Here is a 54354-nt window from a genome sequence, read left to right as displayed (position 1 = left end):
GCTCAATCGTGGCGATATCGCAATCCTGTTCCAGACGCTGGTGGGGGCATGGGGCGAACCTTCTGACAAGCTCCTCGCTCGTATTCATAGATGGCAGGACAAGACATTGCGCGAAGCCAAGCTGCGCTCGTCGTGGGAAGCGCCTCAGCCGGACTACGAGGGTTGCTACCGCGACCTGGCGACCCATTTGCTGGCCACCCCCGAGCGTGCCGACTTTCGAGAGAGTTTCGAGCGCTTCATCCGGCGGATCAGCGCGCCCGCGCTTGCAAACAGCCTTGCCCAAACGGGCCTGCAATTTCTGGCACCGGGCGTTCCAGATATCTATCAGGGGTGCGAAACGCTCGATCTGTCGCTGGTCGATCCCGACAATCGCCGCCCGGTCGACTTCGCCGCGCGTGCCGCTTCGCTTTCGGCAGGGGCCGGCTACGATGCCAAATTCGATCTTGTCACCAGCCTGCTCGCGCTCCGCAAGGATCATTGCGCCTTGCGCGACGGTTCGTATCGCCCGCTCCGGGTGGTCGGCCCTCGCAGCGCGCATGTCGTGGCGTTCGAACGGGCGCTTGGCGACGACCGCCTGACCTGCGCGGTTGCGATCCGCCTGGGCAGGGCCTTGGTTGACCGCGACCATATCAGCCTGGGCGCTGAATGGTGGGAAGACACGGCGGTGATTGAGGATGCGGGGCCACGGCCCGTGGTAGATCTGCTCAAAGGTCATGTGGCCGTAGCGCAGCCAACTATTTCATAGACATAGATTAATTCGCTCCCCGTACGGGGAACCGCTTCGCACCGCCGCCGTTACCCGGAACATCGAGTATCTGGGCGGGTGTTTCATGCTACAGTGGCTGACCGATAGTGCGACCTCTTTCAACGTCCGGCACAATGCGCATCGCACATGGGAAGGCCAGCGCGAGATCCCCATCAGCCTGCGCGAATATCTCCAGCATGCCGAGCGAACTGCGGTCCTGGGCGCCCCCTCGCATCGAGGTGCTGCCGCCGAGTGCCTCGCTCACGACGAGATCTGGGAGATTGACGCAAGCCTGAGCGACGGCGCACGCACGGCCGTATTTGGCCCGACGCTCGCGGCCTGCCTCGCAGCGCTGCGCGCCCAGGGTCGCATCCCCGGGCGCCAGGACGGCCTCGCGGCGTAAGAGCGATCGACCATGCGTCACGGTGAACTCAAGATCAGTCGATCCTTACGTCCTTTATCGGCCGATGGTCGCGTATTCGCGCTCGAGGTGGCCGATGACGATGGAACATTTGATGTGATCGGAAGCGAGTGGATCCACATTCGCTGGGCGGGTGCGGCCCCGATCGCACCCTCGACACCCTCGCACTGGCGCTCGATCGAGCAAATGCTATTGCGCGAGGCGCGAACTCGCCGACACGCCGGGGTGTACGATCCCGAAAATCCGATGAACCTGGATCACCCGATCCCGGCCCGGCATTAGCGGCGGACGGGCGTCACTGAGCGGGCGCTGTTGCAAGCGGAACAGGGATGAACCTTGCTACGCGGTCCCGGACTGGTGCGGTCTCGGACCCAGCGCGGACCCCACCTGAGACGGTATCAGTCGACGGGGCAATCAACGCCTCAGGCGCCATCTTTATTCTTATCCGGCATTGGCCGCCCCTGATCATCGATCCTGGCGGTCGCGCTGTCCAGCTTGTGGGGCGCAGCCGGCTGACGATCGGCATGGCCAGCCAGAACGTCGGGGCTGTCGACCGGCTTGTCGAGTGTGTCGCTCGGATTGAGCCCGGAACCTTTGGGTTGATGTTCGGTCGAGATATTGGGTTGCCTGATCATGCTCTTTCTCCTTGGAGCCTCTTGGGATTGCAGCCAGCTTGAGCAGCGATGCGATATTGGCTCAAAGGATCGCGGCGATACTCGTTCCGGCCGCACGCGCGACAACGCGATCAGCCGCCTCGTTCGAACGGGCATTCGATGACTGGCGCCAAGCCTCTGGACCGAGTTCGCTCCTCTGGACCGAAACTTGGCTAATCCAGATCAGATTGCGGAACCGCGCGCAGCCTCCCGCGCTGGACGGGTGACAGCCAGGAGATTTACCGATGAGCGATGATACCTCAATCCGCGCCCCGCAGGACGCCTCGCGTATAGCTCTGACCGAAGATTACGAGGTCCGGTACTGGACCAGGAAGTTCGGCGTGACCGAGGAGCAGTTGCGCGCAGCGGTGCAGGAGGTCGGTCACAGCGCCGACAGGGTAGAACACCATCTCAGCGGATCGACGCAGTGATAGCGAGCAACCGTCCAGATCCCGGTGACAATTCTCCCAAGCCCCGGCCGCCCGCCGAGGGTGACGATCATATCCCGCCCCCTCAGCCTGGATCACCAAAAGGCTGAGGCGGGCCAAGGCCGCGCAAATTCTGTGCACGGCGGCTAATCTGGTGCTTACACCCTGGCTCGGTCGGAGCGGCAATCGGACCGCCGCGGACACCGCCGTCCGCCGGTAACTGGTCAGTCAGCATCCTTGGCGGTTGCCGCCCGCGCGCCGTTTTGTTCATCGACCTGCTGGTCGCCAAGCTGGCCGCTTCCATGATAGTTGATCTCGGTTTGGCCACCATGGCCAAGGAAATCCCCCGGCGAGGTCTTGGGTTTCTTGTCCTTGTGCGGATTAGGATAGGCGCCTCCGCCGCTCTCGCCCGCCGACGCGCGTTGATGCGGTTCCTGCACGCCATCGGGGTGCACCTTGGCGTCGCGCGCCCCGCTCGCCTGCATGGGATATTTTTCAGCCATAACCCACCTTTCGTCAGATCATTGATTGCCCAGCGTGCGGCCGCCATCGGCGCCGCCTGTACCCTGCCCGGATCCGGGAGGACCGGAGGTCACGGCACCCGGTCCAGATGCGGTCGAACCAACGGGCTGCTGATCGACGCCGCCGATGCTGTTGCCTGGCGTTGCGGCGTTGACGAGCCGATCCGCACCCACGGCGGTGCTGGGATTTTCATCGATCCCCGTGCTGCTTTTCTCGCAGGCCGTCAGCATGACAAGCGCCGAGATGACGAGATACTTCATAAACAAATCCTCCTGATCGGCCGTGCCTAGCGGCTTCCCCCGACAGGGGCGTCGGCGCCCGTTATGTGATGATCATCGATGATCGAAGGACCCTCGCCGCCACCGCCGGCCGGATCGCTGTCGAAATCTTCCGCCCCGCCCGCTCCACCGGCACCGGCGCCGCTGCCGATCACGACGCCGCTGCCAGCCTGAGGAGCACGCCTGCCACGGTTCGCCTCCGCGCTGAGCCCGCGCGTCGTCACGGTCGGCCCGGAGCGCTGACGGTAGGAGCCCTCCTCGCCGGTATAGCCACTCTGAAGGTGCGGACTGTCGAGATATTTGTCGTCGCTCATAGGGCGTCCCTGGATCGACGCGGGCGAAGCCTGCGCGGTCATACCGTCACAGCGCGCGCATCCGAGCTTGGTTCCCGCTGCGAGGGACCGAACTGACCAACCTAGGTTAGATCGTGATCGTGGCGGAGGCCGCGCGCTCTGGCGTTCGGGCGTACACCCTGTCGCGCTACCTGGCGCCAGCGCCCACCCTGAGCAGACTGGGCGCCAAGCGTCGGTGCTACAAGCCCAGTTTCGCGAGCGCTGAACCGATCTCGTCAAGCGCAACTTCGCGCGAGGCAGGCTGAAGGCGGTTAAGCGCCGTTTGAAGCCGCTTCTGCGCAACCTGGAGGGTTTTATGCCGGATTTCGCGCGTCGCGTTGGTCCGCCACGATCGGCTTTGACCGAGCTGCCGCGCCCATTTTTCCTCCTCGACGGCAAGCACCGCCAGCGCCAGCCTCAATCCCTCACGTCGCCCCCGGGCAAAGTCGTCTGTGACATGGTCGGCGATGCGAGCCTTCGGATTTGCGGATGGACTGGACATGCTCAGCGCGACCCTGCGAGGCCAGGCTGCACCGCATCGTCGATCGCCTGCCCCAGCCGAGCCTGGTTGAAGGGCTTGCCGAGCCGGACAGTGGGGCCGTGAAGGTTTGCGCGCCAAGCCGTCTGACTGATCAGGCCGAGCGGCGTCATGGAGTGTTGTCCGGCGACGACGTCAGAAGCGAACGAAACATGCGGACCTCGCGGCCAAAAGGGCTATGGGTTCACCTAACACCTCACATTGCCGCAAGGTCCATCGCGATCAGGCAGCGCCCCGGATTCGCGCAAAGCTACGCAGGGTAGCGCGCAGATTGGGATCGGGCAGCGTCTCGGTCAGGGCGTCGACCTGCCCCACCAGGTCGGCGGCACTGCCCGCTTCGTCGACGACATGCGACGCCATCGCCCACTGCCCGAATTCGCGAGCGTCGATCTGGCGCTGGGACAGGCGAACCACCGCCCGATGCCGCGGATCAACGGCTATTCTCAAAAAGGTGGCTTCGATGTCTGGCAATCTACCCTCGATCACCTGCAGAAACCGGACCTTGTCGAAGATCAGGAGACCGGTGATCCCGGTCTGGCGATTGTTGCGACGCGATCGCGCGAGGATTGCCTCGACATCGGACAGACTGAGGCCGGGGCGGGCGGTACTGATATAGGTAATCTGATGCAGCATTTTGGGGTCTCCCGCACCCTCGCTAGGACCCTGAATGCTGTCAGACGGTTAACGGCGTGCCAGATGTTGCAGGCAAACCGCCGGGCGGGGCGGGAATCGTGCTGATCCAGATCAACTTTGGGCGGCGCGCGCAACCTCAGGCGGCGACCAGGGTTCGAGCCGTCAATGCCCCTTAGGGAGAAGTCCATGCCGCGCCACGATCCGGTACAGTCCCAGCCAATCGAGCTTTCGACACAAGAAGCGCGCGCCGGCGCGACGCCGCGCATGACGCGATATGTGCTGGGTGTTGGTATCCTGCTTGTCGTGGTCGCTTTTGGGATCCTCCTTGTGACGATGATGGCGCGCACATGACCTTCGGCAGCGAAGCGCCATCAGCCGGTCGCGACATGGCCGTTGACGAGTCGTCGACGGGCTTTACCGCGACGACCGTCGAGCTCGAGCTTCCCCAAGGATTGGCTCGCGTCCGGGTCGAGGCCGATGCGCTGCAATTCTGGTGGGGTGCCGAGAGCGGTCCACAAACTGCGCATGGTCTCATCGATGAGCATCGGGCGGAGATCGAGGCGGTTGCGACTGCCAAGATCGCGCGCGGAGCGGTGGAATCCGACGGCACTGTTATCGTTGGCGACGAAGATTTCGAATGAGCCTGGGACCCGGCCGCTCAAACCTAATTTTTTTTTGAGATCCGGATCGTCAGCCGACCCTCAGCTTTGAGAGGACCGCGCTAGAAGATCGCGCGGCTTGGGTGGGCGCCCGGGCTTCCACAGGCTCGTCATCTGCCCGCCTCGCAGACAATCAGATCGGTGGAACCGTTTAAGAATATCACGCATTTTGTTTGTGGACGCGGCCCGCGCACGGAAATCCGGGGGCGGCCTGCGCCGATAGGAGCGTCCCGTCCCGCCTTTTGGGGCAAGGCGGGACGCTTTTCCTCCCGCGCCCGCGACGTCGACCGGCCTTTGCTCGACATGCAGCCGCCGAAGAGGCGCATCGACGCTTAGGCCTGGCCGCACGTCCAAAGACTTATGCTTGCGGTCGTAAGCGGCGGCATCCTTGGCATGGGCTGCTTGCCTGTTCCTGACGTCGGCCAGATTGCCAACCGTCCATCGGGTGGGCTGCAGCTTGGACGGGCTGGCGATATCGAAAATGCTTGCGCGCAGAGGCGTCACATATCCTGCTGCTGCTCGCCAGGCCGGCCTTGGCCGTCCGCCTGCCTGACGCCGGGTCGGGACAGCCTCCAAGCGACGCGCTACCGGAGCCAGCAGCCAGGGTCTGGCGGGTTTCTAAAGGTGAAGGCAGGCCGCCTCGAGGAGGAGCAGGCCTGTGAGACCGAGTGCCATTTGCAAAGGCCGTAACCGTGCGAAGTGTCGGGGGGCTTCGCCGCGCCTCGCCGCGACCGGATCGGCGATAGCAACCGCAAGGAAGCCCGCAATCAAGATTGCGACGCCTATCACGGGAGCCAGCAGGAAGATCGGCATTGCCAGCAGGCCTGCGAGGAAAATGCCCAGCGTCACGGCGAGCGTGACGAGACGGGGAGTCGCGCGCACTGCAAAGCCATAGCCGCGTCGGACTCCCGCCACGAAGAGCAGGATCGCAGAAGCCCAGCCCGTCCCGCCGACGATGGCGACGGCGTCGATCGGATCGGTCGACATGATCGCAACAATTCCCGCCCCCACGATGGGAAGCATCGGTCCGAAACCCAGGAACAGGCTCAGGGCGGGGACTTTGAGGGGGTCGACGTTGTCGGCATCTGCACCCGCGAAGACCATCACTTCACGCGCCGCGCTTGTCGCCCGGATCGACGCGGGTTTCGCCCGGGGCCGGGGCAGGAGCGACGAGCCCTCCGGCCCATTCGATTTCTCCCCCGCCGGGAGTATCGTCATGGCGCGCAGGCGCGGTGGGCTGCTTCGGCGGCTCGGGGTTACGGCGCGTATCGTCGGAGTCGGAATCGGCTGCCACGTCATGTCTCCCAGAAAACAGTCTGCAGGTCGACGCGCCACGCCCGCCCAGGTTCCGCGCAGGGACTTCGCAGGCGCACCAGATTTCACAATGTTCGGCTCAAACTGGATCGCCGGTGTTCTCAGCGCATCGTTCGCTTGCCAGCGTGCGAAAGGTTACCGACCAACGGGTCTCATCGAGCGCAGCTATGCTGTGCTCCCAGTGACGGCGGATCTCGCCAGTGAGGGCATAAGCCGCACGCGGCTCGAGCGCCACCGTCGAGCGCGCGAACCCCGCGCGGCCGGGACCCACGCGCCGGCGAAGGCGCAGCGTCGCGGTGGCGCCAAGCGACAGGCCGACGACGTGCCCGAATTGCGGCCGGTCACGGTGCCATCCGATCGTCGCGCCCGGATCGTACCGGATGAGAAGCGCCTGGACGAGCTCGTGCGGATCCCGCTCGATCAGCCGCGCCATGCGCGTACGCACCCCCGACAACCAGTCGGGAACGGGATCAGCGGGTGCGAGCCGGCCATGATCAAAGTCATAATGCCATCCGTAGGACCGGGTCAGCCGCCTGCCCTCCCAACCCTGAAAGCGAAAGGGAGCCAGGCCGCATGAATCGATCGCGGCGATCAGCGCGTCGTGCTCATCGGGGGTGATGATGGCCTTCGCCGTCCGGAGCCCGGGGACAGGGGCGCCCGGCGCGCGAGCAAGTCGATCGGCGCCACCGACGTTCTCGAACAGGTCACGGCCATTCATGTTGCGATCAGGGCGCGGCTTTGCAGCGGCGCCTGGCCCGGACCCGTGACCCGATGCAGCGCCCCCGCCCGCTCCCAATCATGATCGGTGCTCACAAGCCAGAGGTAGGCGAAGCATCGCCTTCGACAAGACCGCAGCGGTCAGGCTGATCTGGATCAGGCTGATTCTTGGCGCACCTTATGGTCCCGCAAGCGGCGATCTTGCGTTGACTGACCCTATCGAACCCTTCCCTGTTCCGGATCTCCCTCCCGCATGCAGCTCGCAAAACCCCATCCGCACGAGATCGTCACGCCCGCTGATCTCGCCGAAGCCCTCGGGGCGCCTGCTGCTATCGGTCCGACACTCGCCCGTCTCGTGGAAGCGATCGGGCATGAGCCGCTCATTTGCATCGCCCTTGACGAGACCCGCGCCATTCAACTCGCCGCCGGCCTGACAGCGCTCGCGCCCGCGGCGCAGGTCATCCACCTGAAGGCGCCCGATGCGCTTCCCGGTGAGGTGCCGCCGGCGTCTCCGGCCAATATCGGATCGCGAGACGCGGCCTTGCGACGCCTCGCGGCGTCCGATCAGGGCGAGCGCGTGCTCATTATGAGCATCGATGCCGCGCTCGCTCAGGTTCCGATCTTGCGCGCCTTGCCGCCGCTCCTGACCCTCAGGCGTGGAATGACGCTGGACGCAGAAACACTTGGCGCTGCCCTGATTGCCCTGGGCTATCGCGAGGACGACCGCGTTGACGAGCCGGGAGAAATGGCGCGGCGCGCTGTCATCGAACTGTTTCCGACATCGCTCGATGAGCCCGTGCGGCTCGAGATGGAGGGTCGGTGCCTGACGAGCCTGCGTCGTTTTGATCCCATCAGCCAGCGCAGCCGCGACGATGTCGAGGTCGTGACCATCCATCCGGCCCAATGGGCCGCGCCCTGGAAAGGTGTCAGCGCGCTGAGCTACTGGCCGGACGCGCGGATTGCGCTCGACCCGGGTGTCGGCGCGCGTGTGACCCAGCTTCACGATCTGGCAGCGGATGCAGGCTCGTGCACGCTGGTGTCCGCTGCCGCATGGCAAGACCTTATTGGATCGCGCAGGCGTGTCGATATCGCGCCTGGCGACGAGGAGCCGGTGGAGCGCTTTGTAGAAGCCCGGCGCCCCGCACAGGCCACCTTAAGCGCGATCACGCGCTGGCAACTTGCCGGCGACCGGATCATTCTGGCGGGTGACACGCGTGATCTGCGCTTTCTCACGCGGCGGCTGACACGCACGTCGCCGATCTCCGCCCAGGCCATCACCAGCTGGGCGGAGGTTGCGCGCCTGCCGTCGGGTGCGGTGGCGACCCTCGCCATGCCCCTTGAGGAAGGGTGGTCGAGCCCGGGGCTCAGGGTGGTCGCCGCGGCCGACGTGCTCGGCAGCCGCGCCGGCTCCGGCCACGATGATGCTGGCGAACTCGACGATCCGCTTCACGGGGGTATCGATCTCAGGGTCGGCGATCTTGTCCTTCACGAGGAGCATGGTCTTGGCCGCCTGTCCGGTCTTGAGACAATTGCGTCTGATGGGCTGCGGTGTGAAGCGGTCCGCCTCGAATATGCCGGGGGCACCCACCGGCTCGTTCCAATCGAGGAGGCCGATCGGCTGTGGCGTTATGGTGCCGATACGCAGGCCGTTTCGCTTGACCGGCTCAACGGATCGAGCTGGGCCAAACGGCGCGAGGCGATAATCGAGGCGATCGCCACGACCGCCCGCACCCTCGTCGCAATGGCGACGGCCCGGCGCGCGCGCGAGGTGGCTCCGCTTGCGCCACCCGTCCCGCTCTACGAACGCTTTGCGGGACGGTTTCCGTACGCGCTCACGCGCGATCAGAGGCGTGCCGTGGACGCTGTGCGCGCAGATCTCCTTAAGGGACGCGCGATGGATCGCCTGATCGTGGGCGATGTCGGCTATGGCAAGACCGAGGTGGCGCTGCGCGCGGCCGCGATGGTCGCGCTCGCCGGACGACAGGTTGCACTCGTCGCCCCCACCACCGTGCTGGCGCGCCAGCACGCGGAAACCATCCGACGCCGCTTTGCGGACCTCGGCATCGAAATCGCCACGCTGTCGCGGCTCACCAGCCCAGCCGAGGCGCGCGCCATCAGGACCGGACTTGCCGACGGATCGATCAGGCTCGTGGTGGGGACGCAGGCGCTCGCTTCGCAGTCGGTCAGTTTTGCCGATCTTGGCCTTGTGATCATCGACGAGGAGCAGCGCTTCGGGGCCGCGCAAAAGGCGCGGCTGCGCGAGCAGGCCCAGGATGGGCATGTTCTGACCCTGACCGCGACCCCGATTCCGCGCACGCTCCAGACCGCGCTTATCGGTTTGCAGGATCTTTCGGTGATCGCGACCCCGCCCGCCCGCCGGCAACCGATCCGGACGATGAACGGCGAATATGATCCGGACCGACTTCGCGCCGCCCTTCTGCGCGAGCGCGATCGCGGCGGACAGAGTTTCGTCGTCGTGCCCAGGGTTGAAGATATCGAGCCGCTCAGCCTCGAACTCAGCCGTCTCGTCCCAGGCTTCGTGATCCGCCGGGCGCATGGGCAGATGCCTTCGCAAGAGGCCGATGCGGCGATGCTGGCCTTTGCCCAGGGTGATGGCGATGTCCTGCTGGCGACCAACATCATTGAAGCGGGCCTCGACGTTCCACGCGCCAATCTGATGGCGGTGATGCACGCCGATCGGTTCGGACTTGGCCAGTTGCACCAGCTGCGTGGCCGGGTCGGTCGCGGCGCCCGGCGCGGTACGATCCTGCTGTTTACCGAAGCTGGACACGCGCTGGCCCCGGCGACAGCGAAACGCCTCAAAACACTCGAGGCGCTCGATCATCTGGGTGCCGGGTTTGCAATCAGTGCCCAGGATCTCGACCATCGCGGCGCCGGCGACCTGATCGGTGACGAGCAGGCCGGGCATGTTCGCCTCATCGGGGTCGATCTGTATCAGCACTGGCTCGCGCGCGCTCTGGCGGCCGACCGCGGCGAAGCGGTCGAGAGATGGTCGCCCGATATCCGCCTCGCGTGCGATGCGAACTTGCCTGAGACATGGATCCCCGAAGAGGATTTGCGCCTGGGCCTCTATATCCGTCTGGCCCGTCTTGACGACGATGCCGCCGTCGACGCCTTTGCCGAAGAGCTCGAGGACCGGTTCGGAGCCCTGCCCCCCGAAGCCGGGCGTCTGATCGCGCTTGCGCGGATCCGCCGGCTTGCCTGCGCCACTCGGGTCGCGCGCATTGATGCTGGTCCCGCTGCGATCGCGCTCACGCCTCGCCCTGATTTCATCGCCACCCTCGCGGAGCTCGAGGCCAAAGGCGACCGCCTCCTTCTGCGCGGCGACCCGGGCCCTGACCCGCTCGCGGCCGTCGCCGCGCTGCTCGAGCGCGTACGCGACGCGCCGGCAGCCAGACCCAGCCGCCGCCCCGGGCGCCCAGCCGCCCGTCCCAAAGCCGCGTGCGTCAAAGCGCGCGCATCGTCCCGGAGATCATCATGACCGAGATATCGCCATCCCGTCGCACCATTTTGTCCGGGGCCGTGCTTGGCCTGGCGGCATCCGCGGCTCCCGGGCTTGCCCAGGATGGGGAAACCGCGTCGGGATCGGCAGAGCTGGTCGATCCGCGCACCAGATATCGCACCGAGCCCTTTCCCGAGCAGCGCCAGCCCTGGCCCGCGCTCGCGTCGAAAATGAATCCACCGCCGGATCATGGCGAGACGAGCTATAAGGGGTCGGGTCGACTGCTGGGGCGCCGCGCGCTGATCACCGGCGGCGATAGCGGAATCGGGCGCGCTGCCGCGATCGCATTCGCGCGCGAGGGCGCCGATGTCGCGATCAACTACTATCCCAGCGAGGAGCCCGATGCGCGCGAGGTTGTCGCTCTAATTCGCAAGGCGGGACGAAAGGCGGTGGCGCTTCCCGCCGACATTCGAACGAAGGAGGCCTGCGAACGGCTGGTCGCCGATGCGGTCCGGGGGCTGGGCGGGCTCGACCTGCTCGTCAACAATGCAGCCTATCAGCAGTCAAAAGCGTCGATTCTCGATGTGTCCGACGATGAGTTCGACCAGACCTTCAAGACCAATATCTACGCGCCCTTCCGCATATCGAAGGCGGCGATTCCGCACATGAAGCCAGGGTCGGTGATCATCAACACCGCGTCGGTCAACAGCTACGATCCGGGCGAGGAACTGCTCGCTTATGCATCGACCAAGGGTGCGATCCTCATCTTCACCAAGGGTTTGGCCAAACAGCTGGTCAAGCAGGGCATCCGGGTGAACGCGGTCGCGCCGGGGCCGATCTGGACCCCGCTCCAGGTCGCCGGCGGCCAGTTGCCGGGCAAGCTTGGAGAATTCGGGCAGGATACCCCGCTGGGCCGCGCCGGTCAGCCCGCCGAACTCGCCCCGCTTTATGTGATGCTTGCCTCGCAGGAAGCGAGCTACTCGACCGGAACGGTGGTGGGCGCGCATGGCGGCAAGGGAAACCCGTGAGTTCGACATGACGACGGCCGATATAGCAGGATGGATCGCGCCGGCCGCGACCGCTCTCGCGGCGATCATGACGGCAGCCAATCTGGGTGCTCGCGTGACCGGCTGGGGCTTTGTTGTGTTTCTGATCGGGTCACTTGCCTGGAGCACGGTTGGCGCGAGCACGGGACAGACCAATTTGCTCGCGACGAACGGCTTTCTGACCATCGTCAACCTGATCGGGATATGGCGCTGGCTCGGCCGCCAGGCGCGTTACGAGCAAGGCGCCGCGCGGGCCGTGCAGGCGAGCGCTGCGCGGCCCGCCCCTGACCTCCTCACTTATGGCAGGCTGATCGGCGCGCAGGTTAGTGATCAGGCCGGTCAGATCGTCGGGGAGACGATCGAAGTGCTGGTGGACTGTGAAAGTCACCGGATCGCTTATGTCGTTATCCGCAGCGGCGGCCTTGGCGGCGTGGGCGAGCGCCTGCGCGCGGTCGCCCGGCAGGATCTGACGATCGGCTCGCAGGGGATCGTGCTTGCTTTGTCCCATGATGGGTTCGAGCGGCTCGACGACTGGGTGCCCGAGGCCCCGCCACCACTTCCCCGTGCGGCCGCGGCGGCCTAGCCCCTGGGCGTCTGGGGCCTGTTGCCCTCCAAAAGCTTCGCCGCCGGCCGCCAACCTGCTGCCCCGCACGATCGTCATTGATCTGCATCAGCGCGATTAGGCGGCACTGCGCCAACCCTGCGGCGTTTAGACCGGCATAAGATCGACACCATGCCAGCCCGGAAAGACAGGAGTTTGCGATGTCCAGTTTCGAGGCTCAACGCATCCTGAGCGATCCCGTGTCGGTCAGCGTGGCCGACGGCTATGTCCTTGTCGATCACCCGTGCGGCGTGGCGCTGACGCTGACCGCCTCCGCGGCGATACAGACCGCGGTCCGTCTGCGGACCGCCGCGCTCGAGGCGGAAGCGTCGAGCGAGCCTGGCACAGACAGGTCCGACTAGCCCTGCTCCCGGCGACCTCTCACGATGGCGCGAGCTCGATCCAGACCGGGCAATGGTCGCTGGTCTTTTCCCAGCCCCGCACAAACCGGTCGACATCGGCCGTGCGCAGCCTTTTGGCGGCCGGGCGATTGCACAAGAGATGATCGATCCGCAGCCCGGCGTCGCGCGCGAAGGCATTTCGAAAATAGTCGTAGAATGTGTAGATCGTCTCGTCGGGATGGAGATGCCGTAAGGCATCGACCCAGCCCTGCTCCAGCAGTCCGGCATAGGCCGTTCGGACCTCGGGCGCGAACAGCGCATCGTCGAGCCAGCGCTCGGGCTTATAGACGTCTTTAGGAGTAGGCATGACATTATAGTCGCCCGCGATCACCACCGGGGCGCGGGTCTTGTAAAGCTTGCGCATATGGTCGGTGAGGCGGCTGAACCAGCGCAGCTTGTAGTCAAATTTCGGACCGGGCCGGGGATTGCCGTTCGGAAGATAGAGCCCACCGACCAGAATTCCGCCCACCGCTGCCTCGATATAGCGGCTGTGGAGGTCGTCCGGGTCGCCCGGCAGCCCGCGGCGGGTTTCGATCGGATCGGCACCTTTGGCCAGAATAGCCACGCCGTTCCACCGGCTTTGCCCATGCCAGATCGCGCCATATCCGGCGGCGCGGATCGCATCCTCGGGAAAAGCGTCCTGGGGGGCCTTGAGTTCCTGCAGGCACACGATGTCAGGCTGGGTCTGGTCTAGCCAGCGCAGCAGCACCGGGAGCCGCCCGCGCACCCCGTTTACATTGTAGGTCGCGATCCTCATAGGTCGGGAAGAACCTGGTCGGCGCGACCCCAGCCCGTGAGCGCGCTGGAGCGCGCGCGCCTGACGAGCGCGGCGGCGTCGCCCACATACCAGTGCGCCGGACCGTCGATCGTCTCGAGCTCCTTCCAGCTGAGCGGCACCGCCACCGGCGCTCCTTCACGCGCACGCACGGCATAGGGCATGACCGCTGTCGCTCCCCGCTGATTGCGCAGATAGTCGACGAAGATGCGTCCTTTGCGTTGCGCCTTGGGGAGCGCGGCGGTGAAACGCTCGGGACTGGCCTGCGCGACCGCCTGCGCGAAACGTCGGGCAAAATCCTTCACCTCGGGCCACTCGGCCTGGGGCGTCAGCGGGGCAATGACGTGGACGCCTTTACCACCGGTGACCATCGCGAAGGTTTCGAGCCCGATTTGTGCCAGGAGATCGCGAAACTCGAACGCGGCACTTCGGACCGCCTCGAAACCGAGGCCTTCGTCAGGATCGAGATCGAAGACAAGGCGATCCGCTTTTTCGACATCCTCGATCCGGGCGCCCCAACCATGAAATTCGATGGTGCCCATCTGCACGCAGGCGAGCAGGCCCTCGGCATCGTCGATGAACAGGTATGGCTCTTCATGTCCGTCTTTTTCGGCAATCCCGACATGCTTAATATGCCCGCCGAACGTGCCCGCGTCATGTTTCTGGAAGAAGCATTTGCGCGAGCGCCCCTGCGGACATCGCACCAGGCTGATCGGGCGGTTTCCCACCCAGGGGAGCATGATGTCGGCCACTGCCGCATAATGGTCGGCAAGCGCGCCCTTGGTGATATTGGCTTCGGGAAAGATGACCCGATCGGAATTGCTGATCGCGACACGGGCACCCGCGCCCCGCGCGGCCGCGCTCGCAACTGGCGTTTCGTGTTCGAGCAGAACGGCGCCGGCCTTCTTGTCCTCGCGCAGGCCCAGATAGGAGGGATGACGCAGGACCCCTTCCTCGGTGACTTCGATAAAGGCAACCTCGCAAACGAGGCGCGGCTCGATCCACCGGGCGCCGCGGACAGCGGCTCGCGGCGCCACAACGGGCGGTTTGCTGACGCGCAGCTTCTCCATCAGGCTCATCAGCCGCTCGATCTCATCAGCTGTGAATCCGGTGCCGACCTTGCCGGCGTAGACCAGCTTGCCGTCCTCGTGAACGCCCAGCAGCAGCGAGCGAAACCCGCGCTGTTTGCTGGATGGGGTCCATCCCAGAATCACGAATTCCTGGCGGCGAATGCACTTGGTCTTGAGCCACGTCCCGACCCGCGATCCAACGTAGCGCGCGTCGGCGCGCTTCGAGATGACGCCCTCGAGTCCTGCCTCGCAGAACCGTCCGAGCAGCGCCTCCCCCTGGCCGACGATATGATCGGAATAAAGCAGGCGGGGATGGCGCGCCGCATTGCGCGATAAAAGGGCTTCCAGTCGCGCCTTGCGATCGATGAGCGCAAGCCTTGTCAGATCCTCTCCGTCGATCGCCAGCAGGTCGAAGGCGTAGAACCGGATCGCGTCGGGGTCATGCTTCAGCGCCGCCTGCAAGGCCTGAAAGCTCGTGCGTCCGTCGGCACCCACGACCACGGCCTCGCCGTCGATCAGAGCCGAACGGCAGTCAAGTCCGAGACCTTCGTCGATCAGGCCCGCAAACTTGTCGGACCAGTCGAGCCCGGAGCGCGTATAGGCGCGCCCCTCTCCGGTTCCGATCGCCAATAAGGTGCGATAGCCGTCATATTTGAGCTCATGAAGCCAGCGATCACCGCTAGGTACAACATCGACGAGCGTCGCGAGCTGCACCGGCTGAAACGGCGGGGGGCGGGTCGCCGGCCTGCTGTCTTGAGGGCTATGTTTGTCTCCCGCCTGCTTTGTCCCATGCCGCCCCTTGGCTGCGGGTCGCCCGGCTGCGATCTCTTCAAGCGTGAGACCGGTCGCGATGCTGGTCTGATGCGTCATCACCAGGTCGTCCGATCCGGCCGCGTGCGCATCGTCGATCTTGCGAAGCAGCCAGTTTTCGCCCTTCTCCTTGCCACGCGGCCTCAGTCGCACCATTAGCCACTCACCCTTCATCCGCCGGCCGTGGAGGATGAAATGAAGATGCCCCTCTTCGAGCGTCTTCGAAGGATCCTTGCCCCCCACCGGCTCCCACCAGCCATTATCCCACAGCATCACGGTCCCGCCGCCATATTGCCCTTTGGGAATGGTGCCTTCGAAGCGGGCATAATCGAGCGGATGGTCCTCGGTGCGCACCGAGAGTCTCTTGTCGTCGGGGTTGGCGCTGGGCCCCCGCGTGACGGCCCAGCTCTTGAGGGTGCCGTCCAGTTCAAGCCGAAAGTCATAGTGAAGCCGCGTCGCCGCGTGCTTTTGAACGACGAAGCCACGCTTATCGGATCGAGGTCCTGACCTTGTCTTCACGCCTGCCGGTTCGGCGGTCTGGGTAAAATCACGCTTTTCGCGATACCGCGTGAGCCGCTCCTGGGGGCTGGCGGCTGGGGGTGAAACGCGTTTGGAAGCGGATTTGCGCGCGGCACGAGCCATGAGAACCTCCACGATGCCCGGTCAACCACGCTGCGGCGATCACGTTCCTGGAGAAACCCTGATACGGGCCGCCAGCTAATCCAGATCAGCAAGAATTTTCCCGCTCGCGTTGGTCGCTTGATCGGGCCGCGCGTTGGTGGGCTGAGCGCGCCGCAAAGACGATTGTCATGAAGATACACCCGACATCCGCCCTTCTCCCGTCGTGGATGAAACACCTGATTCCGCATGCGCGCGGGAGCGCCGCCTCAAGGGTTCGGCCGTCGCGACCCGGCGCTTGCGACGCTGCGCACAACCTGGCCCCGGCCGCGACGCCGCCCCAAGGCTGAGCTATGTTCGAACACGTGCCACATTGGCTGGGCGCCATGCTGCGCGAAGTGCGTGCCGGACATAACAAGCTGGCGGTCGCACAGCCCGAGCTTGCAGGGCTCGAACCATTTCATCTCGCCAGCCCCGCATTCGGTCCGGGCGGGCGTTTGCCGACACGCTTCACCGCCGACGGCGCCGGTGTATCGCCGCCGCTCGTGTGGCATAGCCTGCCCGCCGAAACCCAGCATCTGGCTTTGCTTGTCGAAGATCCCGACGCCCCCCTTCCTCGGCCATGGCTGCACGCTCTGATCTGGTGCCTGCCTGCGACGCAATATGCTCTCGACGAGGGGGCCATGATGCGTGGCGACAGCGCTGCAGGCCAGGATTGTGGGCAGGAGACGAGCATTGCGCAGCCATGGCTGGCGCCCGACCCGCCAACCGGACACGGCAGGCATGATTATGTTTTCGAGCTTTTTGCCTTGCGCGCCGCCCCTTCGCTTGGCGATCGTCCATCGCGAAGCGCCGTCATTGAGGCGATGGCGGGCGAGGTCCTGGGTGCTGCGGTCCTGGTCGGAACCTATGACAGGGGAACGCCCGCACCTCTCGACCAGGGGCTCGGCGCTGGCCCGGTCGATATCATCGCACGAAGGAGTCCTGCATGACCAAGGGATCGGACGATTTTCGCCGCAGCGTCGCGGCGCGTGCCGCCGAGTTGACGGGTGTCGACAAAACCGCCGTGCTGGCCGAGCTCTCGGCCGACGGCAGAACGCATCACGCCGCGTCGCGCCAGCTCGCCGCCGCGATCGAGCAGGCGATCCGTGAACTCGAAAAATCGACGGGGCAAGATATGTGCTAGCAAAAGATAGCCCAGGCTAGCGTAAGCTAGCAGGTTAGGATGGGAGGATGTTGTCGGCCGCCCCGAAGCTTTCTTCGAGAAAGGTGATCAGCGCTGCCCACGATGCCGCATCGGCGCTCGCGTCATAGGCCATGCGTGGATCGCGAAGTTCGTCAACAGCCCTATTGGTGAAGCTGTGAAGCGCGCGACCATAGATCAGCAATTGCCAGTCGGCATCGGCCTCGAACATCTCCGCCTGGAAGGCCGCCAGATCGTCCGGCGGGACAAGCGGGTCGCGGGCGCCCGTCGCTACGAAGATGCGGGTCTTGATATCATGGGGTCTTGCGGGCGCAGCGCTCGTCAAAAGGCCGTGAAAACTCGCGACGCCGGCCAGCTTGGCCCCGCTTCGGGCAAGTTCAAGGACGGCCATCCCGCCAAAGCAATAGCCGATCGCCGCGAGGTGGGCAGGCCCGCATCCTGTAACATGCGCCATAGCTTTGAGCGCCACGCCGATCCGCGCGCGCAACAGTGCAGGCTCCAAGCGCAGGCGCTCGACGGCGGATGACATGGCGTCGCCCGAGAGCACGCGCCCCCCGCCGTGCAGGTCAGCGGCGGCGGCCCAATAACCAAGTTCCGACAGGAGCGCGCAGCGCCGGCGGACATTGTTACCTATCCCGTCGGCTTCATGAATCACCAGAACGGCGCGTCCATTGGCCGATCCGCGCGGGGGATAGATTTCCCCCACATGACGCACCCCGTCGTGATGGTAGATGAGGGACTCTGCTTTCAACGGGCGTCCCTTTTCCTGAAGATCGCGGCGACAACCGCGATCCTGTCAACGTCGTGATAGGCCGGCGTCTCAAGCTCCTCGCCAAAGACGTCGGGGTCGAGTTCCTCGTAGGTCAGGTCACATGACGCGCCGGACGCGCGCTCGGCCAGCGCCCTACCGAGCGCGTCGGCGCCATCGACGATGGCGCTTCCCGAATAGAGAATGAGGCGTCCACCCGGAACAAGCCTCGGCAGCGTGTCTTCGACCATCCTCACCGCCACCGCCGCGCCGTGCATATTGCCGCCATCGCGATAATCGCGGTTATGCGGATCGATCATATAGGGAGGGTTGGCGAGCGCGAGGTCGATCGGGTCGTCAACGCCGTCGATATTGGCGCCGAGATGCGTACTGACCGACCGTCCCGCCGCGGCGGCGTTGATGCTTGCCAGCCGCAATGCTGCGGGGTTGATGTCGGTCAGGGTAAGGCTGGCCTGCGGCGCCAGCCGGCCCGCAGCGATGGCGCCCACGCCGGCGCCCGTGCCAATGTCGACGACATGCGCATGCCGAGACGCGGGATCGCGGGCAAGTTCGTCCCGGATGAGGCGGGCGAAGCGATAGCTGTCGGGACCGAAAAATACCGCGTCTGGCGCGTCGGTCGGGAATGCCGAGTGGGCAAAAAGGTCTCCGAAGAGCGAAGAAACCCGGATGCGTGACCGCGCCCGGCCGTTGTCGACTGGCTCGAGCATATGCGCAGCCTCCAGCAAGGCTAGTATCGCGGGATCCGCCTGCTCGCGCAGAAACGGCCGGCTCCAGCCGAAAATATCGGTCAGCCCTGGTCGAGGCGGCGATGACGCACGCGCGAGCACCCGTTGGTGCGTCGCAGGAGTCGGCGTCACGAACTCATAGCCTTGGCGCCGCAGGACCCGCAGCAACTCGAGCAGCGCCAGATCCTCCCGCGTCCAGCGCGGGATGTCGCTGTCGGCCAGGCCGCTCATCGCGCCGCGTCGGTCGCCGTCGTTCCCAACGCATCAAGATACAGATAATCCGGATCGAACTGGCCACGTCGACGCAACCCCTCGAGGTCCTGGATCTGCACCCGCGACGATCGGAAGCTCATGATATTCTCCTCGCGCAGCGAGCGCATGACGCGGTTGATATGCACGCTTGTTAATCCGCAAATCTCGGCCAGGTCGTTCTGGGTGATGGTGAGATCAAAGCTGCGGCCGTCGCTGAGGCCGACCGCCTCGAGGCGGGCATTGGTTTCACACAGGAAATGCGCAATACGCCCGGCGGCATCGAGCCGGCCAAGACGAAACAGCCATTCGCGGTGTATCGCGGCGTCGAGGAGCGTCGCATACCACAGCTTCTTTGCCAGATCGGGCTGTCTCGCGCAGATCTCATCTAGCGAGCGGTGCGGAATCTCGGCGATCCGCGCCGCGGTCAGCGTCGCGACATCGTGATCGAGCGTCTTGAGCGGATAGCCATGCAGATCGACGAAGTCGCCGGGCACGTGGACCGCCACCAGTTGTCGCAGACCATTGCGGTCGTCGCGATAGCGGCACATCAGACCTTCGATCAGTAAGGTGCTGCGGCCCAATGTTCGCCCAGCTTCGACGACAATCTGTCGCGACGGAATTTCGCGTATGTTGCTGACGGCGGCTTCGAGGGTCTCGCGCTCCTGCGGCGTGAGTTTCGCGCCCCGCCGTCGCCGTAGGAATTTGTCGGTGATCATCGCCGCACTCCCTGCTCGACCGCCCAACGCGCGGATGCGCGCCAGGAGCCACGCGCCCGGCAAAATCCCGCTGATCTAGATCAGTTTCACGTCGCAATGCGCAACCGTGGCGATGCTCCAGCGGTTTTGCACACACGCCCAAGACAAGACGAGGACAATATGGCGACCGCATTTCGCAGTGAACTCCGAGGCTCGCAATTCCTGACCGACAGCTTCCAGCGCGGCCTCGCGCACTGGAATCGCGAGCGGCTGGCCCCCGGTCTCCCGGGTGTCGACTGGCAAGTGGCGCTCGAGCGCGACAATCGCATGTTACGGCTCGAAGGCGGATTTCTCGAGGAGCTCCGCGCGGCCGTCATCGACGAGGCCGCCGCTGCGCCCACCGATCCCGATGGCTTTGTCGCGTGGTTCGAGAACCTCAAGGATGGGGGGCCTGGCCAGGGCGATCCACTCTTCCCCTGGCTGGCTGAACAGGCGAGTGCCGAGGAGCTGCGCTGGTTCTTCGAGCAGGAGGCCGCGGGCGAGGCGGGATTTGACGATCTGGTCGCGCTCACCCAGGTCAAGCTTCCGACCGCGCCCAAGCTTGAGCTGGCGCGCAATTATTGGGACGAAATGGGCCGTGGCAACATCAAGGGCATGCATGGCCCGATGCTCGACGATCTCGTTGCCACGCTCAATGTCGACCCGGTGATCGAGAAGACGGTCTGGGAAAGTCTCGCTCTTGCCAATGCCATGACCGCCATGGCGACCAGCCGGCGCTATGCGTGGCATTCGGTTGGTGCGCTGGGGGTCATTGAGCTGACGGCGCCCGGACGGTCGGCAATGGTTGCCAAGGGACTGCGCCGGATCGGGCTGAGCGACCGCGAGCGGCGCTACTTTGATCTGCATGCCGTTCTCGATGTCAAACATAGTGAGGACTGGAACCGCGAGGCGCTGCGTCCCGCGATCGCACAGGACCCGGCCCGCGCCACCGCGATCGCCGAGGGCGCGCTGATCAGGCTGTACCGCGGTCTTGCCTGCTTCGAACGCTACCGCGCAGACCTGTGGGCGTAACGCCCGCCCCGGCCCAAACCGGCCTGACGACGCTGGCCCGGGCAACGCTTGCGGCGCTCGTGTTGAGCCTGGGCGCGGGCGTGATTGCGGCTCGGGTGCAATGGGCCGGGATTGCCGTGTTCCTGAGCGTCGCCGACCCGATCGGCAAGCTCTGGCTCGATGCACTCACGATGACGATCGTGCCGCTCGTCTTTGGGCTGCTCGTCGGTGGTATCGCGAGTGCTGCTGCCAGCGCCGGTAGCAGCGGTGTCGCCACGCGCGCCACGATCTGGTTCGCAGCTTTGCTGATCGGTGCCTGTCTGGCCGCGGCTCTCGCCACCGAACTGGCCCTGGCTGTCAGCCCGGTTCCCGATGCGGCGGCGGGACTGCGCACCGATCTGCCGGCGCCTCAGATCGCCGCGCCGGCCTCATGGATCACCAGCCTCGTCCCGACCAACATCATCAAGGCCGCGGCCGACAGCGCGATGGTGCCGCTGGTTCTCTTCGCCCTGCTGTTCGGGCTGGCCGTCACCCGGATCGACCAGGACTTGCGCGCGCCCATCCTGCTGGTGTTCCGCGCGCTGGTCGAGACGATGCTCGTCATCGTGCGCTGGGTGCTCGCGCTCGCGCCACTGGGTGTCGCAGCCCTCGCCTTCGGCGTCGGCGCGCGCGTCGGACTGGGTGCGGCCGGAGCGCTGGTCCACTATGTCCTGATTGCTGCCAGCGCGTGCCTGCTCGCCACTGCGCTGGCCTATGTCGCAGCGACGATCGCCGGGCGGATCTCGCCACTCGCGTTCGCGCGCGCTGCCTTGCCCGCCCAGGTGGTCGCGCTGAGCACGCAGAGTTCGCTCGCCGCCTTGCCTGCGATGATCGCCGCCGCGCCCGCCTTGCGGGTTCCGGCAGCCAGCGCGGGGATCGTCCTGCCGCTCGCGGTCTCGCTGTTCCGTGCAGCCAGCGCTGCCGCTAATGTCGCCGTCGCGATCTATCTGGCACACCTTCACGGCCTGGCGCCCGGTCCCGCGACGATTGTCCTTGGGGCCCTGGTCGCGGTGCCGATCAGTCTGGCTGCGGTCGGATTACCGGCACAGGTGTCGTTCTTCGCCACGATTGGCCCGGTGTGCCTGGCTATGGGTGTGCCACTGACATTGCTCCCGCTTCTGCTGGCGGTTGAAACCATTCCCGATATCTTCCGCACCGTCGGCAACGTCACGGCCGATCTCGCCGTGCTCCGGATCGCCGGCCGAGGCGACGCCGTCGCGATCACGGGCGCGGGACAGGGCGCGCCATCGCTTCAACCCGCCGAATGAGCGGTCCGGCGAGCTTCGACCTGACGCGCTTTATCGATGCTCAGGCCGGGTCGTTTGCGCGAGCGTTGAGCGAGCTGGAAAGCGGCGTCAAGGCCAGCCATTGGATGTGGTTTATCTTTCCCCAACTGGCGGGCCTGGGTCGGAGTGCGCAGGCCCGCATCTATGCGATCAGTTCGCTCGAGGAGGCGAGGGCCTATCTTGCCCATCCGGTTCTCGGGGCCCGGCTGCGGACCAGCGTGCAAGCGCTTCAGGCACTCGACGGGGACGATCCGGCGGAAATCTTTGGCCCGCTCGACGCGCTCAAATTGCGCTCGTCGCTGACGTTGTTCGGGCGCGCGGGCGGCGGCCCGCTGTTCGACGCCGCGCTTGCTCGATGGTATGGAGGTCCCGACCCGGCGACGCTCGCGCTGCTCAATCAGACCGCCTGATCAATCGCAGCGAGATCGGCGGGGCTCGCCTCGCGCACGAGCTGCTCCATCCCGCACTGGCGGGGCGCCTTGTCGGGACGCCACCGCAAAATACGGGTTCCGTGGCGGAACCGGTCGCCTGTTACTTGGTCATAGGCAACTTCCACCACCAGCGCGGGGGTCAAAGGCTCCCAGTGCCGGTCCCGCCCTGCACTCCAGCGGCTCGGGCCGTCTGGCGATTTTCCATCAAAGCCGGCACCGTCGCGATGCGGCCTGATGCGGCGCTCGAGCGCGCTGTGATCCTCGGCCCGGATCGCGGCTGTGAAACCGACATGGTGGAGCAGTCCTGTGTCATCATAGAGCCCCAGCAGCAGCGAGACGATCCTCCCATCCTCGGCGCGACGCAGACCGCCGACGACGCAGTCGGCCGATCGGTGAACCTTCACCTTGAGCATCGCCCGTTTGCCCGACTGATATGGCTGATCGAGCCTCTTGGCGACGACCCCGTCGAGCGCTCCGCCGCTTTGAGCAAGCCATGCCTGCGCGGCGGCGCGCTTTTCGCTCTTGTGCGACAGGAGGAGCGAGGCGCTGCTCGCCCGCGCGTGAAACGCCTCAAGCGCCCTACGCCGAGCTGTCAGGGGTTGGTCTGCCAGCTGGTCCGGGCCACTCGCCAGGCAATCGAAGAGCATCAGTTGCGCCGGGGTCGCGACGGACAGCTTTGCGATGCGGCTGGGCGCCGGATGCAGGCGCTGCTGGAGCGCATCGAACGAAAGGCTTCCGCCCTTGGGCAGGATGATCTCGCCGTCGAGAATGAAGCGGCGCTCCCGGCAGCCGGCGACCGCATCGACCAGCTCCGGGAAATAACGTTCGAGCCGCTTGCCCGCCTTGGACCAGAGCGCGATCCGCGCGCCGTCACGCACGATGATCGCGCGAAAGCCGTCCCACTTGGGCTCGAACTGCCAGCCGGGGGCGTCGGGAAGCGCGCTGACGAGCCGCGCCTCCATAGGGGCTATGGGAGCAACGTCGCTCATCGTCGTGAGAGGCCGTCAGCCCTGGCAGTCGCCGACGCGCGCGAGCGGCATCGTCAGGCAATGCACACCGCCCCCGCAGCGCGTGAACTGGTCGAGTTCGAGCGTGTCGACAGTGTAGCCGCGGCTCCGTAAGAGCGCCGTCACACGCTCATTGTCTGCCGAAGCGATGAGGCGGCGGCCTCCGAGCGACAGAAGATTGCAGCCAAGCCCGCGCGCTTCCTTGTAGGTGACGGGAATAGTCTCGATGCCGTGGCGCGCAAGCTGGGCAAGGAAGTCGTCCGACAGAACATCGGTGCAGGCAACCGCGAGCCCGTCATCGACCATGGCGAACTGCGTATCGAGATGCAGGAAATGCGGATCGAACGGGTAGATGATCACATCCCAACGCCGTGCGCGGAAGATGTCGGCGATCTCGGCGGCGCCCTGCGCGTTGGTACGCTCGCCCGAGCAACCGATAATGACCAGACCCTCGCGCACGATCGCGATATCGCCGCCTTCCGCCGTGCCTCCGTTCACCCTGCCGGCGAGCAGGGCTCCCATTCGGCGCGCCGCGACGAGCGCGAGATCCGCCTCGCGCCGGCGATGCCCGGTGGCAGGCCGCAGCGCCAGCAGTCCCCAGGGGGTCGTGACCAACGCATCCCGGGTGAAGCACATGTCGGGCATTGCCGGATCGGGACGGATGAAGTGACAGCGCACACCGCCGCGTTCGAGAGCCGACTGCAGCGCACGGTGCTGCCTCAGCGCAAGCGGCACCGACGTCTCAAAGCCGTCGCGCAGCGATTCCTGGGTGACCGAGCAACAGGGCACGGGCTCGAGGAAGGCGGGCCGGCACAACAGAACGTCGGTGAGGCGGTCGGTTTCGCTGCGGACGCTCCACCGCTCGTTTGAACGAAGGCGACTTTCTTCGCCGCGCTGAAAAACGTCGAGTTTCATGAATCATCCTCAGGATTGCCTTGTCGAAGCGCTCAAGCAAAAGCCGAGGTTCCCGCAGCCGGAGCCGTGACTGATCTGCGTTAGGGCGATTAGCCGTCCGCCGCTGCAACATCACCTCCGCTCACGCATTGAGGCGGCTTCACCCTGCAAAGGAGAGTTCGCGATGCGACTATTCCCACGAGGCTGCCCAACGGCGCTGACGCTGCTCGCCGCCGGTTTGATCTTGCCCGCCTGCAACATGCGTCAGGATCAGGCCGGACCGAATGGAAGCGAGGAGAAGGTCTCAAATGCGCAGATGGTCGAGCCCGTCGACACCACGCCGCTGAGTTCGACCCCCGGCGCCGCGCCTGACAACAGCCAGGTCGAACCGCGCGACCCGGTCACGCGCTGAACCATTTCAAGCTACCGCGAAAGGAACTGCCGATGGCTCGCAAGCCCGCCTCGTCCGCAACCCCGACCAAGGCCGCGCGCAAGAGCGCTGGTGAGAGCGCCAAGAAGGCCCCGAAACTGCCGGGCGACGTCGAGATGGCGACGAGCTTTGCCGAGCCGCAGGGTCAGGGTGGTGAGACGCATCAGGTCGCGGCCGGTGATATTGCGATCCTGACCTCGGCACAGGGCATGCCCATTGCAGACGACCAGAACAGCCTGAAATATGGCGCCCGTGGTCCGACCCTGCTGGAGGATCCGCATTTTCGCGAGAAGATTTTCCACTTCGACCATGAGCGGATCCCCGAGCGCGTTGTCCACGCACGCGGTTTCGGCGCGCACGGCTTTTTCGAGCTGACCGACAGCCTCGCCGACGTCACCCGCGCGGATGTCCTGCAGCGCGTGGGCGAGCGCACGCCGGCGTTTGTGCGCTTTTCCACGGTTGCGGGTTCGAAGGGCTCGTTCGATCTTGCGCGTGACGTTCGTGGCTTTGCCGTCAAGCTTTACACCAAGGAAGGCAACTGGGACCTCGTCGGCAACAACATCCCGGTCTTCTTCATCCAGGACGCGATCAAATTCCCCGACCTGATCCACGCGGCCAAACCCGAGCCCGATCGCGGATTTCCCCAGGCGCAGACCGCGCACGACAATTTCTGGGATTTTGTCAGCCTGACGCCCGAAAGCATGCACATGATCATGTGGATCATGTCCGACCGCACGATTCCGCGATCCTATCGCACGATGGAAGGCTTCGGGGTGCATACCTTCCGGCTGGTCTCGGCCGAAGGCAAGTCGACCTTCGTCAAATTTCACTGGAAGCCCAAGCAGGGGCTTCAATCGGTGGTCTGGAACGAGGCGGTCAAGATCAACGGTGCGGACCCCGATTTCCACCGTCGCGATTTGTGGGACGCGATCAACGCCGGCGATTTTCCCGAGTGGGAGCTGGGTGTTCAGCTGTTCGATGAGGCCTTTGCCGAAGCGTTCGACTTCGATGTTCTCGACGCGACCAAGATCATCCCCGAAGAGCTCATCCCGGTACGAACCGTGGGCCGGCTGGTACTCGACCGCGTGGTCGACAATTTCTTCGCCGAAACCGAGCAGGTCGCCTTCTGCACCCAAAACGTCGTGCCCGGGATCGACTTCACCAACGATCCGCTGCTCCAGGGACGCAATTTCTCGTATCTCGATACCCAGCTCAAGCGCCTGGGCAGCCCGAACTTCACGCACATCCCCATCAACGCTCCCAAATGTCCGGTCGCCAACTTCCAGCAGGACGGTCATATGGCGATCGCCAATCCGCGCGGACGGGTCAATTACGAGCCGAACAGCTGGGGTGCCTCGATAGGTGGTCCGCGCGAAAGCCCCGAGCGCGGGTTCACGAGCTTTCCGGCCGAAGACCAGGGCCCCAAATTGCGCATCCGTCCCGAGAGCTTTGCCGACCATTACAGCCAGGCACGGCAATTCTATGTGAGCCAGCTTGCGATCGAGCAGAAGCACATCGCGGATGCGCTTGTCTTCGAATTGTCGAAAGTCGAACGTCCGGACATTCGGGCACGCATGGTCTCACACCTCCTTCATATCGATGAGATGCTTGCCAACACGGTGGCCGACGGGCTGGGGCTGGCGACGCTCCCAGCGCCCGCGCAAGCCGCTCGAGCGCCCCTTCCCGACCTTCCGCCTTCGGATCCGTTGTCGATCGTCAAGAATGGCCCAGCAAGCTTCAAGGGCCGCAAGCTCGGCATCCTCATGAGCGACGGCGCTGATGCGGCGATCTTTACCGGGCTCACCAAGGCGCTCGACAAGGTCGGCGCCCTCTATGAGGTGATTGCTCCCAAGGTGGGAGGCATCACCCTGGCGGACGGCACAGCGATTGCGGCCAAACATAAGATCGACGGCGGACCATCGGTGCTGTTCGATGCGGTCGCCATCCTCGTTTCGGACGAAGGCGCCGCGCTTCTCGCCGGTGACGCCGCGGCGCAGGATTTCGTTCGCGACGCGTTTGGACATTGCAAGTTCATCGGCCTGACGCGCTCCGCTGAGCCAATCTTCGTGAAGGCCGGTATCGCCGATATGCTCGACGACGCCTGCCTTGCGATTGCCAGCGCCAAGGATGCGGCGGCGTTTGTCGAGGCGATCGCGCCACTTCGCTTCTGGCCGCGCGAGCTTGAAGTCGATCTCGATGCGAAGTGATCCAGCGTCCCCCCCGGCACCGGGAGCGGCGGTATTACCGCCGCTCCCCTCCCCAGCCCGCCTTCAGCAATTGCTGTTCGACGCCGCCAGGCTGGGTCGGATCGATGTCCTGCCCGCGCTTCTCGAGGCGGGGGTCGACATCGAGGCACGCGATGACAAGGGTCACACGCCGCTGATCCTGGCCAGCTATAACGGGCATGCCGCTGCCACCGAGGCGCTGATCAAAGCCGGTGCCCGGGTCGACGCGCCCGACAGCGCGCGCGGCAACACGGCGCTGATGGGCGTGGTTTTTAAGGGCTATGAGGCTTTTGTGGACAGGCTGCTCATCGCCGGCGCCGACCCGGAGCGCGCCAACCATGCCGGGCAGACCGCGCTTATGATGGCGGCGATGTTCGGTCGCACCGCGATTATCGATCGCCTGCTCGCCGCGGGCGCCGATCCGCTCAGAGTCGACGCGGTCGGCAACAGCGCTTGGTCGGTTGCCCGCGGTCAGGGCAACGAGGTGATTGTACAAAGGCTGATGGCTGGCCGCCGTGCGCGGCAATCCAGACACTGACGACCGCCGAAACGCGCTGCTGGCGAGCGCGCTGTGCGATAGTCCAAAATCGCCCCGCCCCGCCCTGCCCTTTGCCCAGCTTTTGCTGGCAATGCGTCTTTCTGGCTTGCTGACCTTGCCCGCAAGCAAAAGCCGTGATCGAATGCGTCATCGGCCTGCGCCCATCGCGTCCCTTGAGGGCGGTTCGATCGGCTTTGCGTGCACGCGCGGCTGATCAGCCGGTCGTGTATGCCGCGGTCATACCGAACACTGGAAGGGTCGCGCCAGCTCAGGCGGGTGGCTCTTCATCTTTTGATGGGGGGTGGAGCGCGGCATACCAGGCGGCATAGGGGCTGTTGCGCACCGTATGCCGGTTCAGGTCGGGCGCGCCATCGCTCCACCAGACCGGCCCCCGCTCGCCCAGCGCATGCTTCGCCCGATCAACCGCGATGTGCGCTTCGTCCTGCGCCGCCTGATCGCCTGCGCGTCTCGCGGTGCCAACCGCCCTGCGCGCCGCCATCAACGCCTTGACCAGGCTGCCGCGCTCTGGTTCGGGAAGCGCTGGATTGCTTCGCCGCCACAGCCGGCCTCGCACCACGATATAACGGCCATCTGGGGTGACGGGCGGCGGGACCGGACCGCGCCCGCCGCCGCGTCCCATCAGACCGCGGTCGAACTGACCTGAGCGTGACTTCCCGCCTGATCAGAGCGGATGGTTCCGCCGAACAGCATCTTGAGCTTGCCAGCAAGCGACATATCCGTTTCCCACAGCTCGGCATCGTCGATGTCGAAGCGCAGCAGCGCAAGATTGGGATCGGCCTTGCCGCCGGGGAACCAGGCCTCGACCGGCTTGGACCACAATTTGTCGATCATCGCCGGATCCTGGTCGATCTGCGCACGTCCCGAAAGACAGGCGAAGAAGTCCTGCCCCTTGGAGACGAACTGGACCATCGCCTGCCCGCCGGCCGCGAGCCGGTTATCCCGCCCAATGAAGAAGTAGAGACGATCGACCTGATCCTTGTCGAGCTGGACGGTAAGGGGTTCGCTATGCTGGCCGTTGCCCGTCAACCCAACCATGACGAAGGGTCCGTCGCTCATCTTATCCCACAGATGTTGCTTGAGCGTCTGCGCGTCGGCCATATCATATCTCCTTGGATGTTCGGGTCTAACGACGCTGCGGGCGCGAAGTTCTGTGCCCGCGGTCACATTCGCGGCGGCCGCCTGGTGGCCGGTGTCAGATAACGGCGGTGACCAGACCGAGCGCGACGGCCTCGTTGGCCTCGATATACCAGTTGGACGGCGCGCGGCGCAGCACCTCCTCCATCGTGACCGCGCTCCCACGGATCAGGTTGGCGAAGCCTTCATTCTGGATCGCGATCGAGCTTTCTATTTCATGGAGCGTCGCCCTGACGCTGGCGATGCACGTCGTGAGGGGCCCTTCGACCTGCAGCGTCTTCGACATCTTGCGTTCGTGGATCATCAGCCGCGTCCCGCGGGTGAGAAAACGGTTTTCGGTCGCAAAGAACGACATGAAGGTCGTACCCGCCGAATAAATCGCGGCTTTGCCCAGGAAAACGAAGCGGCGATCGGGGTTGAGATCGCTGTGGAAGCGGATGTCCTCACCCATCATGCGCGCGACTTCGGGATCACCGCCCAAGGTGGACAATTCGACATGGACCCTTCCGGCACTGCTCTGGGAGGCGAGCGCAGCCTCGAGCTTTGTGCGAAAGTCACGGTACATGTCATAGTCGACGGGACCGGAGAGCAGGATGGCGGGATTGCGGAAATCGGGGGCAGTCAAAGCGGGTGCTGCGGCCATGGCGTATCTCGGAGCAGGGGATGGACGGGCGCGTGTGCGCCCGTCCTCAAGGGCAGTGCGAGGGATCAGGCCGCGACCGGGTTGATCGTGACGGGCCTGGCAGGCGCAAGCCCTGCCCCCTTTGCCTGTTCCATCAGCTCTTCCTTGAGCTGCGCCATCTGATCGCGCAGGGCCACCAGATCGACATCGGTCTGCCGACATTGCGCGAACATGCCCTCGGACGGCATCTCTTCCTCATGGACGTGGTGCTTGATCTCTTCTGACAGCACCTTGACCTTGGCGTCGTAATAAGCCGCGTCGGGACTTGAAGCTTCGATGTCGTTGATCAAGACCTTGGCCCCGTCATGTTCGACATAGGCCTCATCGAGAATATCATCCTCGATCTTGCCGCGGAACGCGGGATAGAAAATCTCCTCCTCGATCATCGTATGGATTTTCAGTTCGACGCAGATTTCGTGCGCGATCTTCTGCTTCCTCGAACCGCCACGTGCCTTTTCGAATTGCTCGAACAGGTCTTCCACTTTGCGGTGGTCGGCCTTCAGCAATGCAATGGCGTCGGTAAAATTATCGACCACGGCTCGCCTCCTTTGTGCGCGGATGCCACGTCGCGTCGCGCTTCGAGCGAAAGACTCCCGCCGCCCCGCCCTGTTCCGTTCTCAGCGATCCACAGATGCCTGAATCGGCCAGAAAATCGTCCTGATCCAGATCAGTGTCGGTCAGAGCGCGGAACGTGCTTCCGCGAACCCATAACGATGCATCTTGTTTCAATGGGTTGCGCATCGAAACGATCGGAACGGCCGATCGGAGCGGAGGTTGAGCAGGCTCATCGTCCCACGGAGATTTCCGATCATGAGCGACAGCTTTTCCGAGCGGCGCGACGACGCTCCGCTCTCAACGTCCAAAAACACAGATGCGGTCAGGCAGGCCACGACGGAGCTTGTCGAGCCCAAGGGCGAGACGCTGATCGGCCGGACAGTCACGATCAACCGTCCGCGCGCCGAACTCTACGCATATTGGCGTGATCTGACCAACCTGCCGAGCTTCATGGATAATGTCATACGGGTCGATGCGATTGACGATCGCACAAGCCATTGGGTGGTCAAGGCGCCTGCCGGCCGCACGGTCGAATGGGATGCTGTGATTACCGAGGACGTCCAAGGCGAAACGATCGCCTGGGCGTCCGCCGAGGGCGCCGATGTGCCCAACAGCGGTCGCATCGATTTTCGGGACGAGCCGGGCGGCCGCGGCACCCACGTCACCGCAACGATCGTCTACGATCCGCCGGCAGGCGTGGTGGGCAAGCTGATCGCGAAGCTTTTTCAGCGCGAGCCCGCCATTCAGGCGCGTCGCGACCTGCGCCGTTTCAAGCAGCTCATGGAGACCGGCGAGATCGCCACATCGTCGCGCACCCGCGCGCAGTTCGAAGAGGAGACGGCCTGATGCGTGCGTTGACCTGGCATGGTAAGCATGACGTCCGCGTCGATACGGTTGACGATCCCGAAATCCTCAATCCGCGCGATGCGATCATCAAGATCACCTCGACGGCGATCTGCGGGTCGGACCTTCACCTGTACGATGGCTATATCCCCACGATGCAGGCGGGCGATATCCTGGGGCACGAATTCATGGGCGAGGTGGTCGAGACCGGCCCGAAGTCGACACTGAAGAAAGGCCAGCGCGTCGTCGTCCCCTTCACGATCGCGTGCGGCGCCTGCTTCCATTGCTCCAAGCATCAATATTCGGCGTGCGACAATGGCAATCCGGCGGACAATCAGGACATTGCGATGGAGCTGTACGGCCAGCCGATGTCGGGTCTGTTCGGCTATAGCCACATGACCGGCGGCTATGCCGGCGGTCAGGCCGAATATGTGCGCGTGCCCTTCTCCGATATGGGGCCGATCGTGATCCCCGACGGGGTTGAGGACGACAAGGTGTTATTCCTGTCAGATATCCTGCCCACCGGGTGGATGGCGGCGGAAAATGCGCAGATCGAGCCGGGCGACACCGTCGCAGTCTGGGGTTGCGGACCGGTCGGGCTGTTCGCGGTGCAGTCGGCGATGCTGATGGGCGCCGCGCGCGTGATCGCGATCGATCACTTCCCGCATCGGCTCGAGCTCGCCAGGAAGTTTGGCGCCCAGACGATCAACTTCGAGGAAAGCGCGGTTTACGAAGCGCTGATGGAGATGACGGGCGGGGTCGGACCCGATGCGGTGATCGACGCCGTCGGTCTCGAGGCGCATGGCTTCTTCGTCGACAATGTCGTTGACCAGATCAAGGCGTCGACCTTTCTGGGCACCGATCGCACCCATTCGATCCGCCAGGCAATCGTTGCGTGTCGCAAGGGCGGGCGGGTATCGATGCCGGCGGTCTATGGCGGCATCGTCGACAAGTTCCCGCTTGGCGCCTTCATGGAAAAGGGGCTGACGCTCAAGACGGGTCAGACCCATGTCCAGCATTATCTGCCCGGTCTGCTTAATGCGGTCATGGAGGACAAGATCGACACGACCTTCCTCATCTCGCATCGCCTGCCGCTCGAGCAGGCGCCCGATGGCTACCGGATGTTTCATGACAATCAAAACGAGGTGACCAAGGTCGTGCTGAAACCCGGCATGGCGCTTGCAGCCAAATGAGGAGAGAGCTGATGGCCAACGGACAATATGCGATCATCACGGGCGCCTCGACCGGTATCGGTTTCGAGCTGGCGGGGCTTGCAGCGCAGGCCGGCTACGATCTGCTCATCGTGGCTGACGAGCCGCTGATCACGGCCGCGGCCGACGATCTGCGCGCGCGGGGAGCCACTGTCGAGGCAATCGAGGCCGATCTGTCGACGCTGGAAGGGGTTGACCGCCTCCTCGACGCCACGAACGGCCGTCGGATCGATCTCCTGTGCGCCAATGCCGGGCGAGGACTCGGTCACGGCTTTCTCGATCAGAATGTCGACGACTGGCGCCGGGTGCTCGACACCAACATCACGGGAACCATCTACCTGCTCCAGAAGGTGTTGAAGGACATGGTCGCGCGCAACGATGGCAAGGTGCTCGTCACCGGGTCGATCGCTGGCTTCATGCCCGGCAGCTTCCAGGCAGTCTATAATGGCACCAAGGCCTTCATCGACAATTTCACCGACGCTGTGCGCAACGAGATCAAGGAGGCCAAGGGGGTTACCCTCACCACCCTGATGCCGGGTCCGGTCGAGACCGAGTTCTTCGACCGTGCCGACATGCTCGACACTTCGGTCGGCGCGGACCGCCATAAGAGCGATCCGGTCGACGTCGCACAGGATGGCTGGGACGCGCTGATGGCCGGCAAAGCGAGCATTGTCTCGGGCTGGAAGAACAAGGTCCAGCAGGCGCTCGCGAACGTCACGCCCGCTGGAGTCCTGGCCGAGCAGCATCGCAAGATGGCCGAGCCTGGCAGCGCATCGCCCGAGGAGCTCGCCAAGGCCGAGCGCGCCGACCATTGATACGGCTGGAAGCGTCGTACCGGACTGCGAGCCGAAGGCCCGCCGCGCTCGACGGATGCGCCAGACAGGAAATTGCAAAATATGGTGTTTGAAGAGGCCGACCAGCGCGGTCGTTATGCCGACAGCCCCTGGGCGATCCCGCTTAAGGGTTGGATCGAGGTTCTTAAGCGGACATGGTCGGAGGCGACCGAGGATTCGATCGGTCTCGTGGCGGCCGGCGTCGCCTTTTACGGCTTCCTCGCGATTGCGCCGCTGCTTGCGGCGACGATACTCGTTTACGGGCTTGTGGCAGAACCGGCCGATGTCGGATCCGATCTGCGCGCGATGTTGACGGTGATGCCGCCCGACGCGGTACGGCTGATCGACGACCTGCTGGTTGCTGCCGTTCACACCTCCGAAGGAAAAGCCGGTTTCGGCCTGCTCGTCGCGCTTGCGATCGCGTTGTACGGCGGCATGAATGGCGCGAATGCGCTCATCACGGCTCTGAATATCGCTTATGAGGAACAGGATCGTCGCGGCTTCGTCCGGGTCAACCTGCTCGCGCTGGGATTGACGGCGGCCGGGGTTGCAGGCCTCGTGGTCGCACTCGGGCTGGCCGCGATGATCTCCCACCTGCGAGCCACCTTGCCTGAGGCCGGGCCGGCTCTGGTGATTGCCGGACGAATTGCCTCGGTGCTGGCGGGCGGCCTTGTCTGCGCCGCCGCGGCCGCGACACTCTACCGCTATGGCCCCGACCGGCGCGATGCGAAGTGGGTGTGGCTCAGCCCCGGATCGATCGCGGCGGCCGCTCTATGGGTGGCGATTTCGCTGGGATTTGGCGTCTACGCGGCGCGCTTCGCGAATTACGGGGCGACCTATGGTTCTGCAAGCGCCATCATCGTCATGCTCACCTGGCTCTACTTGTCAGCCTATATTCTGCTTCTGGGCGCCGAGCTGAACTCCGAGCTTGAGCATCAGACGGTGCGCGATACCACCAGGGGCGCGCCCAAGCCGTTGGGCGAGCGGGGCGCGGTGGTTGCAGACACCGTGGCTGGCATGCCCGGCGGCGCGGCCCAGGAGGTGAACGAGTTCGAAGGGGATAAAGCCACGCCGGCCGCGACCTGAAGCGCCTTTGATCGCAGGCTCCTCTTTGGTCCACTATGAGTGTCACCAGCGCGCCGGGCGGGGCGCCATATGGCGCTCTGGAACGGGGTGATGTCGCATCCCATATCGGGTAGCTATGACACCATTCATTCTTGCCTTCGGTGACAGTCTCACCGAGGGGTACGGGCTTGCACCCGACCAGAGTTTTGCCAGCCAGCTGGAGCGATTGCTGCGCGGTCGATATCCGCAGGCCGTCGTCTTCAATGCGGGTTTGTCTGGTGATACCACCGCCAGCGCCCTGGCGAGATTACCGCGGGTGCTGACCACTTTGAAGGCGCACCCGGACCTCGTGATCGTCGAGCTTGGCGCCAACGATCTGCTGCGCGCTATTCCGCTCGAACGCACCCGCGCCAATCTTGACGCCATTCTCAGCGAATTGAAGCGATGCCGGCTACCCGTTCTTCTGGCGCAAATGGACGGCCCGCGTTTTCTCGGGGGCTTTGGCGAGCGATGCTCCGCAATGTATCGCGAGCTCGCGGTCCGTCACAGCACCGCGGTCGCGCCATTCCTGCCTCCGAATGTGCTGGGAAATCCTGCGCTCACGCTGCGCGACCGGGTGCATCCCAACGCGCTGGGAACCGCGTGGATCGCTCAGGCTTTCCTGCCCGCGGTCGAGACGGCGCTTGAGAAAGTTTCACCGCCGGGCCAGCGTGAGCGGCCGCACAGCGTCTTGCGCGTAGCACGCGCTAAATTGGCCCGCGACATCCACCGCCACCAGAGCTACGAATGGTGGGGCGTCGGCACCGGCAGGTCGATCGCGACGATCGACCGCATCGCGCGCGGGGCGTCGGAGTTCCGCACGCGGATATACGTCGGAATAGCTCGCCCGTCCGTCGGCACCTAAGCGTCCCGAAAGGCGCCGGCGGCGGCGGCTTTAGGCTTAGTCGGGCAGGCCGAAATTCTTGGGCTTGCCGAAATCGACCGCCCCGCCCTGCGCGCCCATCCCGCCCTGATGGCTGGCATCGGCGTCATCGGTCGCAGTCGCCATCGCGCGGCGGCGGCGGATCTCGTTGCGCTGGGCTTCGGTGAGGTTGGCGTCGTCGATCCCGTTTTCGGCGGGGCCGCCTGCGGCGGCACCAGCTTCCGACGGACGATTTTCGAATGCGTCATTGGCCATGATCGGTCTCCTTAGCAGTCTGTGCAACGAAGCAGCCGATGCGCCCGTTCCGCCACGACCATCACCACCCTCACCCAGGCGTCCAACCGGGCCCCTCGCAGGGTGGCGAGCGGTTTCCTGCCCCCCCAGGGGAGCCATCGGGCATCAGAGCCGTTGGCGGTTTGCACAAACAGGAGTTCGCATGCGATCCTCTTCAGGCCCTCGCCACATCAACCACGATGACGAGGCGCTCACGAACATCGTCGACCCGCGCGACGCGGCCGAAAGCGTTGGATTGCGCTACGTCAATGACGACGAACCCGGGATCAGGCGTCGCAAGGTCGGGAAGGGATGGAGCTATCGCGATGATAGCGGGACCAGGATCGCCGACAAGGCGGTTATCGCCCGCATCGCCAGCCTGGGCATCCCTCCCGCCTATCGCGACGTGTGGATCTGTGCTGACGAGCAGGGTCATATCCAGGCCACGGGCCGCGACGCGAAGGGTCGCAAACAATATCGCTATCATGCCCGCTTCCGCGAGATACGCGACGGCACGAAATATGAGCATATGCTCGACTTCGCCCGAGCGCTTCCGCGCATTCGCGAAAGGATCAACGCCGATCTTGCCCGACGAGGCCTTCCACGCGAAAAAATTCTGGCGACCGTGGTGCGGTTGCTCGAGACGACGATGATCCGGATCGGCAATGCCGATTATGCGAAGCAAAACAAGAGCTATGGCCTGACAACGCTCAATGACCGGCATGTCCGGATCGATGGCAGTGAACTGCGGTTCCGCTTCAAGGGCAAGAGTGGCAAGCAATGGGATCTGAAGATCTCGGACCGACGCGTCGCGCGGATCGTCAAGCAGAGCCAGGACCTGCCGGGGCAGCATCTTTTTCAATATCTCGACGACGACGGTCAGCGTTGCGAGGTAAGCTCGGGCGACGTCAATCAGTATTTGCGCGAAATCAGCGGTAGCGACATCACGGCGAAGGACTTTCGGACGTGGACAGGCACGGTGCTCGCGGCGCTGGCGCTCGCCGAGTTTGAACGTTTTGACAGCGAGGCGGCCGCCAAGCGCAACGTCCGTGCCGCGATCGAGAGGGTCGCGGCACGCCTGGGCAACACCCCTGCGGTGTGTCGCCGCTGCTATGTTCACCCCGAAGTCATCGACAGCTATCTCGCCGACGGCCTTGTCCTCGAAATCGAGCACGAGATCGAAGGCGAACTTGGCGGCGACGTCAGCCGCTTGCGCCCCGAAGAAGCGCTTGTCCTGGCCTTCCTGCAGCGCCGCCTCGAGGAACGATCCCGATTATAATGTCGCGCCCCGCTTCAGTGCGCAGGGGCGACACGCGAAGCACTCTCGCGAAGCCTGTGCTTGAGCAGCCGCGCGCCGGCTGCGCCCGCCAGCACCGCCATAACCAGGGTCGCGCGCGGTCGCCTCCGGGCAAAGGCGAGCCCCCCCTCGAAAAGATCATAGCTGTCGGCGGCACGCAGATTTTCTGCAGCGTCCCGTATCCGGCTGACGCCCCGGTCGATCCCGTCCGCTATCCAGTCTTGGCGGCCTTCGAAGCGTCGTCCCGAACGGCGCACTTCGGCGGCGATGTCCACCACCGCGTCGATCAGCCGGTCCTTGCGCATGGTGATATAATGGTCGGCGGCAGCGAAGAGTAGTCCGGTGACCGAAGCGCTCAGACTTTGTGGCCGCGACTGGCTCGAACCATTTGCGGCACTAGGCCGGGGCCTGGCGCTGACGGAATCTTCGGAGCCCTGTTCGCTGGAAGTCTGCACGTTCATCTCCAAGACTGGTCTATCGACATCCAAACAGAGAACGCCTTGGCTCGGTTCCCCCGGCGGCGCCATCGCGATCCAGCGATCCGCGACAGTTGGCAGGCCCAAAGTCGCGACGCGCACGGGCGTCCGGGGGACTTTTTTGAACGGAGGAGCAACTATTTACACCGGCGAAGACGGATCACCGTGCCAAACTAATCTGCGTAAGTGCCTCCCCGTCCAGCTTTGTCCAATCATCCTCTCCAGCCACGGAGAGCTGGATGCAGCCACCCCTTCATCGTCTCAACGAATTTGTCCCCGCCAGCCCCCTCGCCGCCGACCTGTTCACAAGCTGGCTTTCCCACCGCAAAGTGTTTCGCCGGCATCAGAATATCCGCCGCGAGGGCGACCCGGTTTCCAGCGTGTTCTTTTTGGTCAAAGGGTGGGTCACATCATCGGTGATGATGCGCGACGGGCGGCGCCAGATCGTCAAGGTGCACCTGCCGGGCGACATGCTCGGCTTTCCAAGCCTCGCCCTCGAGCATGCGGGCGAAGGCCTTGAAGCGCTCACCGGGGTCGAACTTTGTTCGATCCCGCTGGCGGAAATTGGCCGCCTGTTCGAAGAGCTTCCCAGTGTCGCGGCGGCTCTGTTTCTCAGCACGCAGAAGGAGCGGATCGCGCTCATGCAGGAACTGACCTGGATCGGAAGCACGCATGCGCTGGGGCGAGTGGCCGGCTTCCTGCTTGATCTGCACGAACGACTGGATGCGGCAGGGCTGGTCGAGGATGGCGGTTTCGATTTCCCTCTAACCCAGGCCCATCTTGGTGAGCTGCTCGGGCTGACGGGTATCCACGTCAACCGGACGCTGAAACGGCTCGACGCGACAGGTTGCATCGAGCGCACGCGGCGGCGGCTTCGGCTCATTGACCTCAATGGTTTGCGTGGTCTCGCGCCCAATCACGCCCCGCGATATGCGGGGATCGAGGCCTGGGACCGGCTCGGCCGTCCGGGCGCCGGGGCAGCTAGGCCCGCGCTGCGCGAAAGGGCACTTTAGGCGGTCGAGCGACCGCACTGATCGCATGGCATTTCGCGACAGGCACTGGCCTGCCGCAGCGCGATTCAAATATAGGAAAAAAGCAGGATCAGCGCGGTGATCGCCAGGCTCCCCGCCACCGCCAGAACGGCGACCCTTTCGGCACGCATCGTCCGCAGCCGGACCCGCATACCCCACGGCGTATGTTCGTTCATGTCATCCCCCCGCATGGAGGACGGCTAGCAGATGGCGACAACGATTGCGCCGGAAAAATATTGTGCGGTCATGTGCGAGTTTGAGGTCGTGGCGAACGTCAGCCAACCATCGCCCTGAGCCTGCCCGCATCGTCTGGGGCAGCCGCGTCGATATCATTGTTGAAGAAAGCCCACACCGGACGTGCCGATGCCTGCCCGATCATCCAGTCGGCCCAGCTGCGCAGTGTCGAGGCGGCGTATCGCCCTTGGTACTTTCCTGTAGCACCGTGAAATCGAACATAGGCGGCGTTGCCACAGGCCCAGCGCGGCGATGCCCGGTCAGGGAAATCGTGCGCCACGAAGCCTGCTCCGAAGCCGTCGAGCAGAGCAAGAACCGCGTCCGAATACCAGGTCGGATCGCGAAACTCGAAAACGTGGACGAGATCGCGCGGCAAGAGCCGGAGAAAGGCTTCGAGCCGGGCAAGATCGAGTTTGAGTGTTGGCGGAAGTTGATAGAGCACCGGACCGAGCCTGTCCCGCAAATGACGTGTCGGTGACATCATCCGCGCGATCGGCTCGACGCAATCTTTGAGTTTTTTCGACTGGGTAAGATAGCGGTTCGCTTTGACAGCGCAGCAAAAGCCTTCCGGAGCCTGATGCCGCCATCGCTCGAAGAGTTCGGGACTGGGGAGCCGGTAGAAACTGGCGTTGATCTCCACGGCATCAAAATGCCGCGCATAAAAGGCGAACCAATATCGCCGGGCCAGATCGGGCGGATAGAAATGCCCCTTCCAGTGCTGATAGTTCCATCCGGAACAGCCGACGCGGACGTTTGCTTAGGCCATGATACTGCTCCGATTTCGACACGACCGGGCCATTGGGGAATGTCCACGCGCGCTGTGAGCTCGCGGATGTGGTCAGCGATCAAACGCCCGAAGGGGCGCTCCACGGCAATCCAGCTGACTTAGGTTAGGATGTTTTTGCCGCCGCGGGCTTGCCTGGATGGCCGGTCAGGCGTTTGAGGGGAGCTAGGACAGCCCGACCCGATCGAGCAGACGTGCTGCCCACAAGTAAGGGATGTTCTCGCACACTGGCGCGTGAGCACGTGGCGGACCTGATTATGCGTGACCCGCGCCCGGAGATCGCAATCTAATGCAATCGGTCTGCTATCCGAGCAGATAGTGCCGACCGATCACGGACAAATATAATGGACGAAGAACATAGCTATTATTATCACCGCGCCGAACAGGAACTCGAACTCGCGCAACGGGCTGCCGGCCCGGAGGCTACCAAGGTCCATTATGTTCTGGCGGGATATTATCTCAACCTCGCTTTCGGGTCATCCGCGACGGCGCCAGCACCTGATGACGCCGTACGCGGCTTTGTTGCCCGAGCGTCTGGCACCGACGATCGTTGACTTTTCACCGGCCGGTGCCGACGTCGGCAAAGTGCCTTACCCGGATCGAAGCCCAGCGCGCCGCGTCTCGCGGGCCAGATTCGGGCTGATATTGGTCAGCTCGGCAGGTAAAGCGTGAGCCGACCGCCCCTCGTCGAACGTGCCTTTCAGCTGGCCAATGGCGGCGGGCACCCCGACTGGCGAACGATCGAGCACCAACTCATCCGCGAGGGCTATGCCGGTGTAGCTTTCGAACTTAACAGTCCGCTCTTGCGCAAGCAGCTCAACCGTCGTTGCGCTGCCGCCCGCGAATAGTGAGCCGTCGCGGTCGGCGCAGGATCTCGCGGGCAGTCGAGCATCGGCAGATCAAGGTCGGGGATATAGAAGTCAGGCGCGAAACAGCGGGACCAGTCGTTTCGAAGCCGCTATGTTTGTCACCATCGGGCGATCATGGACGCTAAATTGGACGGCCGACCGTTCGCAAAGCGTCCAAATGGGTTTGCACGCAGGTGCATAACGGTGTGGTACGGCTTTCCGATGGTGGGAGCGAAAGGCGGAGCGCGCGCGCCGCAGCCATTGCGAACCAGCGATGCGCCGGGCCGGCTTGGCGACCCGGCGCATCCGCCATTGCAGGACATGTGGCAGCGACACGAGACCGCTGCCTTGCCTCAATCAGCCTTCTTGATATCGACGGTCGGGACTTCGACGTCGGCCTTCGTCGTTCCGACTTCGACCTTCGGAACCGTCACATCGGTCTTCTTGGTACCGACATCGACCTTGGCGGTATCAACATCGAAGGCGGGCGCCTGACCGCCCGACACCGATACGTCCGGCAATTTGGTGTCCTTGGTCTGATTGATGTCGATCAGTCCGAAGGCAAAGGCTGCGATCACCGCGAGGACCGCGACCACCGCCACGACGATTCCGACGGTGGCGCCATTGCTCCTCCGTCCTTCGACATAAACACGATTGTCCGTCATTAGGTCTCTCCCGTATCTTAGCGAACCGCGCCGCGACGCACGAGATTGACGACCGCCAGCAGCACGATTGCGCCCAGGAACGAGACCAGAAGCGAACGGATATCGAAAGCGCCGCTGGTGATCGGGGCCCCCCCGAGGAAAGGCGTGAGCAGAAAACCGGCAATCGCCGCGCCCACGATACCGACGATGACATTGAGCAGGATGCCCTGCTGCGCGTCGGTGCGCATCACGATGCTGGCAAGCCAGCCCAGAACACCGCCGACAATAAGGATGAGAAGGATACCCATGGTCCTGGCTCCCTAAAACACGGAACATACCGCCTCGCGCCGAGACGCTCGATCGTCACAAATTGTTCCCTTTATTGCATATGTTGCGAACCGTTCGGATATCCGACCCGGGAGGCCCACGAACCGTTCTGGCTTGTGCCGTTGCCAAATATGTCAGGCTTCGCGGCTGTGTATCTCTCCTGGCAACCGTCATCGCTGATTCCGATCCGGGGGACGTGAGAGCATTCTCCTATGACGGTCTGCGGTCCGATGAATAAACGCAACCGGAGTTGTCCTCGGTTTTGACCCGCGGTCCTAGGCGATATCCGCGGTGTGCATTGTGTAACCGTCCGCGCGCGCCTCATCCCTTTGCAAAAAGCTTAGCGGAGCCTCGAAGCTCGCCGAATAGCCCGCCGCGCCAAAATCCTCGCGCACAGCGCCGCCAGCCCCCAGACCCATCGCAATCAACTTCGCGCCGAAACTTCGCTGCGACGGTGGGCTTACGATGGGGCCACCGCGTTCGGTCCACGCCAGCGTCAGCACGGGATCGCTTGCGTCCGGCGTAACCGACCAGACGATCTCCACATGTCCCGATGCGTTGGAGAAGGCACCATATTTGACAGCGTTGCTTCCCAATTCATGGATCAGCATCGCCACGGTGATGGCAGGTTTCGGGCCCAACCGGACGATAGGTCCTGACGCGGTGAAGCGACCGGGGGGAGCATGCCGCTCAACGCTGCTACGGACGACGGTGGCCATATCCGCCTTCGACCATTGCTTGCGCTGGAGAAGTTCGTGCGCCTCGGTCAGCGCGTCGAGGCGGTTCTGAAACGATTCCACCGGCCCCCGGCTCGGGACCGCCCGCAATGTCTGACTGGCAAGGCCGTTGATCATCGCCAGCGTTTGGTTCAGTCGTTCGGTCAGCTGTTCGTTCAGGTGCCGGCGCTCGGCGTCCGCCTCAAGCCTGCGAAGCATGGTATAACGCAGCTCAAGCTGCGCGATTACCTGCCGGGCCAAAGTCGCAAGGACAGTCTGCTGCTCCGGGGAGAGCCCCCCGGGTCGCGGCTCATGATCGATCACGCACAGCATGCCCAACACATCGCCCTGCGGGGCGATAAGCGGCGCGCCTGCATAGAATCGGATATTGGGATCGCCGCGCACGAGACTATTGTCTGCCGTGCGCGGGTCAGCTGCGAGGTCGGGAATGATCAGCAGATCCTCGGCGCTCAGACCCAGCTTGCACACCGACTGGTCGATGGGCGTTTCGGGCGCCTCCAGACCGACGCGCGCCTTGAACCACTGACGATCGGAATCAACAAGGCTGATCAGCGAAATCGGGGTGTCGCACAACTGTGACGCCAGCTGGACAATGTCATCGAAGTTGGGCTCGGGAGGGGTATCGAGAACCATATAGTCATGGAGGGCAGCCAGCCGGGTCTTGTCGTGAAGCCGAGCTTCCAGAGCGGACATTGGGGTTACTCCGATCACACTGAACGTCGCCGAGACGCGCGGCCCGGTGGAAGCGGCGGCGCCCTTGGCGCTACCGATATGGGAGCTCAACGCCGAGCGCCAAGAGGGCGGTCAGCGGCTCTCCGGAACGCCTGATCCGCCCCATCGCATCGTCCACGCCGTGACACCGGTCTCGGGAGACGATTGTAACGGGCTGTCGGCTGCGACGGCTGGATTCGCACGCTCGATCGCTGCTTCCAGCATTCCCAGGGTGCACGGTTTGTGCAGTACGGTCGCGCCATCGAAGATGTCCGTTATACTGGTATCACCGGTGAAGAAGATGATGCGCAGATCCGCGCTCAACCGCCGCGCCGCCATCGCGATCGTGCGGCCGTCCTCGCCCCCCGCGAGGTGAATATCTATGACCAGCATTTCAAACGGGGTTCGAGATGCGCCTATCAGTGCGAGCGCCTCGGCGGGATCAGCGCACAAAACCACTTCGTGCCCCAACTCCTCGAGCAGTATCGTGGTAATTTCCGCGATCAGCGGATCATCATCCAGGCACGCGATACGCATGACGCCTCCAACCTAGCAAAACCTATCGCAGCGAAGTTGAGTGAACAAGTGAACCTTTCCTCGCAGCGCGGCCTCCGCGCCCTCAATTTTCGATTTGACGCCGGGCCGCCATCGCTGGGCGAACGCCACCTTTGCTCCCGCTCTTGCCGTCGATCAGCATGGCGAAGCGCCGGCGTGGTCAGCCCCCCGAACAAGAATAGGGCAATCATGTCCGCGCTGTTCCGCACGTCGATCGGGTTCGCATAGCCGCACAGACAGGGGTGGGAACAGCAGAGTCCTTCGAGGGCGATTTCGCCTGACGCGGCGGCTGAAAGCTCCGCCAATACCGCTCAAGTGCTTCTGCAACATTTATCAGCGGTAACCGGGCGATCATCGGCAACCGTTCGCGCCGATAATCCTGGCCTGGGTGTGGCAGTTGCCGTTCGGCCACAGTCGCCTGCCAAGCCACAATGATCGGACCACAGGCAGTGGACACGCGTTGAGAGAGCGGCGGAAGGAACAGGAATGATCGACCAACGGAAACATGTTGGCGTAGGATCGCGGTCGCCGGGTGATCTCGATCGTCTTGGATCAAGTCTGCGCGCCGCCCTCCCCCTGAGCCATGGTCACGACTTTGCAGTGTTCCTGGCTGCCATCGCCGCCGCGCAGTCGGAAAGTTACCCTCCGAGGTAGTTTGCTGGCTGGTTCGTCGTCATATCCGCCCTGGTCACGACAATATCCCTGCAAGCCTCGAATATTGAGCTGGCAATTTGCCCAAGTTAATCTGCGGCATTGCGCATGTCATCAATAGCTGCCCAGGGGGACGCGGACCGAGCTGGTCCCGAGGGACCAGGCGTGCTCACCACCGTGCGGATCAAACAGGTTCTGAGCGCCATGCCGGCAGTCTACATCGCGCAGATGCGCGACGGCGAAATACGCTTGCGTCTCGATAACAGCGCAACGATGCGGGTCGCGCCAGGTCCCACCCTGCCCGAACGACAGGCTCAGCTTTTCGCTGCCGCTCCCGACGTGGAGCGGGCGGCCAGGCACGTTCTGGAGACGTCCCGAACTCCCGTGCGCGATGGCGACACGCTCTATCTGTCAGCACTCGACTTCTAGAATCTAATCTGCATCAACGACCTGAGTTATAACGATTTTCGCCCGATTGCTGCCGCAACGATGGGAAAGACAACTTCTTCTGACCGTTAAGCGGTCAGGAGACTTGCGATGTTTCATGCAATGGTCAGAACGACCGTAATTAGCCTCAGCCTGGCGACCACCGCGGCTATGGCGCAGCATAGCTCCACATCTGCGGGTTCGACCAGCAGAGACGGCGTGGGTTCAGTAGCCGCCGATATAAATGTGGGCGGCGGTGGTAACGCGGCCGGCCCGACCGACGTCACCTTGCAGGGCGCGGGCCAGACAAGCGTCAATGCTGAAACGAGCGGTCGCCAAAGCGGACAGCCGATACCCTCGCGCTCCTCAAGTCCAAAGCAGGCAGACCAGCAAGCCGCCAGGCCGCATCGCGGAACCACCGATCCGCGCGACCGGGGTATCCGGTCCGGCGAGACGCGGGATTCCAACGCGGCGCCTCCTCCCAGGTGATCGTGAGCTCTCGACTGTCAAACCACTTCGAGGAGGTCGGTCCGCGCCGCCCACAATGATGGAGATGAAAAGATGATGTCGAGCGATGATCGCGAGACGGATCGGCAGCCCGAAGCCAGCCGGGGCCGAAATGCCAACCTTCAGGGACAAGGCTCCCCGATCCGGGACGATATGGCGCCGCCTGAACAGGGCTGGCGAGGAGAGCGCACAGCCGATCCGGACGCGGACAAGCCCGGGCAGGAGCGCGAGGTCCGCACGCAAGATGGATCGGTTCTGACCATATCCGAGCTCTCGGGAATTGCGGCGGCTGAAACGCATGGGCTTGGCGACGCCAACCGCGACGAGCGGTCGTCGCCATGCGCCGACGGCCCGCGCCGCGCCACAGACAAACCCGACGATTTCACCGAGTGAGGAGAAGCAAATGTCTCTTTTCGACAAGATTGTCGCTGCTATTACGCCCCCCGAGAGCGATGAAACGCGTTTCGAGGCGCGTCGGCGAGCGCGCGGTTTGTGCGCGCCCGGCGACTGGCTCGATCAGGTCATCGATCACCACGAACAGATCGAAGCGGCCTTTGAAGAGGTGAGATCCGCGTCGCAACCGCAGACGCAGCGCAGTGCTCAGCGCAAATTGGCAACCCTACTTACGGGCCACGCCAATGCCGAGGAAGCCGTCCTTTACCCTGCGCTTGCGGACGATGGTCACGAGGCTCATGCGGGGCTGGGCTATGAGGAGCAGGCCGCAACCAAGGTACAACTGGCGCTGCTTGAAAAGCTTGAGCCGCTGAGCCAGGACTTCCTCGACAAGCTCGAACATATCCGAGGTGCGGTCACCCACCACATGTACCACGAAGAAAGTAGCTGGTTCCCGGATCTCAAGACTGAGGTGGCCAACGCGGAGCAGGCGCGGATTGGCGCCCGCTACACCGAGGAATATCAGCGCTACGTCGATATGGCGACGGCCTGAGGAACATGTGGGCAAAGAGGTGACGGACGGGCTCGCTGGCAAAGGTCGTCAGCGGGCCGCATATCCACCATCGTCTAATGTTCGCTCAAGATAAACGTCAGGAATTTCCCATACATCTAAAGCCGCTTAACTGTCTTCGGTTACGCCTATTCTATGTCCACCCATTTCCATCCGCTGATGCTTTCCGCACCCGCCTACACGATCGACGAAGACGAAAGCGCGGGCATCGTGCGCATGATGGTCGAAGGCTTTTTCGACCAGGATATTCTTGCACGCCACTTTGACGACAATGCCGCCTTTGTCCGGCGGTGGCGCGCCGCGGGTCGGCCAATCCGTGTTCTGATCGATGCCAACCGGCTCCTGCCCCACACCCCGCAGAACCAGGCGTTCGTGATGCGGTCGTTCGAGCGGATCTATCGGCCGGGCGACCGGGTTGCGATCCTCGTCGGTTCGAGCCTGGTGAAAATGCAGATGCGACGGACCCACAGCTTTGGAGAGATTATCCAGTTCTTTCTTTCAGAGCAGGGCGCGGTGACGTGGCTGAAGGCCTATGATCTTTGACACGTTGCAACAGGTCTCGCGGCCGCGGTCCGGGTCTCGGGCCACGTTATGCTTGACCACCTTTTGACGATGCCGGGGAACAGTCCCCTGGCTTGAACGTCTTCGCATCGGGTGGGGGGAGCGAGCCCCCTGGCGTGTGTGCTTTTTCTCCAGATGGTCCGTGCTTCCAAATGCAAGATTTTCTCCACGGCGGCGGCGCTATGGGTGAGCGCATCCGCACCTACGATTGGGCGTCGACGCCGCTGGGAATACCGACAGCCTGGCCGCAGTCGCTTCGATCGGCGCTCAGCATCTGCCTCAACTCCAGTTTTCCGACCGCGATCTACTGGGGCCCCGACCTTCGCCTGCTTTATAACGACGCCTGGTCGCCGATCCCGGCGGAGCGCCACCCGGCAGCATTGGGTCAGCCCGCCGCCGAGGTTTGGCGGGACATCTGGCCCGTGGTTGGTCCGCAGTTTGAGGCTGTGCTCGATACCGGCGAGGGCTTTTCGACCTTCGACCAGCATCTCGCGATGGTGCGTGATGGTCGCCCGCAGGACACGTGGTGGAATTACAGCTTCACGCCCGTCCGAGGAGAAGATGGCACCGTAGTTGGCGTGTTCAACCAGGGCCACGAGACGACCGAGCGAATTTTGCGCGACCGCAATCGTGAAGCTGAGGCGCTGCGGCAAAGGCGACTTTTCGAGCAGGCGCCCGGGTTTATCACGGTCCTGGAGGGACCTGATCATGTCTTCGAGTTCGTCAATCATGCCTACCGCCGGCTGTTTGGCGATCGCGAGTTTCTCGGGCGCAGCGTCCGCGACGTATTTCCCGAGCTCGCCGGCCAAGGCTTTTACGAGTGGCTAGACCGTGTCTATGCGACGGGCGAGCGCTTTGTCGCCGAACGGACACCGATCGAGCTCGATTATCCCGGTGCTCCTCGCAACACGCGGTATCTCGACTTCATTTATGAGCCTGTGCGCGACGATGGCGGACGGGTCACCGGCATCTTTTGCGAAGGCTTCGACGTTACCGCTGCCCATGTCGCCGAGCAGGCGCTGCGCGAGCAAGGGCGCGCGCTGGAAACGCTCAACCGGATAGCGTCAAGCACCGTGGTTGAGCAGGATCTTGAGCGCATCGTTCAGCTCGTGACCGACGCCGGCGTGGAACTGACCGGCGCTAGCTTTGGCGCCTTCTTCTACAATGTGATCGACGCGTCGGGTGAGAGCTATATGCTCTACAGCCTCTCGGGCGTATCGCACGAGGAATTCGCCCGGTTTCCCATGCCCCGCAACACGCAGGTCTTCGCGCCGACGTTCAACGGCGAGGCTGTGCTGCGGTCGGGGGACATCCGCCGCGATCCGCGCTATGGCAAAAATGCGCCCCACAATGGCATGCCCGAGGGGCATCTGCCTGTCACAAGTTATCTCGCTGTACCTGTCGCCTCGCGTGAGGACGGCGTGATCGGCGGTCTCTTTTTCGGACATGAAGAAGCCGATCGTTTCACCGAGGAACACGAGACGGTTATCCTCGGACTCGCCGCGCAGGCGGCCATCGCGATCGACAATTCTCGCCTCATCCGTCGCGTTCGCGAAGCGAACGAAACCCTTGAGAAGCGGGTCGCAGAGCGTAGCGAGGAACTGACCCAGGCGCATGAAGCTTTGCGGCAGGCACAGAAAATGGAAGCGGTCGGCCAGCTCACTGGCGGGATCGCACACGACTTCAACAATCTCCTGGCAGGGATCAGCGGCAGCCTTGAGGTTGTCGAGCGGCGCATCGCTCAGGGCCGGACCGACGGAATCGAGCGCTTCCTTCAGGGCGCGCAGACCTCGGCGCAGCGCGCAGCCGCGCTGACGCAGCGCCTGCTCGCCTTTTCGCGCCGACAGACCCTCGATCCCAAGCCCACCGACGTCAATCGGCTGGTGTTCGGAATGGAGGATCTTATCAGCCGAACCGTCGGACCCCAGATCAAGGTCGAGGTGGTAGGCGCAGGCGGGCTGTGGATGGCGAAGGTCGACCCGGTCCAGCTGGAGAGCGCCTTGCTCAACCTCGCGATCAACGCGCGCGACGCAATGCCGCAGGGCGGACGCCTGACGATTGAGACCGCCAACAAGTGGCTCGATGATCGGGCGGCGCGCGAACGTGACCTCCCGCCGGGCCAGTATCTCTCGATATGCGTCACCGACACGGGCAGCGGAATCGCTCCCGACATTGCCGATCGCATCTTTGATCCGTTCTTCACCACCAAACCGATCGGCCAGGGAACGGGGCTGGGACTGTCGATGATCCACGGTTTCGTCCGCCAGTCGGGCGGACAAGTTCGGGTTTACTCGGAACTCGAGCAAGGCACGACGATGTGCCTCTATCTTCCGCGCTATTCGGGCGACGTCCTCGCGGATGACGACGCGCCCGACACGAGGATCGCCGAATCGGGCGCCGGCGAAACGGTTCTCGTGGTCGACGACGAGACAACCGTGCGCATGCTGATTGTCGAGATCCTCGCCGAGGCAGGTTATCGCGCACTCGAGGCCGACGATGGGCCATCGGCCTTGAAGATCCTGACCTCTCAGACGCGTATTGATCTGCTGATTACCGATGTGGGTCTGCCGGGAGGTATGAACGGTCGGCAGGTCGCCGATGCGGCGCGCAGCCATCGGCCTGAGCTCAAGGTCTTGTTCGTGACGGGCTACGCTGAAAATGCCGCCGTTGGAAACGGGCTTCTACCAGCCGGGATGGAAGTGATTACCAAGCCTTTTGTGATGGCCGACCTTGCGGCCAAGATAAGCGATATGATCGATCGTTGAAGTCATCCCCGAGGGTGGCGCCTCGACACATCCGTTTTGCCTCGAACGACGCGAGGCCAGATCGGATGAAAAAAGGCGGTCGTTCCGGGTAAGCTACTGCGAAATTGTCGCAACTTGGCAGCATCGAGCGGGTTTAGCTTCGCCATGACACGCTACCATTTCAACTTCGTCGATGGACGCTTCCATTCGGGCGCCGACAGCCATGATTTCGAAAGCTATGCCGAAGCCCGCCTGGCGGCCGTGTCCACCCTTGGTCAGATGTTGCGCGATCATCCCACCTCGCCTTTTGGCGACGATGATCTGCGCGTCGAGGTAACCGACGATAACGGCCTGATCCTGCTATCGGTCATCGTCGCAGCGATCGAAGCTCCGAGCGCACCACGATGAAGGGTGTCGGGCCGGCCGCCGAAACCGTACCGTGGGATATTCCCGCACTTTTGGTCGTGGGTGACACGGTGCGCCTTGAGGCGAGCTTTGCCGCCACAGTCCGCGCTTTTGGCGCTCTTAATTCCGACGAGCAGAGCGCGGCCGAAGTCCGGTTCGTCTTTCAGCAGGTAGAGGGCAACATCAGAGCCGAGGCGATCGACAAATATCTCGCATTGCTGTCGCGGACGGACTGATCGCGCCCCTTCCGTGTCGCCTGTGCTAGGGTATCGAGGGTCTGGTCGCTGCTCAGGCCGACATTGCCTGTCTGGGCATCGGCCTGCGCAATTTGCTCCAGTCTCGAGAAGATGGCGTCCTCGCGCTGGAGCCTGATCGGCGAAGCAACAGGTGCTGCAATGGGCTTCATCTCGGCGAGCAGGCGGCGCGAGCGTCCGTCGCGCACGCCTCGTACGCAATTCTCGACCCAGCGTAGCGAGCCGTCCGGCAGAAGGTAGCGCTTGCGGATAACGAAGGGCCGGTCTGTTTCGATCAGGCGCGACAGCGCGGTGGCGTTGCGACCACGATCAGCATGATGGGTGAGATCGAGCGGATGTCGACCAACGAAGGTGTTGGGCCCGAAGCCGATGAGCTGGCAGAAGCGGTCGTCGACATCGCGGATCGTACCGTCCGGATCGGCAATGCACAGGCCATAAGCTTTTGTGACAGCCGGTATCCCCATGAGGACAGGCTATCGGATGCCGGACGGGCTGTAGTTAACCAGGATTATATTATCGACCATCGCTGGATGTTCGGCGGCCTGGCTGGCGCCCGCTGCAAACCTCACTCAATGGAAGTCATGACTGCGGATGCGCAACAGCTCCTCTTCATCGGGAACAGCATTGAACGACGGGTAAGACAGCGTTCGACCGCGCGGCGGCCAGGTGGGATCGCGCGGGTCGGGACCGCTGCCATTCTTCGCACCATCGCCACGTCCGGGCGCCACTGTAAAATCCATCCGCCCGATCGAGCGCAGCATGTCGTCATGGTCGGTGACCCGGTCGCAGATGATATGGATGACATCGCCTTCTTTCTGAACACGACCGCGCATCGCGATCATCGAGGCTGACATGACTTGCCGGCGATAGATCTCGAACCGGTCAGGCCAGACTATGCCTTGCGCGACGCCCGTTTCGTCCTCGATCGTGACGAAAAGGACGCCCTTGGCTGATCCGGGCCGCTGCCGGACGAGGATCACGCCCGCGACCTCGACATTGCGACCATCGCGGATGGTGGCGAGGTCCGCGCACCGCACGATCCGCATGTCGTCCAGCTGGCTGCGCAGAAAGGCGAGCGGATGTCCGCGCAGCGACAGTTGGAGCGCGCGATAATCCTCGACCACCTCGCGGCCGGCGGTCAGAGACCTGAGCTCCACGCCTGGCTCGCGCCCCTCGGGCGAAAAGCGAGCCTCACGTTCATCGGCGGCCGCGAACAAGGGCAAGGGAGCCTCACCCAGGCCTTTCACTTTCCATAGTCCCTGCCGCCGGTCCTCGGCAATTGCGTGGAAGGCGTCGGCCTCCGCGAGGCGTTCGATCGCGGCGCGCGGGACGCCTGCGCGGCGCCAGATCTCCTCAATACTGCTATAAGGCGATGGCCCGCGCGCGCTGACGATCGCGGCGCCGTGGAGGTTCGCGAGCCCGCGCACCTGCCGAAATCCCAGCCGTACTGCGTGATAGCGACCTCGCGTCGGTTCGAGCGAGCAATCCCAATGGCTGTCGTTGACCGAAACGGGCCGCACCTCGACGCCATGGTCGCGCGCGTCACGAACGATCTGGGCGGGCGCATAGAAGCCCATCGGCTGCGCGTTGAGGAGCGCCGCGCAGAAGACGTCGGGATGATGGTGCTTCATCCAGCATGAGGCATAGGCGATCTTGGCAAAGGAGGCGGCGTGGCTCTCGGGAAAGCCGTACGAGCCGAACCCCTCGATCTGCTTGAAAGTTCGTTCGGCGAAATCCCTGGGATAGCCACGTTCGACCATCCCGCCGACGAGCTTGTCATAGAAATGGCTGACGCCGCCCGTAAGCTTGAACGTCGCCATCGCGCGGCGCAGCTGATCGGCCTCTACCGGCGTGAAGCCAGCGCCGACAATCGCCACTTTCATCGCCTGTTCCTGAAACAGGGGCACGCCGAGCGTCTTCCTGAGCACCGCCTCCAGTTCGGGCTTGGGATATTCGGGTTGCTCCTTGCCCTCGCGCCGACGGAGATAGGGATGAACCATATCGCCCTGAATCGGCCCTGGCCGGACGATCGCGACCTCAATCACGAGATCGTAAAATTCCTTGGGCTTGATCCGCGGCAGCATCGTCATCTGCGCGCGGCTTTCGATCTGGAACACGCCGAGCGTGTCTGCCTTCTGGATCATGCCATAGACGGCCGGGTCGTCATCCTGCAGGTCGGCCATGCCGACCCGCACCCCTTTATGCTCTTCCAACAGGTTGAAGGCGCGGTTCATGCAGCCCAGCATGCCCAGACCCAGCACATCGACCTTCATGAACTTCAGCGCATCGATGTCATCCTTGTCCCATTCGATGATCTGGCGGTCGACCATGCGGGCGGGTTCAATGGGCACGAGATCGTCGAGCCGATCCTGGGTCAGCACAAAACCGCCGGGATGCTGCGAGAGGTGGCGGGGCGTCCCGATCAGCTGGCGCGACAGTTCGAGCGTAAGCTTGAGGCGGTGGTCATCGGCATTGAGATTGAGGCTCTCGATCTGATCGGGACGGATGCCGTCAACCGACCAGCCCCAGACCAGGCCGGTGAGCATCTTGGTGAGATCACGCGGCAGGCCGAGCGCCTTGCCCACCTCCGCGACCGCGCCGCGCGTTCGATAGCGGGTGACGACGGCGGTCAGCGCCGCGTGCTGACGACCATAATGGTCGTAGATCCACTGAATGATTTCCTCACGCCGCTCGTGCTCGAAGTCGACGTCGATATCTGGCGGCTCCTTGCGCTCGCCCGACACGAAGCGCTCGAATAGCAGTTCATGCTTGATCGGATCGATCGAGGTGATCCCGAGCAGGTAGCAGACGCAACTGTTCGCCGCCGATCCACGCCCCTGGCACAGGATGCCGCGCCGCCGGCTCTCGGCAACGATTGCGTTTACGGTCAAAAAATAGGGTGCGTAACCGAGACCCGCGATCAGCCGGAGTTCGTGGTCGATCTGCGCGCGATAGGCTTGTGGAAGCCCGGCGGGAAACATCCGCGCCGCTGCTTCTTCGGTCAGCGCCGACAGCGCTTCCTGCGCGGTGCGGCCCGCCATAACCTCCTCATAGGGATATTGATATTGGATTTCGCCCAGATCGAAGGCGCAGCGCGCCGCAATGTCGGCGGTCGACTGGATGGCGTCGGGAAAGGCGGAAAAGCGCCGCTCCATCTCCTCAGGTGACTTGAGGCTGCGATCCATGAAGCGTTCGCGCCGGAAGCCCAGCGCATCGATCGTTGTCTTCTCGCGGATTGCGGTCACCACATCCTGCAATGGGCGACGCTCGGGGCAATGATATAGGATGTCGCCTGTCGCGACCGATCGCACGCCAGCAGCGCGCGCCATCGCGTCCAGTGTATGGAGGCGCACCAGATCATCTGGCCGTCGGCGCAGTGATAACGCGAGAAAACCGCGATCGCCGAAAACCTGCCGCAGGTCGGCCAGGGCGGCCTTAGCCGCTACGTCCACGATGTCTGGGACGAGGATCGCAATCAATCCGTCGCTATGAATTGTGACATCGCTCCATTCGAGCAGGCAGCGGCCCTTGCCGCCGCGGGCCTTACCGATCGACAGCAGCCGGGTTAGCCGACCCCAGGCCATGCGATCGGTCGGATAGAGAAGCAGCGCGCGACCGTCGATGAGATCGACGCGGGCGCCCGCGATCATGCGCACGCCCGTTGCCTTCTGGCCGTCCCAGCCCCGCACCACCCCGGCAACGCTGTTCCGGTCTGCGAGACCGAGCGCGCTATGCCCCTGCAGCGCCGCAGCCTCGAACAATTCCTCGGGGGACGAAGCGCCGCGCAGGAAGGAGAAATGGCTCGCGACCTGCAACTCGACATAGGTCGCCATCAGCCGAACAGTCCGTGCATGTACCAGCTAAGATCTCCGGTCGGCGCGTCGACGCCATCGCCGCGCCTGAAGATCCAGAAGCGCGCACCCCCTTCGGCCTCGACCCGGAAATAGTCGCGCACCGCCCACAATTCGCCGGGTCGTCGCCACCATTCGCCATGAATGCGCTCGGGGCCGTCACCCGCTACGACGTGATAGGCCGTGCCCCGCCAGTTGAAGCGCCGCGGCGGATGATCGGGCAGCAGGGCGACAACATGCGCAAGCGGTTCCGGCCGGTTGAGCAGACGAGCCGGACGCTTCCAGCCAGGCCACCCAACCGGCATCGCAGTCGGATTCAGTCGCCGCACACCGCGTTCCGGCACGTCACTCTCGACCGCCCCGACACGGAACAGTGCGTCGGGGCCGACACGGCCACCGAGCTGATCGACAAGTGGCGCGATATCGCGGGGGCGCTCACGGTCCCCGAACGATGCCAAGAGCGCCTCTGCCCCCAGATCCTCGACCCGCGGAACGATCAGGCTCATCGCCTCAATCCCCAGACCCGGATCGATGCGCTCGACCCGCATCGCGAACATCCGCTTGAGATGCCTTGGATCGCGGGTGGCGCGAGCCGTTCCGATGGCCACGCGCTGATCGCTGCGGTCGACGACGCGGCATTTGAGAATAGCAGTCCGCAGGCCCAACCCACGTGCCTGCAGCACACTCACCAGATCATCGACAAGGTCGCCGATCACCTGGTTGATGGCCTCGGCTGTGCCAATCGGTTCGAGCAGGCGTCGTTCAACGCGCGGCGCTTCGAACGGCACGACAGGCATGATGGGCTCGGCGAGCGTGCCCCGCGCCTGGTCCAGGCGCTCGACAGTGGATATGCCCAGACGTCGGGCCAACGGTCCCCGCGCCATTGGATAGAGATCGGCGATGCGCTCCAGCCCAAAGCGGGCCGCTGCCTCCAGCGCTTCGGGCTGGAGGCGCAGAGCCATCAGCGGCAGATCGGCGATCGCTTCGGTCTCGCATCCAGGGGGCAGGATGACCATCGACGCCCCGACGAAGCGGGCCAGAGCGTGGGCCGCTCCCGGCGTGCCCGCGATGGCGATCGTCGCTGTGAAGCCGATGCGTCTCAAAAAGCGCAGCAAACGCCGACAAAAGCGTTCTTCTCCCCCAAATAGATGAGCCGCCCCGGAGAGGTCGAGCCACAGTCCATCGGGGCCGCTGACCGATGCCGTCGGGGTCCAATGTGCGACGGCGTGAAGCGCGAGC

At 64.0% G+C, this 54354-nt stretch carries 63 protein-coding genes (2 of these 63 only partly in view); 33 read left to right on the top strand and 30 right to left on the bottom strand.

From position 1 onward, the window contains the following. From treY to EOD43_RS19240, 3 genes are all read left to right on the top strand, one after another. Positions 1–745: the final stretch of a malto-oligosyltrehalose synthase gene (treY, locus tag EOD43_RS19250; RefSeq protein ID WP_127745650.1), read on the top strand. 1703 nt of this gene lie to the left of the window's left edge; 745 of the gene's 2448 nt are visible here — the last part of the coding sequence; the start codon falls outside the window, past its left edge; it ends in the stop codon at positions 743–745. 85 nt (positions 746–830) lie between these two features. Further along, complete coding sequence (locus EOD43_RS23780; RefSeq protein WP_164857351.1) at positions 831–1148, top strand: hypothetical protein; 318 nt, start codon at positions 831–833, stop codon at positions 1146–1148. A gap of 12 nt (positions 1149–1160) precedes the next feature. Then, positions 1161–1448, top strand: a complete 288-nt coding sequence (locus tag EOD43_RS19240) for a hypothetical protein (RefSeq protein WP_127745648.1) — start codon at positions 1161–1163, stop codon at positions 1446–1448. Positions 1449–1588: 140 nt separating this feature from the next. On the opposite strand, the gene EOD43_RS19235 is transcribed toward EOD43_RS19240, so the two are convergent. Beyond that, positions 1589–1801, bottom strand: coding sequence for a hypothetical protein (locus EOD43_RS19235; protein ID WP_127745647.1), 213 nt, complete (start codon positions 1799–1801; stop codon positions 1589–1591). Between the two features lie 263 nt (positions 1802–2064). On the opposite strand from EOD43_RS19235, the gene EOD43_RS19230 reads away from it, so the two are divergent. After that, positions 2065–2250 (top strand): DUF3606 domain-containing protein, encoded by a 186-nt coding sequence (locus EOD43_RS19230; RefSeq protein WP_127745646.1) that lies wholly within the window; start codon positions 2065–2067, stop codon positions 2248–2250. 221 nt (positions 2251–2471) lie between these two features. Here EOD43_RS19230 and EOD43_RS19225 read toward each other — a convergent pair whose 3' ends face one another. The 5 genes from EOD43_RS19225 to EOD43_RS19205 form a co-directional block, all read right to left on the bottom strand. Continuing rightward, on the bottom strand, positions 2472–2732 hold the full coding sequence (locus tag EOD43_RS19225) for a hypothetical protein (RefSeq protein WP_206363599.1): 261 nt from the start codon (positions 2730–2732) through the stop codon (positions 2472–2474). Positions 2733–2768: 36 nt separating this feature from the next. Further along, complete coding sequence (locus EOD43_RS19220; protein WP_127745645.1) at positions 2769–3029, bottom strand: hypothetical protein; 261 nt, start codon at positions 3027–3029, stop codon at positions 2769–2771. A gap of 26 nt (positions 3030–3055) precedes the next feature. Continuing rightward, positions 3056–3361 (bottom strand): hypothetical protein, encoded by a 306-nt coding sequence (locus EOD43_RS19215; RefSeq protein ID WP_127745644.1) that lies wholly within the window; start codon positions 3359–3361, stop codon positions 3056–3058. A 217-nt stretch (positions 3362–3578) separates the two neighbouring features. Then, on the bottom strand, positions 3579–3881 hold the full coding sequence (locus EOD43_RS19210; protein WP_127745643.1) for a hypothetical protein: 303 nt from the start codon (positions 3879–3881) through the stop codon (positions 3579–3581). Positions 3882–4139: 258 nt separating this feature from the next. Next, entirely contained in the window at positions 4140–4550 is a 411-nt protein-coding gene (locus EOD43_RS19205) for a BLUF domain-containing protein (protein ID WP_127745642.1), read from the bottom strand. A gap of 186 nt (positions 4551–4736) precedes the next feature. Here EOD43_RS19205 and EOD43_RS23775 point away from each other — a divergent pair, with 186 nt between their 5' ends. Together EOD43_RS23775 and EOD43_RS19200 are read left to right on the top strand one after the other, a co-directional pair. Then, positions 4737–4901, top strand: coding sequence for a hypothetical protein (locus EOD43_RS23775; protein WP_164857350.1), 165 nt, complete (start codon positions 4737–4739; stop codon positions 4899–4901). Beyond that, entirely contained in the window at positions 4898–5191 is a 294-nt protein-coding gene (locus EOD43_RS19200) for a DUF1488 family protein (protein WP_127745641.1), read from the top strand. Before EOD43_RS23775 ends, EOD43_RS19200 begins: the two co-directional genes overlap by 4 nt. A gap of 636 nt (positions 5192–5827) precedes the next feature. Here EOD43_RS19200 and EOD43_RS19195 read toward each other — a convergent pair. Together EOD43_RS19195 and EOD43_RS19190 are read right to left on the bottom strand one after the other, a co-directional pair. Further along, entirely contained in the window at positions 5828–6316 is a 489-nt protein-coding gene (locus EOD43_RS19195) for a DUF3429 domain-containing protein (RefSeq protein ID WP_164857349.1), read from the bottom strand. A gap of 286 nt (positions 6317–6602) precedes the next feature. Beyond that, the gene (locus EOD43_RS19190; protein WP_127745639.1) at positions 6603–7241 is read right to left on the bottom strand and encodes an alpha-ketoglutarate-dependent dioxygenase AlkB; all 639 of its coding nucleotides are present in this window, start codon (positions 7239–7241) and stop codon (positions 6603–6605) included. Between the two features lie 252 nt (positions 7242–7493). On the opposite strand from EOD43_RS19190, the gene EOD43_RS19185 reads away from it, so the two are divergent. The 4 genes from EOD43_RS19185 to EOD43_RS19170 all read left to right on the top strand — a co-directional run bounded on the left by EOD43_RS19185 (position 7494) and on the right by EOD43_RS19170 (position 12712). Beyond that, entirely contained in the window at positions 7494–10742 is a 3249-nt protein-coding gene (locus EOD43_RS19185) for a helicase-related protein (RefSeq protein ID WP_127745638.1), read from the top strand. Then, entirely contained in the window at positions 10739–11731 is a 993-nt protein-coding gene (locus EOD43_RS19180) for an SDR family oxidoreductase (protein WP_127745637.1), read from the top strand. Before EOD43_RS19185 ends, EOD43_RS19180 begins: the two co-directional genes overlap by 4 nt. Before the next feature lie 7 nt (positions 11732–11738). Further along, positions 11739–12332 carry a PRC-barrel domain-containing protein gene (locus EOD43_RS19175; RefSeq protein ID WP_127745636.1) on the top strand — a complete coding sequence of 198 codons (594 nt, stop codon included), beginning with the start codon at positions 11739–11741 and terminating at the stop codon, positions 12330–12332. Positions 12333–12511: 179 nt separating this feature from the next. Further along, positions 12512–12712, top strand: a complete 201-nt coding sequence (locus EOD43_RS19170; RefSeq protein WP_127745635.1) for a hypothetical protein — start codon at positions 12512–12514, stop codon at positions 12710–12712. A gap of 19 nt (positions 12713–12731) precedes the next feature. On the opposite strand, the gene xth is transcribed toward EOD43_RS19170, so the two are convergent. Both xth and ligD read right to left on the bottom strand, forming a co-directional pair. Beyond that, complete coding sequence (xth, locus tag EOD43_RS19165) at positions 12732–13508, bottom strand: exodeoxyribonuclease III (protein ID WP_127745634.1); 777 nt, start codon at positions 13506–13508, stop codon at positions 12732–12734. Beyond that, positions 13505–16048, bottom strand: coding sequence for a DNA ligase D (gene ligD, locus EOD43_RS19160; protein ID WP_127745633.1), 2544 nt, complete (start codon positions 16046–16048; stop codon positions 13505–13507). The genes xth and ligD overlap by 4 nt, the downstream gene beginning before the upstream one ends. Before the next feature lie 329 nt (positions 16049–16377). On the opposite strand from ligD, the gene EOD43_RS19155 reads away from it, so the two are divergent. Beyond that, positions 16378–17016 (top strand): YbhB/YbcL family Raf kinase inhibitor-like protein, encoded by a 639-nt coding sequence (locus EOD43_RS19155; RefSeq protein ID WP_127745632.1) that lies wholly within the window; start codon positions 16378–16380, stop codon positions 17014–17016. Further along, on the top strand, positions 17013–17210 hold the full coding sequence (locus EOD43_RS19150) for a hypothetical protein (protein ID WP_127745631.1): 198 nt from the start codon (positions 17013–17015) through the stop codon (positions 17208–17210). The genes EOD43_RS19155 and EOD43_RS19150 overlap by 4 nt, the downstream gene beginning before the upstream one ends. Before the next feature lie 34 nt (positions 17211–17244). Here the strand turns inward: EOD43_RS19150 and EOD43_RS19145 are convergent, their stop codons facing one another. Genes EOD43_RS19145 through EOD43_RS19135 form a run of 3 tightly spaced genes read right to left on the bottom strand, consistent with a single transcriptional unit; the run spans position 17245 to position 19690 of the window. Beyond that, positions 17245–17979 carry a dienelactone hydrolase family protein gene (locus EOD43_RS19145; RefSeq protein WP_127745630.1) on the bottom strand — a complete coding sequence of 245 codons (735 nt, stop codon included), beginning with the start codon at positions 17977–17979 and terminating at the stop codon, positions 17245–17247. Next, a complete protein-coding gene (locus EOD43_RS19140) occupies positions 17976–18953 on the bottom strand; it encodes a methyltransferase (RefSeq protein ID WP_127745629.1) in 978 nt (325 codons plus the stop codon). Before EOD43_RS19140 ends, EOD43_RS19145 begins: the two co-directional genes overlap by 4 nt. Further along, positions 18950–19690 carry a Crp/Fnr family transcriptional regulator gene (locus EOD43_RS19135; protein WP_127745628.1) on the bottom strand — a complete coding sequence of 247 codons (741 nt, stop codon included), beginning with the start codon at positions 19688–19690 and terminating at the stop codon, positions 18950–18952. Before EOD43_RS19135 ends, EOD43_RS19140 begins: the two co-directional genes overlap by 4 nt. A 159-nt stretch (positions 19691–19849) precedes the next feature. Here EOD43_RS19135 and EOD43_RS19130 point away from each other — a divergent pair, with 159 nt between their 5' ends. The 3 genes from EOD43_RS19130 to EOD43_RS19120 are packed head-to-tail and all read left to right on the top strand — an operon-like array spanning position 19850 to position 22454. After that, the gene (locus tag EOD43_RS19130) at positions 19850–20740 is read left to right on the top strand and encodes an iron-containing redox enzyme family protein (protein ID WP_127745627.1); all 891 of its coding nucleotides are present in this window, start codon (positions 19850–19852) and stop codon (positions 20738–20740) included. Then, entirely contained in the window at positions 20731–22026 is a 1296-nt protein-coding gene (locus EOD43_RS19125; protein ID WP_276318210.1) for a dicarboxylate/amino acid:cation symporter, read from the top strand. The genes EOD43_RS19130 and EOD43_RS19125 overlap by 10 nt, the downstream gene beginning before the upstream one ends. After that, positions 22023–22454 carry a DUF1810 domain-containing protein gene (locus EOD43_RS19120; protein ID WP_127745626.1) on the top strand — a complete coding sequence of 144 codons (432 nt, stop codon included), beginning with the start codon at positions 22023–22025 and terminating at the stop codon, positions 22452–22454. Before EOD43_RS19125 ends, EOD43_RS19120 begins: the two co-directional genes overlap by 4 nt. On the opposite strand, the gene EOD43_RS19115 is transcribed toward EOD43_RS19120, so the two are convergent. Both EOD43_RS19115 and EOD43_RS19110 read right to left on the bottom strand, forming a co-directional pair. Further along, a complete protein-coding gene (locus EOD43_RS19115; protein ID WP_127745625.1) occupies positions 22442–23464 on the bottom strand; it encodes an ATP-dependent DNA ligase in 1023 nt (340 codons plus the stop codon). The genes EOD43_RS19120 and EOD43_RS19115 overlap by 13 nt on opposite strands. Positions 23465–23479: 15 nt before the next feature. Next, on the bottom strand, positions 23480–24397 hold the full coding sequence (locus EOD43_RS19110; protein ID WP_127745624.1) for a dimethylarginine dimethylaminohydrolase family protein: 918 nt from the start codon (positions 24395–24397) through the stop codon (positions 23480–23482). A gap of 163 nt (positions 24398–24560) precedes the next feature. Between EOD43_RS19110 and EOD43_RS19105 the strand changes: the two genes are divergently transcribed. From EOD43_RS19105 to EOD43_RS19095, 3 genes are read left to right on the top strand one after another with little or no spacing between them, the layout of a single operon-like run. Next, positions 24561–24788, top strand: coding sequence for a hypothetical protein (locus EOD43_RS19105; RefSeq protein ID WP_127745623.1), 228 nt, complete (start codon positions 24561–24563; stop codon positions 24786–24788). 32 nt (positions 24789–24820) lie between these two features. Continuing rightward, on the top strand, positions 24821–27013 hold the full coding sequence (locus tag EOD43_RS19100; RefSeq protein ID WP_127745622.1) for a catalase: 2193 nt from the start codon (positions 24821–24823) through the stop codon (positions 27011–27013). Then, entirely contained in the window at positions 27003–27569 is a 567-nt protein-coding gene (locus tag EOD43_RS19095) for an ankyrin repeat domain-containing protein (protein ID WP_127745814.1), read from the top strand. Before EOD43_RS19100 ends, EOD43_RS19095 begins: the two co-directional genes overlap by 11 nt. Before the next feature lie 268 nt (positions 27570–27837). Here EOD43_RS19095 and EOD43_RS24160 read toward each other — a convergent pair whose 3' ends face one another. The 4 genes from EOD43_RS24160 to EOD43_RS19075 all read right to left on the bottom strand — a co-directional run bounded on the left by EOD43_RS24160 (position 27838) and on the right by EOD43_RS19075 (position 29942). Beyond that, entirely contained in the window at positions 27838–28068 is a 231-nt protein-coding gene (locus EOD43_RS24160; RefSeq protein WP_338069014.1) for a hypothetical protein, read from the bottom strand. A 140-nt stretch (positions 28069–28208) separates the two neighbouring features. Next, on the bottom strand, positions 28209–28688 hold the full coding sequence (locus EOD43_RS19085; protein ID WP_127745620.1) for a pyridoxamine 5'-phosphate oxidase family protein: 480 nt from the start codon (positions 28686–28688) through the stop codon (positions 28209–28211). Positions 28689–28782: 94 nt separating this feature from the next. Further along, a complete protein-coding gene (locus EOD43_RS19080) occupies positions 28783–29367 on the bottom strand; it encodes a ClpP family protease (protein ID WP_127745619.1) in 585 nt (194 codons plus the stop codon). Between the two features lie 65 nt (positions 29368–29432). Further along, positions 29433–29942, bottom strand: coding sequence for a hemerythrin domain-containing protein (locus EOD43_RS19075; RefSeq protein WP_127745618.1), 510 nt, complete (start codon positions 29940–29942; stop codon positions 29433–29435). 274 nt (positions 29943–30216) lie between these two features. On the opposite strand from EOD43_RS19075, the gene EOD43_RS19070 reads away from it, so the two are divergent. From EOD43_RS19070 to EOD43_RS19050, 5 genes are all read left to right on the top strand, one after another. Further along, a complete protein-coding gene (locus EOD43_RS19070; protein WP_127745617.1) occupies positions 30217–30807 on the top strand; it encodes an SRPBCC family protein in 591 nt (196 codons plus the stop codon). Next, positions 30807–31997: a zinc-dependent alcohol dehydrogenase gene (locus EOD43_RS19065; RefSeq protein WP_127745616.1), complete on the top strand. Its 1191-nt coding sequence runs from the start codon at positions 30807–30809 to the stop codon at positions 31995–31997. The genes EOD43_RS19070 and EOD43_RS19065 overlap by 1 nt, the downstream gene beginning before the upstream one ends. Before the next feature lie 11 nt (positions 31998–32008). Continuing rightward, positions 32009–32830, top strand: coding sequence for an SDR family NAD(P)-dependent oxidoreductase (locus EOD43_RS19060; RefSeq protein WP_127745615.1), 822 nt, complete (start codon positions 32009–32011; stop codon positions 32828–32830). An 81-nt stretch (positions 32831–32911) separates the two neighbouring features. Next, on the top strand, positions 32912–33934 hold the full coding sequence (locus EOD43_RS19055) for a YihY/virulence factor BrkB family protein (protein WP_127745614.1): 1023 nt from the start codon (positions 32912–32914) through the stop codon (positions 33932–33934). Positions 33935–34049: 115 nt separating this feature from the next. Continuing rightward, positions 34050–34817, top strand: a complete 768-nt coding sequence (locus EOD43_RS19050; RefSeq protein WP_127745613.1) for an arylesterase — start codon at positions 34050–34052, stop codon at positions 34815–34817. Positions 34818–34853: 36 nt separating this feature from the next. Here EOD43_RS19050 and EOD43_RS19045 read toward each other — a convergent pair whose 3' ends face one another. Beyond that, on the bottom strand, positions 34854–35090 hold the full coding sequence (locus EOD43_RS19045) for a hypothetical protein (protein ID WP_127745612.1): 237 nt from the start codon (positions 35088–35090) through the stop codon (positions 34854–34856). Between EOD43_RS19045 and EOD43_RS19040 the strand changes: the two genes are divergently transcribed. Continuing rightward, complete coding sequence (locus EOD43_RS19040) at positions 35089–36387, top strand: DNA topoisomerase IB (protein ID WP_240653366.1); 1299 nt, start codon at positions 35089–35091, stop codon at positions 36385–36387. The two genes, EOD43_RS19045 and EOD43_RS19040, sit on opposite strands and share 2 nt — an antisense overlap. 14 nt (positions 36388–36401) lie before the next feature. Here the strand turns inward: EOD43_RS19040 and EOD43_RS19035 are convergent, their stop codons facing one another. Continuing rightward, the gene (locus tag EOD43_RS19035; RefSeq protein ID WP_164857348.1) at positions 36402–36860 is read right to left on the bottom strand and encodes a hypothetical protein; all 459 of its coding nucleotides are present in this window, start codon (positions 36858–36860) and stop codon (positions 36402–36404) included. A 260-nt stretch (positions 36861–37120) separates the two neighbouring features. On the opposite strand from EOD43_RS19035, the gene EOD43_RS19030 reads away from it, so the two are divergent. Then, positions 37121–37894: a Crp/Fnr family transcriptional regulator gene (locus EOD43_RS19030; RefSeq protein ID WP_127745610.1), complete on the top strand. Its 774-nt coding sequence runs from the start codon at positions 37121–37123 to the stop codon at positions 37892–37894. A 65-nt stretch (positions 37895–37959) separates the two neighbouring features. Here the strand turns inward: EOD43_RS19030 and EOD43_RS24080 are convergent, their stop codons facing one another. Both EOD43_RS24080 and EOD43_RS19025 read right to left on the bottom strand, forming a co-directional pair. After that, positions 37960–38088: a hypothetical protein gene (locus tag EOD43_RS24080; RefSeq protein ID WP_276318209.1), complete on the bottom strand. Its 129-nt coding sequence runs from the start codon at positions 38086–38088 to the stop codon at positions 37960–37962. Between the two features lie 98 nt (positions 38089–38186). Further along, positions 38187–38834 (bottom strand): DUF72 domain-containing protein, encoded by a 648-nt coding sequence (locus EOD43_RS19025; protein WP_127745609.1) that lies wholly within the window; start codon positions 38832–38834, stop codon positions 38187–38189. A 440-nt stretch (positions 38835–39274) separates the two neighbouring features. On the opposite strand from EOD43_RS19025, the gene EOD43_RS19020 reads away from it, so the two are divergent. Then, entirely contained in the window at positions 39275–39484 is a 210-nt protein-coding gene (locus tag EOD43_RS19020) for a hypothetical protein (RefSeq protein ID WP_127745608.1), read from the top strand. Between the two features lie 114 nt (positions 39485–39598). After that, a complete protein-coding gene (locus EOD43_RS19015) occupies positions 39599–39778 on the top strand; it encodes a hypothetical protein (RefSeq protein ID WP_127745607.1) in 180 nt (59 codons plus the stop codon). A 353-nt stretch (positions 39779–40131) separates the two neighbouring features. Here the strand turns inward: EOD43_RS19015 and EOD43_RS19010 are convergent, their stop codons facing one another. The 4 genes from EOD43_RS19010 to EOD43_RS18995 all read right to left on the bottom strand — a co-directional run bounded on the left by EOD43_RS19010 (position 40132) and on the right by EOD43_RS18995 (position 42734). Next, positions 40132–40443 (bottom strand): hypothetical protein, encoded by a 312-nt coding sequence (locus tag EOD43_RS19010; protein WP_127745606.1) that lies wholly within the window; start codon positions 40441–40443, stop codon positions 40132–40134. 17 nt (positions 40444–40460) lie between these two features. After that, positions 40461–40730, bottom strand: a complete 270-nt coding sequence (locus tag EOD43_RS19005) for a GlsB/YeaQ/YmgE family stress response membrane protein (RefSeq protein ID WP_127745605.1) — start codon at positions 40728–40730, stop codon at positions 40461–40463. Positions 40731–41024: 294 nt separating this feature from the next. Continuing rightward, on the bottom strand, positions 41025–42179 hold the full coding sequence (locus tag EOD43_RS19000; RefSeq protein ID WP_127745604.1) for a sensor histidine kinase: 1155 nt from the start codon (positions 42177–42179) through the stop codon (positions 41025–41027). Positions 42180–42290: 111 nt separating this feature from the next. After that, the gene (locus tag EOD43_RS18995; protein ID WP_127745603.1) at positions 42291–42734 is read right to left on the bottom strand and encodes a response regulator; all 444 of its coding nucleotides are present in this window, start codon (positions 42732–42734) and stop codon (positions 42291–42293) included. An 834-nt stretch (positions 42735–43568) separates the two neighbouring features. On the opposite strand from EOD43_RS18995, the gene EOD43_RS18990 reads away from it, so the two are divergent. The 6 genes from EOD43_RS18990 (at position 43569) to EOD43_RS18965 (ending at position 49013) form a co-directional block, all read left to right on the top strand. Next, positions 43569–43832: a hypothetical protein gene (locus tag EOD43_RS18990; protein ID WP_127745602.1), complete on the top strand. Its 264-nt coding sequence runs from the start codon at positions 43569–43571 to the stop codon at positions 43830–43832. 558 nt (positions 43833–44390) lie between these two features. After that, a complete protein-coding gene (locus EOD43_RS18985; RefSeq protein ID WP_127745601.1) occupies positions 44391–44729 on the top strand; it encodes a hypothetical protein in 339 nt (112 codons plus the stop codon). Between the two features lie 10 nt (positions 44730–44739). Continuing rightward, entirely contained in the window at positions 44740–45282 is a 543-nt protein-coding gene (locus EOD43_RS18980; RefSeq protein ID WP_127745600.1) for a hemerythrin domain-containing protein, read from the top strand. Positions 45283–45435: 153 nt separating this feature from the next. Further along, positions 45436–45843 carry a hypothetical protein gene (locus EOD43_RS18975; protein WP_127745599.1) on the top strand — a complete coding sequence of 136 codons (408 nt, stop codon included), beginning with the start codon at positions 45436–45438 and terminating at the stop codon, positions 45841–45843. Between the two features lie 200 nt (positions 45844–46043). Next, complete coding sequence (locus EOD43_RS18970) at positions 46044–48626, top strand: GAF domain-containing protein (protein ID WP_240653363.1); 2583 nt, start codon at positions 46044–46046, stop codon at positions 48624–48626. A gap of 144 nt (positions 48627–48770) precedes the next feature. After that, positions 48771–49013 carry a DUF6894 family protein gene (locus tag EOD43_RS18965; protein ID WP_127745598.1) on the top strand — a complete coding sequence of 81 codons (243 nt, stop codon included), beginning with the start codon at positions 48771–48773 and terminating at the stop codon, positions 49011–49013. A gap of 160 nt (positions 49014–49173) precedes the next feature. Here the strand turns inward: EOD43_RS18965 and EOD43_RS18960 are convergent, their stop codons facing one another. From EOD43_RS18960 to EOD43_RS18950, 3 genes are all read right to left on the bottom strand, one after another. Beyond that, positions 49174–49728, bottom strand: a complete 555-nt coding sequence (locus EOD43_RS18960; protein WP_127745597.1) for a PAS domain-containing protein — start codon at positions 49726–49728, stop codon at positions 49174–49176. A 105-nt stretch (positions 49729–49833) separates the two neighbouring features. After that, positions 49834–53097 (bottom strand): error-prone DNA polymerase, encoded by a 3264-nt coding sequence (locus tag EOD43_RS18955; protein ID WP_127745596.1) that lies wholly within the window; start codon positions 53095–53097, stop codon positions 49834–49836. Beyond that, a protein-coding gene (locus EOD43_RS18950; protein ID WP_127745595.1) for a Y-family DNA polymerase crosses the window boundary here: on the bottom strand, positions 53097–54354 show its 3' portion. 560 nt of this gene lie beyond the right edge of the window; only the last 1258 of its 1818 coding nucleotides appear in the window; its start codon lies beyond the right edge, outside the window; it ends in the stop codon at positions 53097–53099. Before EOD43_RS18950 ends, EOD43_RS18955 begins: the two co-directional genes overlap by 1 nt.

This window comes from Sphingomonas crocodyli, from assembly GCF_004005865.1.
GTDB classification, from domain to species: domain Bacteria; phylum Pseudomonadota; class Alphaproteobacteria; order Sphingomonadales; family Sphingomonadaceae; genus Rhizorhabdus; species Rhizorhabdus crocodyli.
This window is presented reverse-complemented; position numbering and strand designations above follow the sequence as displayed.

Bases quoted from the DNA above. Each gene is read 5' to 3' on its own strand.
- EOD43_RS23780 (WP_164857351.1), top strand. From the start codon at position 831: ATGCTACAGTGGCTGACCGATAGTGCGACCTCTTTCAACGTCCGGCAC.
- EOD43_RS19240 (WP_127745648.1), top strand. From the start codon at position 1,161: ATGCGTCACGGTGAACTCAAGATCAGTCGATCCTTACGTCCTTTATCG.
- EOD43_RS19235 (WP_127745647.1), bottom strand. From the start codon at position 1,801: ATGATCAGGCAACCCAATATCTCGACCGAACATCAACCCAAAGGTTCC.
- EOD43_RS19230 (WP_127745646.1), top strand. From the start codon at position 2,065: ATGAGCGATGATACCTCAATCCGCGCCCCGCAGGACGCCTCGCGTATA.
- EOD43_RS19225 (WP_206363599.1), bottom strand. From the start codon at position 2,732: ATGCAGGCGAGCGGGGCGCGCGACGCCAAGGTGCACCCCGATGGCGTG.
- EOD43_RS19220 (WP_127745645.1), bottom strand. From the start codon at position 3,029: ATGAAGTATCTCGTCATCTCGGCGCTTGTCATGCTGACGGCCTGCGAG.
- EOD43_RS19215 (WP_127745644.1), bottom strand. From the start codon at position 3,361: ATGAGCGACGACAAATATCTCGACAGTCCGCACCTTCAGAGTGGCTAT.
- EOD43_RS19210 (WP_127745643.1), bottom strand. From the start codon at position 3,881: ATGTCCAGTCCATCCGCAAATCCGAAGGCTCGCATCGCCGACCATGTC.
- EOD43_RS19205 (WP_127745642.1), bottom strand. From the start codon at position 4,550: ATGCTGCATCAGATTACCTATATCAGTACCGCCCGCCCCGGCCTCAGT.
- EOD43_RS23775 (WP_164857350.1), top strand. From the start codon at position 4,737: ATGCCGCGCCACGATCCGGTACAGTCCCAGCCAATCGAGCTTTCGACA.
- EOD43_RS19200 (WP_127745641.1), top strand. From the start codon at position 4,898: ATGACCTTCGGCAGCGAAGCGCCATCAGCCGGTCGCGACATGGCCGTT.
- EOD43_RS19190 (WP_127745639.1), bottom strand. From the start codon at position 7,241: ATGAATGGCCGTGACCTGTTCGAGAACGTCGGTGGCGCCGATCGACTT.
- EOD43_RS19185 (WP_127745638.1), top strand. From the start codon at position 7,494: ATGCAGCTCGCAAAACCCCATCCGCACGAGATCGTCACGCCCGCTGAT.
- EOD43_RS19180 (WP_127745637.1), top strand. From the start codon at position 10,739: ATGACCGAGATATCGCCATCCCGTCGCACCATTTTGTCCGGGGCCGTG.
- EOD43_RS19175 (WP_127745636.1), top strand. From the start codon at position 11,739: ATGACGACGGCCGATATAGCAGGATGGATCGCGCCGGCCGCGACCGCT.
- EOD43_RS19170 (WP_127745635.1), top strand. From the start codon at position 12,512: ATGTCCAGTTTCGAGGCTCAACGCATCCTGAGCGATCCCGTGTCGGTC.
- xth (WP_127745634.1), bottom strand. From the start codon at position 13,508: ATGAGGATCGCGACCTACAATGTAAACGGGGTGCGCGGGCGGCTCCCG.
- ligD (WP_127745633.1), bottom strand. From the start codon at position 16,048: ATGGCTCGTGCCGCGCGCAAATCCGCTTCCAAACGCGTTTCACCCCCA.
- EOD43_RS19155 (WP_127745632.1), top strand. From the start codon at position 16,378: ATGTTCGAACACGTGCCACATTGGCTGGGCGCCATGCTGCGCGAAGTG.
- EOD43_RS19150 (WP_127745631.1), top strand. From the start codon at position 17,013: ATGACCAAGGGATCGGACGATTTTCGCCGCAGCGTCGCGGCGCGTGCC.
- EOD43_RS19140 (WP_127745629.1), bottom strand. From the start codon at position 18,953: ATGAGCGGCCTGGCCGACAGCGACATCCCGCGCTGGACGCGGGAGGAT.
- EOD43_RS19135 (WP_127745628.1), bottom strand. From the start codon at position 19,690: ATGATCACCGACAAATTCCTACGGCGACGGCGGGGCGCGAAACTCACG.
- EOD43_RS19130 (WP_127745627.1), top strand. From the start codon at position 19,850: ATGGCGACCGCATTTCGCAGTGAACTCCGAGGCTCGCAATTCCTGACC.
- EOD43_RS19120 (WP_127745626.1), top strand. From the start codon at position 22,023: ATGAGCGGTCCGGCGAGCTTCGACCTGACGCGCTTTATCGATGCTCAG.
- EOD43_RS19115 (WP_127745625.1), bottom strand. From the start codon at position 23,464: ATGAGCGACGTTGCTCCCATAGCCCCTATGGAGGCGCGGCTCGTCAGC.
- EOD43_RS19110 (WP_127745624.1), bottom strand. From the start codon at position 24,397: ATGAAACTCGACGTTTTTCAGCGCGGCGAAGAAAGTCGCCTTCGTTCA.
- EOD43_RS19105 (WP_127745623.1), top strand. From the start codon at position 24,561: ATGCGACTATTCCCACGAGGCTGCCCAACGGCGCTGACGCTGCTCGCC.
- EOD43_RS19100 (WP_127745622.1), top strand. From the start codon at position 24,821: ATGGCTCGCAAGCCCGCCTCGTCCGCAACCCCGACCAAGGCCGCGCGC.
- EOD43_RS19095 (WP_127745814.1), top strand. From the start codon at position 27,003: ATGCGAAGTGATCCAGCGTCCCCCCCGGCACCGGGAGCGGCGGTATTA.
- EOD43_RS24160 (WP_338069014.1), bottom strand. From the start codon at position 28,068: ATGGCGGCGCGCAGGGCGGTTGGCACCGCGAGACGCGCAGGCGATCAG.
- EOD43_RS19085 (WP_127745620.1), bottom strand. From the start codon at position 28,688: ATGGCCGACGCGCAGACGCTCAAGCAACATCTGTGGGATAAGATGAGC.
- EOD43_RS19080 (WP_127745619.1), bottom strand. From the start codon at position 29,367: ATGGCCGCAGCACCCGCTTTGACTGCCCCCGATTTCCGCAATCCCGCC.
- EOD43_RS19070 (WP_127745617.1), top strand. From the start codon at position 30,217: ATGAGCGACAGCTTTTCCGAGCGGCGCGACGACGCTCCGCTCTCAACG.
- EOD43_RS19065 (WP_127745616.1), top strand. From the start codon at position 30,807: ATGCGTGCGTTGACCTGGCATGGTAAGCATGACGTCCGCGTCGATACG.
- EOD43_RS19060 (WP_127745615.1), top strand. From the start codon at position 32,009: ATGGCCAACGGACAATATGCGATCATCACGGGCGCCTCGACCGGTATC.
- EOD43_RS19055 (WP_127745614.1), top strand. From the start codon at position 32,912: ATGGTGTTTGAAGAGGCCGACCAGCGCGGTCGTTATGCCGACAGCCCC.
- EOD43_RS19050 (WP_127745613.1), top strand. From the start codon at position 34,050: ATGACACCATTCATTCTTGCCTTCGGTGACAGTCTCACCGAGGGGTAC.
- EOD43_RS19040 (WP_240653366.1), top strand. From the start codon at position 35,089: ATGATCGGTCTCCTTAGCAGTCTGTGCAACGAAGCAGCCGATGCGCCC.
- EOD43_RS19045 (WP_127745612.1), bottom strand. From the start codon at position 35,090: ATGGCCAATGACGCATTCGAAAATCGTCCGTCGGAAGCTGGTGCCGCC.
- EOD43_RS19030 (WP_127745610.1), top strand. From the start codon at position 37,121: ATGCAGCCACCCCTTCATCGTCTCAACGAATTTGTCCCCGCCAGCCCC.
- EOD43_RS24080 (WP_276318209.1), bottom strand. From the start codon at position 38,088: ATGAACGAACATACGCCGTGGGGTATGCGGGTCCGGCTGCGGACGATG.
- EOD43_RS19020 (WP_127745608.1), top strand. From the start codon at position 39,275: ATGGACGAAGAACATAGCTATTATTATCACCGCGCCGAACAGGAACTC.
- EOD43_RS19010 (WP_127745606.1), bottom strand. From the start codon at position 40,443: ATGACGGACAATCGTGTTTATGTCGAAGGACGGAGGAGCAATGGCGCC.
- EOD43_RS19005 (WP_127745605.1), bottom strand. From the start codon at position 40,730: ATGGGTATCCTTCTCATCCTTATTGTCGGCGGTGTTCTGGGCTGGCTT.
- EOD43_RS19000 (WP_127745604.1), bottom strand. From the start codon at position 42,179: ATGTCCGCTCTGGAAGCTCGGCTTCACGACAAGACCCGGCTGGCTGCC.
- EOD43_RS18995 (WP_127745603.1), bottom strand. From the start codon at position 42,734: ATGCGTATCGCGTGCCTGGATGATGATCCGCTGATCGCGGAAATTACC.
- EOD43_RS18985 (WP_127745601.1), top strand. From the start codon at position 44,391: ATGATGTCGAGCGATGATCGCGAGACGGATCGGCAGCCCGAAGCCAGC.
- EOD43_RS18980 (WP_127745600.1), top strand. From the start codon at position 44,740: ATGTCTCTTTTCGACAAGATTGTCGCTGCTATTACGCCCCCCGAGAGC.
- EOD43_RS18975 (WP_127745599.1), top strand. From the start codon at position 45,436: ATGTCCACCCATTTCCATCCGCTGATGCTTTCCGCACCCGCCTACACG.
- EOD43_RS18970 (WP_240653363.1), top strand. From the start codon at position 46,044: ATGGGTGAGCGCATCCGCACCTACGATTGGGCGTCGACGCCGCTGGGA.
- EOD43_RS18965 (WP_127745598.1), top strand. From the start codon at position 48,771: ATGACACGCTACCATTTCAACTTCGTCGATGGACGCTTCCATTCGGGC.
- EOD43_RS18960 (WP_127745597.1), bottom strand. From the start codon at position 49,728: ATGGGGATACCGGCTGTCACAAAAGCTTATGGCCTGTGCATTGCCGAT.
- EOD43_RS18955 (WP_127745596.1), bottom strand. From the start codon at position 53,097: ATGGCGACCTATGTCGAGTTGCAGGTCGCGAGCCATTTCTCCTTCCTG.